Annotated in this window: 51 protein-coding genes and 1 pseudogene (2 of these 52 only partly in view); 38 read left to right on the top strand and 14 right to left on the bottom strand. The window is 40.6% G+C overall.

Annotated features, from left to right (window positions below; all coding sequences use genetic code 11):
* The 3 genes in view from dapB to K0S23_RS02490 are tightly spaced (at most 8 nt apart) and all read left to right on the top strand, a layout consistent with a single transcriptional unit that may run on beyond the window.
* A protein-coding gene (gene dapB / locus K0S23_RS02500; RefSeq protein WP_300353777.1) for a 4-hydroxy-tetrahydrodipicolinate reductase crosses the window boundary here: on the top strand, nt 1–84 show its end. Its footprint begins 639 nt before the window's first position; 84 of the gene's 723 nt are visible here — the last part of the coding sequence; the start codon falls outside the window, past its left edge; its stop codon occupies nt 82–84.
* 8 nt (nt 85–92) lie between these two features.
* A complete protein-coding gene (locus tag K0S23_RS02495; protein WP_300353774.1) occupies nt 93–1,967 on the top strand; it encodes a S26 family signal peptidase in 1,875 nt (624 codons plus the stop codon).
* A gap of 3 nt (nt 1,968–1,970) precedes the next feature.
* Nucleotides 1,971–2,558 carry a WbqC family protein gene (locus tag K0S23_RS02490; RefSeq protein WP_300353771.1) on the top strand — a complete coding sequence of 196 codons (588 nt, stop codon included), beginning with the start codon at nt 1,971–1,973 and terminating at the stop codon, nt 2,556–2,558.
* Between the two features lie 190 nt (nt 2,559–2,748).
* Here K0S23_RS02490 and K0S23_RS02485 read toward each other — a convergent pair whose 3' ends face one another.
* Both K0S23_RS02485 and K0S23_RS02480 read right to left on the bottom strand, forming a co-directional pair.
* Entirely contained in the window at nt 2,749–4,128 is a 1,380-nt protein-coding gene (locus K0S23_RS02485) for a hypothetical protein (RefSeq protein ID WP_300353768.1), read from the bottom strand.
* A gap of 76 nt (nt 4,129–4,204) precedes the next feature.
* A complete protein-coding gene (locus K0S23_RS02480; RefSeq protein WP_300353765.1) occupies nt 4,205–5,272 on the bottom strand; it encodes a branched-chain amino acid aminotransferase in 1,068 nt (355 codons plus the stop codon).
* Nucleotides 5,273–5,318: 46 nt separating this feature from the next.
* Here K0S23_RS02480 and K0S23_RS02475 point away from each other — a divergent pair, with 46 nt between their 5' ends.
* A complete protein-coding gene (locus tag K0S23_RS02475) occupies nt 5,319–6,539 on the top strand; it encodes a hypothetical protein (RefSeq protein ID WP_300353762.1) in 1,221 nt (406 codons plus the stop codon).
* Between the two features lie 79 nt (nt 6,540–6,618).
* The gene (locus tag K0S23_RS02470) at nt 6,619–8,511 is read left to right on the top strand and encodes an ATP-dependent DNA helicase RecQ (protein ID WP_300353759.1); all 1,893 of its coding nucleotides are present in this window, start codon (nt 6,619–6,621) and stop codon (nt 8,509–8,511) included.
* Here the strand turns inward: K0S23_RS02470 and K0S23_RS02465 are convergent.
* From K0S23_RS02465 to K0S23_RS02450, 4 genes are all read right to left on the bottom strand, one after another.
* Entirely contained in the window at nt 8,480–9,301 is an 822-nt protein-coding gene (locus tag K0S23_RS02465; RefSeq protein ID WP_300353757.1) for a helix-turn-helix transcriptional regulator, read from the bottom strand. The two genes, K0S23_RS02470 and K0S23_RS02465, sit on opposite strands and share 32 nt — an antisense overlap.
* A gap of 62 nt (nt 9,302–9,363) precedes the next feature.
* Nucleotides 9,364–10,317 carry a YihY/virulence factor BrkB family protein gene (locus K0S23_RS02460; protein ID WP_300353754.1) on the bottom strand — a complete coding sequence of 318 codons (954 nt, stop codon included), beginning with the start codon at nt 10,315–10,317 and terminating at the stop codon, nt 9,364–9,366.
* Nucleotides 10,286–11,224, bottom strand: coding sequence for an ABC transporter ATP-binding protein (locus tag K0S23_RS02455; RefSeq protein WP_300353751.1), 939 nt, complete (start codon nt 11,222–11,224; stop codon nt 10,286–10,288). Before K0S23_RS02455 ends, K0S23_RS02460 begins: the two co-directional genes overlap by 32 nt.
* Nucleotides 11,224–11,643 (bottom strand): hypothetical protein, encoded by a 420-nt coding sequence (locus K0S23_RS02450; RefSeq protein ID WP_300353748.1) that lies wholly within the window; start codon nt 11,641–11,643, stop codon nt 11,224–11,226. Before K0S23_RS02450 ends, K0S23_RS02455 begins: the two co-directional genes overlap by 1 nt.
* Before the next feature lie 228 nt (nt 11,644–11,871).
* On the opposite strand from K0S23_RS02450, the gene K0S23_RS02445 reads away from it, so the two are divergent.
* From K0S23_RS02445 to K0S23_RS02330, 24 genes and pseudogenes are all read left to right on the top strand, one after another.
* A complete protein-coding gene (locus K0S23_RS02445; protein ID WP_300353745.1) occupies nt 11,872–13,041 on the top strand; it encodes a class I SAM-dependent rRNA methyltransferase in 1,170 nt (389 codons plus the stop codon).
* Nucleotides 13,041–14,378 (top strand): MATE family efflux transporter, encoded by a 1,338-nt coding sequence (locus K0S23_RS02440; RefSeq protein WP_300353743.1) that lies wholly within the window; start codon nt 13,041–13,043, stop codon nt 14,376–14,378. The genes K0S23_RS02445 and K0S23_RS02440 overlap by 1 nt, the downstream gene beginning before the upstream one ends.
* A complete protein-coding gene (fmt, locus tag K0S23_RS02435) occupies nt 14,371–15,327 on the top strand; it encodes a methionyl-tRNA formyltransferase (RefSeq protein WP_300353740.1) in 957 nt (318 codons plus the stop codon). The genes K0S23_RS02440 and fmt overlap by 8 nt, the downstream gene beginning before the upstream one ends.
* Nucleotides 15,328–15,503: 176 nt before the next feature.
* A pseudogene (locus tag K0S23_RS02430) lies at nt 15,504–15,779 on the top strand (HU family DNA-binding protein); the annotation flags it as partial.
* Between the two features lie 187 nt (nt 15,780–15,966).
* Nucleotides 15,967–16,881 carry an AraC family transcriptional regulator gene (locus tag K0S23_RS02425; RefSeq protein WP_300353737.1) on the top strand — a complete coding sequence of 305 codons (915 nt, stop codon included), beginning with the start codon at nt 15,967–15,969 and terminating at the stop codon, nt 16,879–16,881.
* A 105-nt stretch (nt 16,882–16,986) separates the two neighbouring features.
* Nucleotides 16,987–19,443, top strand: coding sequence for an outer membrane beta-barrel family protein (locus K0S23_RS02420; protein ID WP_300353734.1), 2,457 nt, complete (start codon nt 16,987–16,989; stop codon nt 19,441–19,443).
* A gap of 102 nt (nt 19,444–19,545) precedes the next feature.
* Nucleotides 19,546–20,940 (top strand): serine hydrolase, encoded by a 1,395-nt coding sequence (locus tag K0S23_RS02415; protein ID WP_300353732.1) that lies wholly within the window; start codon nt 19,546–19,548, stop codon nt 20,938–20,940.
* 285 nt (nt 20,941–21,225) lie between these two features.
* Complete coding sequence (locus K0S23_RS02410; RefSeq protein ID WP_300353730.1) at nt 21,226–21,903, top strand: RNA methyltransferase; 678 nt, start codon at nt 21,226–21,228, stop codon at nt 21,901–21,903.
* 148 nt (nt 21,904–22,051) lie between these two features.
* Nucleotides 22,052–22,297, top strand: a complete 246-nt coding sequence (locus tag K0S23_RS02405; protein WP_300353728.1) for a 30S ribosomal protein THX — start codon at nt 22,052–22,054, stop codon at nt 22,295–22,297.
* A gap of 181 nt (nt 22,298–22,478) precedes the next feature.
* The gene (gene serC, locus K0S23_RS02400; RefSeq protein ID WP_300353726.1) at nt 22,479–23,549 is read left to right on the top strand and encodes a 3-phosphoserine/phosphohydroxythreonine transaminase; all 1,071 of its coding nucleotides are present in this window, start codon (nt 22,479–22,481) and stop codon (nt 23,547–23,549) included.
* Entirely contained in the window at nt 23,550–24,515 is a 966-nt protein-coding gene (locus K0S23_RS02395) for a D-2-hydroxyacid dehydrogenase (RefSeq protein WP_300353723.1), read from the top strand.
* 14 nt (nt 24,516–24,529) lie between these two features.
* Nucleotides 24,530–25,765 (top strand): DUF1015 domain-containing protein, encoded by a 1,236-nt coding sequence (locus tag K0S23_RS02390; protein WP_300353720.1) that lies wholly within the window; start codon nt 24,530–24,532, stop codon nt 25,763–25,765.
* A 1-nt stretch (nt 25,766) separates the two neighbouring features.
* Nucleotides 25,767–26,429 (top strand): YggS family pyridoxal phosphate-dependent enzyme, encoded by a 663-nt coding sequence (locus tag K0S23_RS02385; RefSeq protein ID WP_300353717.1) that lies wholly within the window; start codon nt 25,767–25,769, stop codon nt 26,427–26,429.
* Nucleotides 26,426–27,022: a DUF1684 domain-containing protein gene (locus tag K0S23_RS02380; protein WP_300353714.1), complete on the top strand. Its 597-nt coding sequence runs from the start codon at nt 26,426–26,428 to the stop codon at nt 27,020–27,022. The genes K0S23_RS02385 and K0S23_RS02380 overlap by 4 nt, the downstream gene beginning before the upstream one ends.
* Nucleotides 27,023–27,340: 318 nt before the next feature.
* Nucleotides 27,341–29,350 (top strand): dihydrofolate reductase, encoded by a 2,010-nt coding sequence (locus K0S23_RS02375; protein ID WP_300353711.1) that lies wholly within the window; start codon nt 27,341–27,343, stop codon nt 29,348–29,350.
* 86 nt (nt 29,351–29,436) lie between these two features.
* Nucleotides 29,437–29,958, top strand: a complete 522-nt coding sequence (locus K0S23_RS02370) for a GNAT family N-acetyltransferase (RefSeq protein WP_300353709.1) — start codon at nt 29,437–29,439, stop codon at nt 29,956–29,958.
* Nucleotides 29,959–30,115: 157 nt separating this feature from the next.
* Nucleotides 30,116–30,907, top strand: coding sequence for a WG repeat-containing protein (locus K0S23_RS02365; protein ID WP_300353706.1), 792 nt, complete (start codon nt 30,116–30,118; stop codon nt 30,905–30,907).
* A 27-nt stretch (nt 30,908–30,934) separates the two neighbouring features.
* Complete coding sequence (locus tag K0S23_RS02360) at nt 30,935–31,510, top strand: ACP phosphodiesterase (RefSeq protein ID WP_300353703.1); 576 nt, start codon at nt 30,935–30,937, stop codon at nt 31,508–31,510.
* A 37-nt stretch (nt 31,511–31,547) separates the two neighbouring features.
* A complete protein-coding gene (locus tag K0S23_RS02355) occupies nt 31,548–32,972 on the top strand; it encodes a transporter substrate-binding domain-containing protein (RefSeq protein ID WP_300353701.1) in 1,425 nt (474 codons plus the stop codon).
* 26 nt (nt 32,973–32,998) lie between these two features.
* Nucleotides 32,999–33,898, top strand: coding sequence for a tRNA (adenosine(37)-N6)-dimethylallyltransferase MiaA (gene miaA / locus K0S23_RS02350; RefSeq protein WP_300353699.1), 900 nt, complete (start codon nt 32,999–33,001; stop codon nt 33,896–33,898).
* 52 nt (nt 33,899–33,950) lie between these two features.
* A complete protein-coding gene (locus K0S23_RS02345; RefSeq protein WP_300353696.1) occupies nt 33,951–34,592 on the top strand; it encodes an ATP-binding cassette domain-containing protein in 642 nt (213 codons plus the stop codon).
* Nucleotides 34,593–34,595: 3 nt separating this feature from the next.
* On the top strand, nt 34,596–35,777 hold the full coding sequence (locus K0S23_RS02340; RefSeq protein WP_300353693.1) for a hypothetical protein: 1,182 nt from the start codon (nt 34,596–34,598) through the stop codon (nt 35,775–35,777).
* Nucleotides 35,778–35,841: 64 nt separating this feature from the next.
* A complete protein-coding gene (locus K0S23_RS02335; protein WP_300353692.1) occupies nt 35,842–37,365 on the top strand; it encodes a thioredoxin-like domain-containing protein in 1,524 nt (507 codons plus the stop codon).
* 229 nt (nt 37,366–37,594) lie between these two features.
* Nucleotides 37,595–40,060 carry a T9SS type A sorting domain-containing protein gene (locus tag K0S23_RS02330; protein WP_300353689.1) on the top strand — a complete coding sequence of 822 codons (2,466 nt, stop codon included), beginning with the start codon at nt 37,595–37,597 and terminating at the stop codon, nt 40,058–40,060.
* 46 nt (nt 40,061–40,106) lie between these two features.
* On the opposite strand, the gene K0S23_RS02325 is transcribed toward K0S23_RS02330, so the two are convergent.
* The 6 genes from K0S23_RS02325 to K0S23_RS02300 all read right to left on the bottom strand — a co-directional run bounded on the left by K0S23_RS02325 (nt 40,107) and on the right by K0S23_RS02300 (nt 46,007).
* Nucleotides 40,107–41,546 (bottom strand): MFS transporter, encoded by a 1,440-nt coding sequence (locus K0S23_RS02325; protein WP_300353686.1) that lies wholly within the window; start codon nt 41,544–41,546, stop codon nt 40,107–40,109.
* Nucleotides 41,547–41,555: 9 nt separating this feature from the next.
* A complete protein-coding gene (locus K0S23_RS02320) occupies nt 41,556–42,779 on the bottom strand; it encodes an NAD(P)-dependent oxidoreductase (protein ID WP_300353683.1) in 1,224 nt (407 codons plus the stop codon).
* Between the two features lie 9 nt (nt 42,780–42,788).
* Nucleotides 42,789–43,412 (bottom strand): HAD hydrolase family protein, encoded by a 624-nt coding sequence (locus K0S23_RS02315; RefSeq protein ID WP_300353680.1) that lies wholly within the window; start codon nt 43,410–43,412, stop codon nt 42,789–42,791.
* 62 nt (nt 43,413–43,474) lie between these two features.
* A complete protein-coding gene (gene aroF / locus K0S23_RS02310; protein WP_300353677.1) occupies nt 43,475–44,473 on the bottom strand; it encodes a 3-deoxy-7-phosphoheptulonate synthase in 999 nt (332 codons plus the stop codon).
* Nucleotides 44,470–45,471, bottom strand: a complete 1,002-nt coding sequence (locus K0S23_RS02305; protein WP_300353674.1) for a CBS domain-containing protein — start codon at nt 45,469–45,471, stop codon at nt 44,470–44,472. The genes aroF and K0S23_RS02305 overlap by 4 nt, the downstream gene beginning before the upstream one ends.
* 131 nt (nt 45,472–45,602) lie before the next feature.
* A complete protein-coding gene (locus tag K0S23_RS02300) occupies nt 45,603–46,007 on the bottom strand; it encodes a thiol-disulfide oxidoreductase DCC family protein (protein ID WP_300353672.1) in 405 nt (134 codons plus the stop codon).
* Nucleotides 46,008–46,130: 123 nt separating this feature from the next.
* Here K0S23_RS02300 and elbB point away from each other — a divergent pair, with 123 nt between their 5' ends.
* The 8 genes from elbB to K0S23_RS02260 all read left to right on the top strand — a co-directional run bounded on the left by elbB (nt 46,131) and on the right by K0S23_RS02260 (nt 54,436).
* The gene (gene elbB, locus K0S23_RS02295; RefSeq protein ID WP_300353671.1) at nt 46,131–46,817 is read left to right on the top strand and encodes an isoprenoid biosynthesis glyoxalase ElbB; all 687 of its coding nucleotides are present in this window, start codon (nt 46,131–46,133) and stop codon (nt 46,815–46,817) included.
* The gene (locus K0S23_RS02290) at nt 46,814–48,583 is read left to right on the top strand and encodes a DNA mismatch repair protein (RefSeq protein WP_300353669.1); all 1,770 of its coding nucleotides are present in this window, start codon (nt 46,814–46,816) and stop codon (nt 48,581–48,583) included. The genes elbB and K0S23_RS02290 overlap by 4 nt, the downstream gene beginning before the upstream one ends.
* Nucleotides 48,580–49,536, top strand: a complete 957-nt coding sequence (locus tag K0S23_RS02285; protein ID WP_300353667.1) for a PHB depolymerase family esterase — start codon at nt 48,580–48,582, stop codon at nt 49,534–49,536. Before K0S23_RS02290 ends, K0S23_RS02285 begins: the two co-directional genes overlap by 4 nt.
* Before the next feature lie 187 nt (nt 49,537–49,723).
* The gene (gene pckA / locus K0S23_RS02280; protein WP_300353665.1) at nt 49,724–51,334 is read left to right on the top strand and encodes a phosphoenolpyruvate carboxykinase (ATP); all 1,611 of its coding nucleotides are present in this window, start codon (nt 49,724–49,726) and stop codon (nt 51,332–51,334) included.
* Between the two features lie 243 nt (nt 51,335–51,577).
* Nucleotides 51,578–52,318 carry a subclass B1 metallo-beta-lactamase gene (bla, locus tag K0S23_RS02275; RefSeq protein ID WP_300353663.1) on the top strand — a complete coding sequence of 247 codons (741 nt, stop codon included), beginning with the start codon at nt 51,578–51,580 and terminating at the stop codon, nt 52,316–52,318.
* Between the two features lie 50 nt (nt 52,319–52,368).
* Entirely contained in the window at nt 52,369–53,256 is an 888-nt protein-coding gene (locus K0S23_RS02270) for an alpha/beta hydrolase (protein ID WP_300353661.1), read from the top strand.
* 5 nt (nt 53,257–53,261) lie between these two features.
* Nucleotides 53,262–53,834, top strand: a complete 573-nt coding sequence (locus K0S23_RS02265; protein WP_300353659.1) for a Crp/Fnr family transcriptional regulator — start codon at nt 53,262–53,264, stop codon at nt 53,832–53,834.
* A gap of 158 nt (nt 53,835–53,992) precedes the next feature.
* Nucleotides 53,993–54,436, top strand: a complete 444-nt coding sequence (locus tag K0S23_RS02260; protein ID WP_300353657.1) for a carboxymuconolactone decarboxylase family protein — start codon at nt 53,993–53,995, stop codon at nt 54,434–54,436.
* 268 nt (nt 54,437–54,704) lie between these two features.
* Here K0S23_RS02260 and K0S23_RS02255 read toward each other — a convergent pair whose 3' ends face one another.
* On the bottom strand, nt 54,705–55,205 hold the full coding sequence (locus tag K0S23_RS02255; protein ID WP_300353655.1) for a hypothetical protein: 501 nt from the start codon (nt 55,203–55,205) through the stop codon (nt 54,705–54,707).
* Between the two features lie 164 nt (nt 55,206–55,369).
* The gene (locus tag K0S23_RS02250) at nt 55,370–55,969 is read right to left on the bottom strand and encodes a sigma-70 family RNA polymerase sigma factor (protein WP_300353653.1); all 600 of its coding nucleotides are present in this window, start codon (nt 55,967–55,969) and stop codon (nt 55,370–55,372) included.
* 271 nt (nt 55,970–56,240) lie between these two features.
* Here K0S23_RS02250 and uvrA point away from each other — a divergent pair, with 271 nt between their 5' ends.
* Nucleotides 56,241–57,671, top strand: partial view of an excinuclease ABC subunit UvrA gene (gene uvrA, locus K0S23_RS02245; RefSeq protein WP_300353651.1) — the 5' portion only. Its footprint extends 1,356 nt past the window's final position; the window shows 1,431 of its 2,787 coding nt (coding positions 1–1,431); its start codon is at nt 56,241–56,243; its stop codon lies off the right edge, out of view.

Raw genomic sequence — 57,671 nt, 5'->3', positions numbered from 1 at the left:
TTTGCTTTAGGTTCCGTCATTGCTGCAGAATTTCTTTTCGGTAAAAAGGGAGTTTACACCATGCGTGATGTCCTAGCATTTTAATTAGCCTTATGAACGTACTTTATTATTTTCTATTCCTGCTTCTTATTCACCCGATCATTTCTCTTTGGTGGAAAACCTTTGATCGAATCGGTGCAAAATCCTGGCAGGCATTTATCCCGGTTTACAATTACTATGTTGTGTTCAAATTCGGATCAGGGAAACCCTGGTGGTCTTTATTGATGTTTATTCCCGGGATTCACATTATTATGTGGATGGTAGCGAATGTATCTTACATCAGGAGATTCGGATTCTTTTCAGTCGCAGACACACTCCAGGGAATTTTCTTTCCGTACCTGATCCTGTGGAAAATTGCCAATGCAAACGAGACAACATTACCGGTTTTGGCCCCGACAAACTGGGCGAGCCCGGTAGAAGTTGCCAAAAGAACAAACAGTGATCACGTTGCCTTATTTTTGGCCCTACCCATTTTCGGACATGTAGTCGCTTATGTCTTATCCTTCCGTTCAAAAAGAATAGGAAAGAAATCAGCGATCAAAGAATGGGGAGATTCGATCATCTTTGCATTAGTCGCTGCAAGTATTATCCGTACATACGTATTCGAACCCTTCCAGATTCCAACGGGATCCATGGAGAAAACCTTATTGGTAGGAGATTTCCTGTTCGTGAACAAATTGGCTTACGGACCAAAAGTACCGGTTACTCCCCTATCCTTTCCCTTGGTTCACAACACCATTCCATGGATCAACGTGAAATCTTATTTAGGGATTGAAACTTCCAATTATTACCGATTACCGGGTTTTGGAAAAGTGAACAGAAATGATGTGATGGTATTTAACTATCCGTCCGGAGATACTGCTATTTATGACCCACGTGTTCCCAACGGATTGATGGGACATGATTATCACCAGGTAATTAATAATGAGGCTCTTTATTATTGGTTCCAAAGCCTACAGCAGAATCATCCTGAAGCAATTCAGATCCTTCAACAAAAATCGGTCTCAACGAATACTAATTTGGATGATTTGGTTTTGGATAGTCTTGGCGGGGAATTTATTGATCATGTTGAAATGTGGAGAAATAAAGCCCGTGTTGCCATTGCAAGCGGTGTTACTTATTCCCGCGGAGGAATGCCTGAGTTAGGCTTGGATTATATTAAACATTATGGTGTTATTTACCGTCCGGTTGACAAACGAGAAAATTACATCAAACGCTGTGTTGCTTTGCCGGGAGATGAAATTGAAGTTGTTAAATCAATTCTTTACGTCAACGGAAAAAGAGCTTACAGAGCTCCGAATCAAAATTTAGCTTATACAATCTCGGGCGAACCATTGGCCGAACGTTATTTAGCCTCACTTGGTTTATCTCAAAACGAAGGAGATTATGTGAGCGGTACTAATGGAATTGAAATTGTTTATTTAACAGATTCAAAATTGGCAGCCTTAAAAAAAATGTCGCCAAGATCTTCTTTTGATTTGTATTTGACTCCTCAATACTCTGATGACAAATCACACAAGCCTACAAACGCTGAATTGATCCGTAATCTGGATAATTTCCCTAAAGATTTCTACATCAACAATACGGTAAGTGATTTCTCTAAATTCCGCATCCCTAAAAAAGGTGCTGTTGTAAAACTGACGAAGGAGAACATTGCTTGGTATAGAAGAATCATTACAGCATACGAAGGACATAAACTCCAGGAAAAGAAAGACGGTATTTACATCGACGGCAAGAAAGCAAGCACCTATAAGTTTGCAATGAATTACTACTGGCTGATGGGAGATAACCGTTATAACTCTGCAGATTCAAGAGTTTGGGGTTGTGTTCCGGAGGATCATGTTGTAGGGAAAGCTTCCATTGTCTGGTTCTCGAAAAGCGCATTTACCGGTATTCGCTGGGATCGCGTATTCTCTAAGATCCAGTAATTCATGCTTCCTGTTTTTCCTCTTGCTTATTTTGGGAGCGTTCGCTACTTCCAGGACCTGGCGAGCTTTGGACAGGTTCTTTTTGAAAATGCAGACCATCTTCCGAAACAAACGTTTCGGAACAGGATGGTGATCTTAGGTTCGCAGGGACCACAAGTTCTTACCATGCCCCTGGAAAAACCTTCCGGTTCAAAGACTGCTACTAAAGACGTGCTGGTTTCATACAAGCAAAACTGGCCTTTGATACATTGGAGGACTTTGAAAACTGCTTATGCCTCTGCACCCTATTTCGAGCATTATGCCCAGGATATTGAACAACTCCTGTTTAAAAAAAAACGGTTTCTTGTAGACTTTGACCTGGAAATCACCCGGTTTATTTTAGATGTCTATCAGTTGCCTGTGGATTTTTCTTTAACGGAGAAATATGAAGTTTTCTACCCTGAAGATCATCGGGATTTGGATTATGAAAGTTTGGAAATGAAAGGAGAATACCAACAGGTTTTATTCAATCAAAAACACTTCAATTCACAAATTTCCATTCTTGACCTCTTATTCTGCGAAGGACCAATCGGACGAAGATTGATCATTTAACTGCATTTTCATAAAAATTATACCATTGTAAATCAGTCAGTTGACTTTTTTAGCAATTTTTAATCAGTTTTTTTTAATCCAAGCCGTTGCAATTTAATTTACTTATTGTATATTTGTTATGATTTAGGTGGTTAGGTTAGGTTGATTAGTGAATGGAGTTAGGACGCCCGTCTTAACTCCATTTACGCTTTTAAGGCTTTGCCAACTCCACAAGTGTACCTTTATTCATCTTCTGCATCCTAAATTCAAAAGGTAATCTTTCTCGGTACAGGTATTTTTTCTGAGTTGACTCAAAAGGACGATAGATATAATAAACACTGTTTCCCTTGATCTGGATATTTTCAGGATATTTAAAATGCAATTCTATTGGAAGACCTAATTTCCCTGTAGTTGTATTGAAGTGACGCAATTGTGCTTTACCTGCATTTTCGTAATGAATAAAGATCTCTCCTGTCTCATAATCCTGGATCAAATGCTTTTTCCAACCGTTTTCTTTTGGCTGCAAGTGATAATAGATCGGAATACTGTCAATAAGATCTCCTTGGTAAGAATATTTAAAAAGCAGGTTCTTGTAGTGATCAAATAGAAAGATCGAATCATTCCGCTCAAAAATCGGCGCATACAATTCTTTGTAATAAATGGAATTGGTGAAATAATACATCCCTACCCAAATTTCTTTATCCACTCCGGTTTCATTTTCTTTTTCTTTTGCCCATAATTTCGTTCTTACATCCACCCATTTAAATTCCGAGCGGTATAACTCCATCATCAGATCATCCTGGACCTGGGCTATTTTCCGATAAGTAGAATCGATAATGTCGAATGTGAAATAATCAAAAGCAGGATAGTTCGGGTTGAAGTTGGAAAAATAGTACTTTGTGAATGAAGTATCGACAATCGGGGCAATATACGTCATGTAATACTGCTTCTCAATTTGAGCAATTTGAATTTGACGGTTTCTTTCCGTGATCCCGTAAACGTTTTTATCCGTCAACACATGTGGATTCCCCCTGTAATCGCGAATTAATTCCTGTCCCTTTTCAGGAAGAGGAATCTCGCCCAACAGGTTATAGCCATCATACAAAATGAGTTCCGTTCCTTTTTTTAAGTTCTTCGGATAGGTTAATAAGAGTAAATTATTACCGGGTAAAAACTCAAAATCCGTTACAGACACTCGTGAAGATTCAAAAATCGTATCGGGAACTCCGGCTGGTTTAATGACAACCTCTTCGATCAGATGTTCCTTGCTGTAATGCATTCGCACCTGGATTGTCAGCGTATCGGAAGGTTTCCCTGAAAATACTTTTGTTGGAATAGTCTCCAAAGGATTGAACGCAATATGCTCCAGTTCAAAGGTAGTTGCTTCTTTGGTAGATACACGAAAGTATGCTGTTCCCTTTAGAGTTGTATACTGAGTTGTAACTAGTGAATCACCCTGGTATTGACGAATGTACACCCTGGAAACCGGATCCCCGTTGCTTCTATCCTTTGCGATAATTCGAATGGTTGTTTGCTGGCTGAATGCACTTGCCGAGAGGAGCAGCAACGCAAGGGATAAAACAGATTTCATAGCTACAAATTTCGATAAAGATGCAGTTGTATCCAAATTTCCATAAAAAAAGGGCGAATATTTATTCGCCCTTTTTTTATATTTTGGAAAGCCAGCCGAAACTGTCTTCTATTTTCCCTAATTTCAAATCATCCAGATAAGCATGAACTTTTAACGAGAAGGTACGTGTCTCAATTGCAGGAAGAATCAAATCTTCGTCCCTGTAACCGATCTTTGCAATGTGTGCAATCGTTGCAGCAGTACCGGCTCCGAAAGCTTCTGTCAAACGACCTTCCCTGTGCGCCTGAACAACTTCAGCCACAGAAACTTTGCGTTCTTCAACAGGCATTCCCCACATCGTTGCTATTTCAACAACAGAGCGTTTTGTAATACCTCTCAGGATCGTATCACTTTCTTCCGAAGGAGTTATCAATTTTCCGTCAATGACAAACATGACATTCATTGTCCCTGATTCCTCGATATACTCATGTGTTTTACCATCAGTCCAAACCAATTGATGATATCCTTTCATCTGACCTAATTTTGCAGGATACAAAGCTGCCGCGTAATTACCGGCAGTTTTTGCTCTTCCTACTCCACCAACCGAAGCTCTTGTGTAGAATTCCTCAATTTTCACATTCACGGGTTCATTGTAGTATGCTCCAACGGGACATGCGAAAATCACAAAACGATACGTATCGGAAGGTTTGATTCCAATATATTCATCAATACCAAACAAAAAAGGTCTTAAGTACAAAGAATATCCTTCTTTGCCCGGGATCCAGTTACTTTCGATCTCAACAAATTTACGAGTTAATTCAACGAATACATTTTCAGGAATTACCGGCATGCACATACGCACACAAGATTCCTCAAAGCGTTTTGCATTCATATCGGGCCTGAATATTGCTACTTCTCCACTGTCCATTCGGTAAGCTTTCAATCCTTCAAAAATTGACTGCCCATAATGTATCACGGATGTAGCAGGGTGCATGGAAAGAGGTCCGAAAGGCATGATCTCAGGATCCTGCCAAGCTCCATCTTTGTAATCCATAATTAGCATGTGATCTGAAAAAACCTTACCAAACGGTAAATTATCCCAATCAACAGCACTTAGTTTAGACTCTTGGGTAAGAGTAACTTTAATGTTGTCTTGTATTATCATAACGACTAATAGTTATGCGAATATACCTAAATTAGTTGACGATTCTATGTTCATTCCGGAAGTAATTCCAATATTTGTAACAACATGTATTTTTAATGTAACCAAACAAATGCTCAGACATACCGCACATTCGCTGAAAACCTTTTCGGGATTCCACAGGTTATTATCTCTTTTCATTTTCCTGATTTGCGCCGGACAGATCTTCGGACAAACACATTCTTTTAGCGGTACAATCGGAAAATATCCCATTTACTTTCAACTAACCATCGAAGGCAAACAAGTAAGCGGGTATTACTTTTATAAAAACAAATTAGTAGACATTTCATTATCTGGTTCATATACATCAGGAACGATGATCTTAAAATCATCTGACGAGTACGGAGCAGACATTACCGACCCGGAAACCTTCAGGTTCAAATGGCCGCACAAAGCTCCCAGCGGATCGTGGAGTAAAAAAGGAACGCAACTTTCTCTCAAATTATACCCGCTTACAGCAAAGGAAACGGGCAGTCCGAAATGCTCCAATCCGTATTTGATAAAAACCGATCCTGTTAAAAATGATTTGACAAGGGTGAAAATCGGACTTTTCCGATTAAAGGAAATTGATTCTGTCAGAACAATCAATCACATTACTATTCGTCATTTCGAAGAGATTCTAACAGGAATCAAGTTGTTCCGTATAGATTCGGGAATGGATGCCGGTAAACAGAAGGATGCTAATTTCTATCTGGAATATTTACAAATCTCAGAATTTTTGGAATCATTAAGTTGTGCTTCCTACTCTGCTTACGGATCGGAATATAGCTTTGAATTAACTAGTTTAAGTCTTTCGACTGATTTCATGTGCTTTTCAGTTTTTAAGACCTATTACTGCGGAGGCGCGCATCCAAACGAAGATAATTATGCGCTTAATTACAATTTAAATACGGGTAAAACTGTAAGCTGGTCCGATTATTTAATTCCGGGAAAAGACACGATATACAACGAACGGATTTATGCTTATCTGACAAAATCAGAACCCGGATATTTTGATGAAAGCAATTCAATTGAATCTGCCGACGTATACATGGATTGCAATTACCGTGAGAGGAATTTGTGGTTTGACTGCGATTTTGTATTTACCGTTGATGGGGTTAAACTACTCCCGAGTTTTGCACATTTCGCTGCATTTTGTTTGGAACCGGAATGGGCAATTATTCCCTATTCCGAGTTGAAAGATTTAATAAAACCTGAATGTTACAGCAAATTAACGAGATTGAAAAACTAAATTTGTAAACTTACGATTCCAAAAAATGGACGTAATTCCGCAATATTACGTCCAACTTAACTCTTGTAAACAACTGATTATGTCAAAAAAGAGCGAAGAAATTCTTTCCAACTATTGGGGTTATTCACAATTTCGACCGATGCAGGAAGAGATTATTGATGCTTCCATTTATGGGAAGGACGTCATCGCGCTTTTACCTACAGGCGGCGGGAAATCAATTTGCTTTCAGGTTCCCGGAATTGCACGGGAAGGAATCACCATCGTTGTATCTCCTTTGATCGCTTTGATGGAAGACCAGGTAAATCAATTACAAAAAAGAGGAATCCGTGCAAAAGCATTGACAAGCGGACTTTCTTTTCGGGAGATAGACATTTTACTTGACAACGCGAAGTTCGGAGGAGTAGACTTTCTTTATATTTCCCCGGAGCGCATCCAAACCCGCTTATTCCAGGAGCGTGTAAAACAGATGGAAATCGGTTTGTTTGTTGTTGATGAAGCGCATTGTATTTCAGAATGGGGGCATGATTTCAGACCAGCCTACCTTGAAATAGCCAAATTGAGAGAGTACCATCCTCAAGTTCCGATCATAGCAGTTACTGCAACTGCAACTCCGAAGGTCAAGGAAGATATTGCTACTCATTTGAAATTGAAAAACCCGGAATTATTCGAAGCTTCCTTTGAGCGCACCAACGTAAGTTATGAAGTTTATCACGTTTCGAATAAACTGGATGCAATCACGAAATGGATTCACAAAAATCCGAATGATGTGGGAATCATTTATTGCCAAACCAGGAAAAGCGTGAAGGACGTAATGATCTACCTTCAGTCGAGAAAGATCAAAGCAAACATGTACCACGGCGGAATGAACAGTAAGGAACGAAGTCTTGCTTTATCCAATTGGCTCTCTGAAAAAACACCTATCATGGTTGCAACGAATGCCTTTGGAATGGGAATCGATAAACCCAATGTCCGTTTTGTAGCGCATTATGAAATTCCGAATAACCCGGAATCTTATTTCCAGGAAGCCGGAAGAGCCGGTCGTGACGGAAATGAAGCCAGAACTTTTGCATTTATTGAGCCTGCAGATGTGAACGAAGTTGCAGAACGTGTTTTGGCACAATTCCCAAGCACCGATAAAATTAAGTTGATTTACAGGGCTTTATGTAATTACCTGAAAATTGCGATCGGTTCCGGCGAGCACGAGTCATACGTATTGCAATTCAATAATTTCGTAAAAAAATTCAACCTGAATGTCACGGAAGTTTATCCGGCATTTAAACTACTTGAAATGAACGGCAGCATACTCTTTTCCGAACAGGGATTGAAAGGTTCACGGATCAAGATCAGCATTGACAACACCCATTTGTACGGATTTCAATTAAAGAATCCTGTTCTCGATCCTTTGATTACCTGGGTCTGCAGAAATCACAGCGAGGTATTTGATTCCTTTTGCGAATTAGATGAAGCCGATGCCTGCCAGCGATTGAAAATCTCCAGCCAGGAACTGGAGCGCCAATTGAAATACCTGGAAGAACACGGGATTATTGATATTACCTGGCGAACAGACTTACCAATGGTCACTTTTCTTCACGAACGATTCCCGGATGATTACGTGGAATTAAAAGCTGAAGTATACCATTTCAGAAAAGAACGCGCCCTGGAACGAATGAACGTGATGAAGAAGTTCATTGAAGAAAAACATTGCAGGCCTCAGTTTATCATATCCTATTTCGGTCAAAAAAGCGAACCCTGTGGAAAATGCGATTATTGCCTCGAACAGAACCTGCTTGAAAAACACCCCAGACTGGAATTGGAATTAATTGCCTTACTGGAACAAAACACCATGAGCCTGTCCGACATCATTGCCCGCTACGATACGTCCTTTGCCTCCAAAATCAAAACGACTTTGAGGGAATTAATTAACCAGGAGCGGATTGTGTTTAATGAGCAAGGTTTTTCGCTTCCCCGCTAACGGTTCTTTTCAGATCGATAATTTCACGCTGTAAGTCCTGGATACTTCTTGTTAATTGAGAATCGTCGATACGCATTTCAGGTAAGCTAGGAGAAATATAATTAACGAATTTCCACATTTCCACAATATCATTCACCTTTACGTAGTAAGGCAAATACAAAGGATTAGTAGAACACAACTCAAAAGACTGTTGCGTTTCAATGAAATTATTCACGATCTTGAATACGATCCCATCGTCTTTTGTGACAACAATACAAGGCGTTCCGTTGCGGACACTTCCCCAGTTCTGGATGTATTCGGCGACAACAAAAGAACCTTCCTCAACCGGTGGCATTGAATCACCGATAATGGGAAAAGAGCGGTACTTTCTGTTTTTGGATAAAAAAGGCAAACTAAAAGTAGGAAGAACCTTCAGGTAATCAGGATCGGCGTAACCGGTTGTGTAACCTGCTCTTGCCTGCTGAGGAATCAATTCGATCATTTCATTATCATCAGCATCCACCAAAGAAGTTAAAACGCGTAAGTTATTTCCGTTGATATCAGCGTATAAACCGGAACTGATGGTTGTCCAGTCACTTTCCGTAAACGTTGAAAAATCTTTGGTTAGCAAATCATCAATAGGAACTGCATAGTAGTTGCTCAAAGCGATCAGGGTATCTATTCCGGGTTCTGCAATTTCATTTTCGTAACCCGAATAACTGCTTCGCGTTAAACCTAGTTCCGTAGCAACTTCTTCCTGGGATTTTTTCTTGCTTTTGCGAATGAGTTTCAAATTGTTTCCTAACTTCATGGTGATCATATTTTAATCAAAAGTATGATTATTATTTAATCTTTACAAGTTAGTAGGAAAATTTATTCCGGAAGTCTTGTGGTATCTTTTTTCCTTTTTTGCATATTCTGCAATAATTTGTGCACTTCGAAGATGATGGGTTTTCCGATCAGTTCCGAATAAACTTTGATGAATTTCGCACCAAGGAAAATAATTTGAGAGGAATAATACATCCACGCAAGGAAGATGAGTAAGGTCCCGGCAATGCCCATTTGACTTCCGAAGAAGAAATTAGTAAGGTAGAATTTCAGTCCTATTTGTCCGATGTATAATAAGAAAGAAGTCAGTAAACCACCTGAAAGAGCCAGTTTCCAGACCACCTTTCCGTCGTGGAGAAATTTATAGACCAATGAAAATAAAATGGTATTAATTCCGATTGCAACGACATGTTCCAGTCCGCTCATGATCCATTGTTGTTCCAGGTGCAATGAATCGTACAACTTTCCGCTCACAGACATGAAAATGGTTTCTCCTGTATAAAGCAATACGATGGTCACACCAAATACAGCCAGCATAAAAACAGCAACCAATTTGATGAAAACCGCGTAGAGAATTTGGGTTTTCCGATCATCAATTTTCACATGAATATCGTAGAACTCATTGATACTTAATCTAAGTGAAGAGATCAATCCGGAACTTGAAAACATCAAAGCAATAATCCCGATAATGTTGAGTATGACACTGCTCTTCTCAAAATGAACTTCAGATAGAAAGTCGAGAATACCCGAACTGTCTTTTAAACCGACCTGCTCTTCAAGTAATACTTTAATTAGACGCAGAATCTCTTCCTGTCCCAGGATATTACCAAAACTAATTACAGCAAGATAAATAATCGGGATAATGGCAAAAACCGCATAATATGCCAGTGCAGCACCATGAAAAAAGGATTCTTCCTGGAAGAACTCAACAAATGTTCTTTTGAAAAGTGTTCTAACCTCCTTCCAGCTAAGCTTTGGTATTTTTACTTTTGCGCTCAATGTATTTTACTTTTTTAAGTGGTTTATCCGCATACAGAACAATTGTTTTTTTGTGCTTTGTTTTGAAAAATGATTTCCAATAAGCACCAAAGAAAACAGCGCCTGTGAATTCCACTTCCAAACCACTATTTTGTACAATTTTATATTCACAAGGTCGAAATAAAATTTTAGTTTCCCCTTGTTTAATTTCATTTAATTCTCCAAAATAAGCTCCTTCATTAAAATTGGAAGGATTAAAATAAAAAGCCTGAGGTGTATCCACCCGGCTTAATTTCCCTTTGTGAAGAAAACCGATCTTCTGACACCATTGCATGACTTCGTCACCTTCATGAGAAACCAGGATACATAATACATTTCGTATCTCGATCAATTGCTTGATGTAGGCTCCGATCTTCAGCCGTAAATGGGCATCCAAATGAGAAAAGGGTTCATCCAACAGCAACACTTCAGATTCCAAAGCTAAAGCTCTTGCAATAGATAAACGCTGTTGCTCGCCACCCGATAAATAGCGCGCTTGTTTATTCTCGGCTTCTTTCAGTTCAACCAGCTCGAGTAGTTCTTCACAAAAACGAAGCTGAGCTTTTTCAGGTAAATGGAGTATTTTCAGCAGGATATTTTCTCTTACAGTATGAAACAGGTCCAGGTTAAAATCCTGGTTTACCAGTTGAATTTCAGGATGCCCCGGAATCAAACGTTCACCTGGTCCCGGAATCCGTTCATCCTTCCAATGAACTGTTCCTTTTGAGGAATCCAAAAGACCGGCAATAATTTTCAGTAGCGTAGATTTTCCTCCACCACTTGCCCCGACAATGCCAAAAATTTCACCTGGGTTTAAATCGATTGATACTCCCTGTAAAACTTTCTTTTGTTCGCTGTATGAAAAATGAATCTGCCTGATTGAAAGCATTAATTTCTTAATTCCTTTGGAAACGCACTTAAAACAATATAAACTCCCGGAACCGGGTTTTCCACCACTTCGTCGTCGTTCAAATAAACTTTCAGTTTCTGATGATCGTGGTCAATGATATACTCATCCAGGCACTTTTCAGAAAAAACAATTGCCGTTGCCCCGTTTTCTCCGTGGAAAATAAACTGGATCACATCCTGGATCTCGTAATGAAACGTCTTACCGTCTCCGATTTCTCCTGCCAAAATAAAGGGTTGATCCCGCACTATCTCTAATACATCCGAAGAATCAGTCAAACGAAATTCATCTTCCCATTCGTAGCGGATATTTTCAGGCGAATCTTTTCCTTCATGCTTCTCTTGAGCATATTCTTCTGAAAAGGAATTATTTTTTAGAAACACTTGAATTGAATAAGACATCTTTCTTTTTTGTGGAATATACACAAAGATAAAAAATATGCAGACGCAGAGACATGTCTCGTGTTCTCGCATTAATAAAAATATAAGAAAAAAAAAGTTAACCACCCGTCTAGGGTTATAAACCCTAGACCAGTTTTACGGAATCATTTTCTACAATCATTTAACTTCACTTCTATCCTTTCAATTCTCACTTTTCAATTTAAACTATCTTTGCACAAAAAATCAGATATGTATCCCAGTGTTCAATTACTCCCGCACAAAACGCAATCTATGGAAAGAAGACATCCGTGGATTTTTTCCGGCGCCTTAAAAGAAATGCCACTTACGATTGAAGACGGAGAAGTTGTATCTGTTCTGGATTCACGAAATAATGAAATTGCAAAAGGACATTTTCAACATGGCTCCATCGCTGTACGAATTCTGACATTTAACGGGGATCAGATTGACCAGGAGTTTTTCAACAAGCGTATTTCCAATGCTGTTGACCTGCGTAAAAAACTACATCTTTTCCGAGAAGACAATTCGATCTGCAGATTGGTTCATGGTGAAGGCGACGAAATGCCGGGTCTTGTAATTGATTATTATGGAGGTGTTGCGGTTATCCAATGTCACAGTTTGGGAATGTACCTGCAAATTGATCTGATCAAGAATGCATTGGTTCATGCTTTGGGAAGCGATTTAAAAGCCGTTTACAACAAATCCAAGGAAACACTTCCGGGAAGAATTCCGGTCGAGGATGGTTACTTATTCGGAACATGTGAAACTCCGCATATTGCATTGGAGAACGGTGTGAAATATCAGTTGGACTGGATCACCGGGCAAAAAACCGGATTCTTTATAGATCAGCGCGAGAACAGAGCCTTATTGGCAAAATATGCTGAAGGAGCAAAAATATTGAATACCTTTTGTTATTCAGGCGGTTTTAGTCTTGCTGCATTGAAAGATGGCGCGAAAGAAGTCCATTCCTTAGACAGCTCAAAGAAAGCGATTGAATTAACGGACGCGAACATTGAACTGAACGGATTTAAAAATCACCAATCTATTGTTGCCGATGCTATGAATTTCATTCGTGAAACAGGAGAAGAATACGATATTATCATTTTAGATCCACCGGCATTTGCAAAGCACCGCGATAAAAGACACCAGGCAGTTCAGGGATACAAACGCCTGAATTCAATGGCTATTCAGCATATTCGTCCGGGAGGTTTATTAATGACCTACAGTTGCTCCCAGGTGGTTGACAAACAATTATTTACAAATACGATTATCGCCGCAGCGATTGAATCCGGGAGAACAGTAAAAATCCTGGAGCAATTGCACCAGCCGGCAGATCACCCTATTAATGCTTTCCACCCGGAAGGTGAATATTTAAAAGGATTGCTTTTACAGATTATTTAATGCTTGACATTCGATACAGGAGCATTCTTACAGTTGCTCTGCCAATGATGCTTAGTGGATTCATTCAATCCGTAATTGCCATTACTGATGCCGCATTTTTAAGCAGGTACAGTAAACTGGCTTATGATGCTTCCGGAAGTGCAGGACTTTGGTATATTACCATGTACATGGTTTTTATCGGGCTGGGCGACGGAGCACAGATTGCAATGGCGCAAAAGGTGGGCGAAAAGAATCAGAAAGGATTTGCTGCTGTTTTCCAGTCCAATTTCATCATTTTATTCTCCGCAGCAATACTGCTCACCATTTTAGTCCAGCTTTGCATGCCTGCACTCATGGGATATCTGGTTACAAACTATGAATTAGCACAGGCAGAACAATCTTTTCTTGAAATCAGGAGTTATTCCTTTTGGGCAGCTACTATAACAATCAGCATCCAGGCGTCCTATTTAGCTGTCGGAAAAACAACACTTGTTCTCATAGCTTCACTGATCGCAGCGATTTCAAACATCATCCTCGACTATTTTTTAGTCTTTGGGGTAGGTCCGTTCCCGCAACTAGGACTTGAAGGAGCCGCCATTGCCTCAACAAGCGCAGAATTCCTGGCAATGCTTTTCCTTCTTTCTACCCTGGTTGGCGGAAAATTAAAAACGCAATACCCCATTTGGAAAGAAAGTTTGATCAGTAAGTTTCAAATAAAGGAAAATTTAAAAATCGGTTTTCCGCTTCTTCTGCAGGGAATTGTTGCTCTTTCGATCTGGACCATCTTTTTCATCTGGATTGAACAAATGGGTGGAGACAACCTGACAATTTCCTTGAATATCCGATACATTTACTTCTTGGCCTTCGTTCCTATCTGGGGATTCGCAGCAGCTACAAAAACATATATCGCCCAATATTTCGGTGCAAAACAGTTTCATCAGCTTCCAGTCATTCAGCGAAGGATGCAACTTTTAACCATAAGTTTTTTAGTTCTTACCTTTCACGGAGCCGTACTTTATCCCGAAGCCCTGATCCGGCTTGTTTCAGATCATCCGGAACATGTGGAGAAAAGCGCACAAGTCCTTAGAGTTGTCAGCGGATCTATCCTGATCTATGGAACGGGCAGTGTGTTTTTTCAAACCATCAGCGGGATCGGGAAAACACGGATCACCTTTTTAGTGGAATGTCTATCTACCACTTTCTATATTATTTCAGCTTATCTTTTCATTAAAGTATGGAACTGGCCTATTCAGTGGGTTTGGCTCGTTGAATATGTTTATTTTATTACAATGGGATTAGGATCCTTTATTTATTTGAAATGGATTAATCAAACAAAGGAAAAAATCGAATATGAATAATTTACGCATTGTTTTCATGGGGACTCCCCATTTTTCGGTTGGAATTCTCCAGGCAATTAAAAATGCCGGAATGAATTTGGCAGGAATTGTGACCGTAGCAGATAAACCCGCCGGCAGAGGACAGCTCATGCACGAAAGTCCCGTAAAGCAATTTGCCATTGAGAACCATATTCCGGTCCTGCAGCCTTTAAAACTAAAAGATCCTGAATTTCTAAGCCAATTGGAATCGCTCCAGGCGGATGTATTTGTTGTTGTAGCATTTCGCATGCTTCCCGCAGAGGTCTGGAAAATGCCAAAATACGGAACCTTCAATCTTCATGCCTCCCTTCTACCCGATTACCGTGGTGCAGCCCCCATCAACTGGGCCATCATTAACGGAGATCAAAAAACAGGTGTCAGCACTTTCTTTATTGACGAAGCCATTGACACTGGGAATGTGATCGGAAGAACAGAAATGAATATTTCAGAAAACGAAAGTGCCGGAGAACTGCACGATCGCATGATCGATGTTGGCGGCAGGCTGGTTGTAGAAACACTTCAGCGCATTGCCAATAACGATGTAAACCCTATTCCACAGGCAGAACTGGGATCAGGATCCATGAGACCGGCCCCCAAGCTATTCAAAGAAAACACACAAATTAACTGGAATGCAAAACCGGAAGACATTCACAACCTGGTTCGCGGACTGAATCCATATCCTGCAGCCTGGACAAGCTGGAGGAATTCGAAAGGAGAAATGAAGAATGTGAAAGTTTTTAAAACCCTTATCAGCGATCAATCTGGTTCCGGCACTCTCCAATTAAGCTCTTCCAAGACACAATTATTTGTCGATACACAAGAAAAACGACTCGAAATTGTAGAATTCCAGGTCGAAGGAAAGAAAAAAATGACCGCAAAAGAGTGGTTGGTAGGGAATAATTCATCGGATTGGACGATAAATTTCAACTAATTTTTATCGAGCTAAGGTGTAAATCCGTCTGAAAACCCCTAAAAACGGGGGTGCTTATCAACAAATGCGTTTATTTATCAACAAAATCAACGCTTTTTAGTGTTTGGCCTTGGTAGAGAAGCATATTCATATATTTTTGTTGTGTTAATTATTAGAAATCATTCAAAAAAAACCAAACTATGAACAAAGCAGAATTAATTGATGCGATTGCTTCTGAAGCAGGATTGTCTAAAGCTGATGCAAAAAAAGCATTGGATGCATTTGTAGGTGCTACAGCTGGAGCATTGAAAAAAGGAGACCGTATTTCTTTAGTAGGATTCGGTTCTTTCTCAGTTTCTAAGCGTGAAGCTAGAACTGGTCGTAACCCACAAACTGGAAAAGAAATCAAAATCGCAGCTAAGAACGTAGTACGTTTCAAAGCTGGTGCTGAGTTATCTGGAGCAGTTAACTAAGAACGATATTCTTTAGAGAAAAATCCTCTCGTCGTTTTGGCGGGGGGATTTTTTTTGTTTACCTATCCTCCAATTTCAATTTAACACCTTTAATCCGCTCATTACTACACTTCAGGAGATAGCAAGCCACTTTTTATTCCAGCTATTCCAAATTTGAATATATTGGCAGTTGCAATAAGCTATTACAATGACAACTCACAGTAAGTCTACTCCGCACTTTTACGATCACGAGCAAGCGATGATGCGATTTGATTGTGACAAAAACATTTTCAATCTTTCCTCTCTGAAGGAATTCGAACGTTCACTCGTTTCGTATGAATTTGCAATCAAATTTGTCTGTGAAGGAGTTGAGCGTTATACCGTCAACAATAAATCATACACCATTACTCCCGGAAGTTATCTTCTGATGAATGGTGAAAAACAGGGACATGTTTCAATTGACAGTGCTAAAACAGTAAAAGGAATCTGTTTGAGTGTTTCCAATGAAGTGATTGCGGATATTATTGCTACTATCCAGGCTCCTGACACCCCTTTTTCGGATTTAAAGCTTTCCGACTTTTTCTATACAGAACACTTTTTAGAAAACCAGTACCAGGCCCAGCACACACATTTAGGAAGAAACTTACAGGAAATAAGCACACAGATACAACAGAATGTATTTACAAGCGATCAAATTAACCAGGAATTATTTTACAAGCTGGCAGAATCCCTCGTAGCGGATCAGGTAGAAGTATTCAAACAACTTCAATCCATTCCAACTGTTAAAGCAGAAACCAAGAGAGATTTATGCAGGCGTGTTCTGAAAGGAAAAGAATTTATCGATTCAAATTTCACAGACGCATTGACAATCGAACAAATCGCCCGAATTGCCGGAATGTCGGAATACCATTTCTTCCGTTTGTTTAAGCAGATAATCGGCATGACCCCTTATCAGTATATCCTGTCGAACAGGCTCAAAACATCAGCTCAAATGCTGAAAGCAGATTATTCGGTTTCTGATATTGCAATCGCAATGGGCTTTTCGGACATTTATTCGTTTAGCAAAACATTCAAAAAACACTTCGGGCTCTCACCCACTTTGTATGCATCTGCCAGGATTTAACTGCCGAACAACACGGGAATAGATACGTTTACATAAAATTACCCTTTTTTACAAGCAACTTTCCCCGAAATAGGACATCTTTGCAGCAGTTCTATTTCAAACCCTATGATCAATAAAAGCTTCACCTGCAACATTCTATTTCTTTCATTTTTACTTATCCAATCTTTCCAGTTTACTTCCGCTCAATATTCCACAGTAAGCGGAAAAATTACCGGGGTAAATCCGCTCAGTCCACCTGTTATCAGATTATGCCATGCATCTGATTCAAGCCTTGTAAAAGCTGCTATTCCTGATTCATTAGGAAACTTTGAATTTGAAGGGGTGAAAAAAGGCGTTTTCCGGGTTTTTATCGACCAAATGGACTATCAGAAATTCGTCGGAGAAATAATTGACCTTACATCGGATTCCAGCAAAATTCAACTGCCCGAAATCTTCCTGACTCCTGCATCAACAGAATTGGGAGATGTCGTGATCACTGTTAAAAAGCCATTTATTGAACGCAAAATTGACCGGGTAATCGTAAATCCGGATGCCCTGACAGGAAATACAGGTACCACCGCGTTGGAATTATTGGAGAAAGCTCCGGGCATAACCGTAGACTTCAACGGAATCATTTCATTAAAAGGAAAATCGGGTGTTCAGGTATTTATTGATAACCGGCCCACATACATGTCACAGGAAGATCTTGCCGGATATTTGCGGTCCTTGCCCTCCAACTCCATTGCATCCATAGAAATCATGACCAATCCACCGGCTAAATACGATGCTTCGGGGAATGCAGGAATCGTCAACATCATCCTGAAAAAACTCAAGGAAAAAGGCTTTAACGGCGGGATCACGCTCAGTTACGGGCAAGGAAGGTACATGCGCTCCAATAATAGTTTCATTTTCAACTACCGCGTCAATAAAGTCAACCTATTTACAACTCTTGGATGGAGCCAGAATAATTCTTACCAGGATTTAACCATCAACCGGTATTATTACACTTCTGAAAATCAATTCAGTTCGGCCTTTTTACAAAACTCATACATTAAACGGGAAAACGGTGGAAGGACCGGGAAGATCGGGATGGATTGGTATGTGAGTAAAAAATCAACCATCGGAGTAGTATTTTCGGGATTTTACAATCCATCGGTATCGGAAACTACCAATTCAGCAAACATTCTGGCTGCAGACAATTCCATTTCCGCATTGGTTTCTGCTTATAGCAAATCCAATAACCTTTGGTATAACGGCAGTGCAAATCTCAATTACACCTTAAAAATAGACAGCCTCGGAAAAGAACTGTCTATCAATGCAGACTACATTCGTTATACATCGGAACACGAACAAACACTTGACAATACTACACGTTCTTCCGGCGGTACGCTAATGAATTCGCTGAACCTTGAATCTTCATTACCGGCAGACATTGACATTAAAACAGCTAAAATCGATTATATAAATCCATTGAAAAATAATAACAGGGTGGAATTCGGTGTAAAAACAGCCTTTGTAAGTACGGATAATACTGCTGATTTTTACGATGTGGTGAATGGTGCAACCACTCCGAATTACACATTTTCAAACCGATTTATTTACGAAGAGAATAACAATGCGGCATATGCGAATTACGCCCATGAATGGAAAAAATTTGCACTGCAATTGGGGTTACGATTCGAAAGTATACGCATGCACGGAAATCAATTGGGAAATCCACTAGTGAGTGACTCAAGTTTTACACGCATGTACAACAGTTTGTTCCCCACAGCCTATTTTTCATACACTCCTGACAGTTTGAAAAATAATCAAATCGGATTATCATTCGGAAGAAGGATCGATTATCCGAACTACCAGGATATGAATCCATTCACCTACCCGATGGATGCCTATACCTATTATGGCGGAAACCCTTTCTTAAAACCAACATTCTCTTATAATTTCGAATTGACTTATTCTTACAAAAACGCAATTTCCGTCACGGTCGATTACAGCATTGTACACAACCTCATTAACGAGACCAATGAACAGGTGAACAATATTTATTACAGTAGACCCGGGAATTACGGTCAGCAAACCGCTTATGGGATTAGTGTCAGCGGCGAACTCAATTTAACGAAATGGTGGAATGTTCAATATTATTCCGAATTAAAAAATATCGGTTATAGCACATCCATTTACAATCAGCCCTTAGTTGAGAATCGCTGGTATTGGTATGTTGGTCCAGCCTTTAAATTTACCATAACACCAAAATTATCCGCAGAACTTGCAGGATCGTACCACACACGGATTTTATCCGGTCAGTTCCTGATCATCCCTGTCGGACAGGTAAGAGTTGGCCTTGCTTACAAGATCCTGAAAGAAAAAGGCTCCATCAAATTCAATCTTTCGGATGTATTCTATACCGCGCAGCCTGGAGGAGATATCCGGAACATTGCGAATTCCAAAGCGAATTGGGTAAGTAAAATGGACAGCAGAGTGGCTACATTTAGTTTTTCTTACCGCTTCAGCAAAGGAAAAGCATTGAATGAACGTCGATCTGGGGCATCTGATGAAGAAAAACAACGGGTGAATGCACATTAAATGAATTGAAAAAGTATTTTCATTAGAAAAAATAGCAGGTTTAAACAAATCGATCCGCCCGGACAAGTGTAGTTTTAGTTCATAAATTCTAAAATCATGTTTATGAAAATATACTACATAGGTTTAACGGTTTTCCTGCTTTTCACCGCAAATTCTGTAAAAGCACAGATATCATCAACTTTGGATACCGAACTTCAGCATACACTCGACAGTATGCGGACAGTTCTCGGGGCAAAATCTTTAAGTGCATCCATCCAGGTTTCCGACGGTTCCGTTTGGGCACATGCAAACGGTATTTCTACCACCACTGTGGATGTAACGACAGATGACGCCTACTTATTCGGAAGTGTTGCCAAAACAATGACCTCCGCATGCATTCTGCAATTGGCAGATGACGGCGTTTTGCAATTGGATGACAGTTTGCACGAATGGCTTCCGACTATGCCTTATATTGATTCAAACATTACTATCCGGCAATTATTAAACCATACAAGTGGTATCTATGATGTATTGAGTCATCCAAACCACCAGGATTCCCTGCTGGCAGACATGTCCCGAATCTGGACTGCAGAAGAACTGATCGACCGGTTTATTTCTCCACCGCTATTTCAGCCCGGAGCTTCCTGGTCCTACTGTAACACCAATTATTTCCTATTAGGCATGATCATTCACGCTGCAAGCGGGAACCAATTCTATACGGAAATGCGCAACCGCTTCTTCGATCCGCTGGGATTAAACTCTGTTGCCATTCCGGCATTCGAACCACTCAACTCCCCTGTAGCCCACTTATGGTTAGACATTACGGGAGATGGTATAATGGACGATGCACATAGTTTCTACATGAGTTACATGTCGCTCAATTCAACTGCAGGAGCTGCCGGCGGTTATTTTTCAACACCAACGGACTGCACAAAATGGATGAGAACCTATATGCGCGGAGATTTACTTTCTCCGGCAATCATGGCAGAAGCAAAAACAACTGTTCAGGTTGGAGGTAACATTGAACGCTACGGCCTGGGATTAATGCGCAAAACCAATGGTTTTCTCGGATACGAAGCTTACGGACATGGCGGTGACCTGGCTTATCACGCATCTTCCTGGTATTTCCCTGCCCTGGATCAAAGCATCACGGTTTTCACCAACGACAACAGTAAAAACTCCTGGACCTTAATTCCGGTTGTGCGTGAATTGTTGCGAACTACCATCAACAACCAAACAGCTTCGTTGAAAGAAAATCAGATCAACAGCATCCAGGTATCGCCCATTCCATTCAACGATCAGCTTACGGTTTCATGGGACGATTCTTCTTCCGATGAGATCACAGTAAGACTGGAAGACGCTTTCGGCAGGACAATTGCAACTCAAAAAGAACATACGCTCAACAATAAGCGCCTTGAATCCCGTTTTGAAAATCTTGGCACACTTCCCGGAGGAATCTATTTTGTGCAGATCATTGGAAACAGCGGCTGGACAAAGACCGTGAAAGTCATAAAATAACTGATTATGAAAAATATTCCAACGGTGATTTACAGCTTGTTTTACAATTGCGCAAAAAGAAGAGAGACTTTGAGCCCTTTGGCTTTGTGGCGGTCGGGTCCGACAGAATGAATTGAAAAATGACCAGTAAGAAGCAATCGGAATAATTTGATTTACGAAGAAACACCCCGGATTTCGAAAGGACCGGGGTGTTTTTTAAATCCAAATGTTTTTCTGGTAGCTATTATATCCTAATTGCGAATTAGTTATTGGGGGTTTTGATTCAGAATTCACTAATTTTGCCCCATGAAAAACGAACTGCTTCAAGCATTTTATGAATTGATCCCTGAAGTAAAAGGTCAGATGTTTGATGAAATAGCCTCAAAAAGAACGCGTTATTTAACAGTCTTGCTCGAAGAGATTTTCCAGGAACACAATGCAAGTGCCGTTTTAAGAAGCTGTGATTGTTTCGGCATCCAGGAATTACATGTCGTAGAAAGCAAAAATCAATACAAAGTTCAGCGAGATATTGCACGTGGTGCAGGAAGATGGGTCGACCTGTTCAATTACAACGAAGGTCCTGCCCCGCTTTTGGATGCCGTAAGCAAACTTAAATCCAAAGGATATAAAATTGCAGCCTTAACACCTGACGCAGAGCTTTCCATTTTCGACTTGCCCCTGGACCAGCCCATTGCTCTTTCTTTCGGAACCGAATGGGAAGGTATTTCCGATGAGATCCGTGAAATAGCAGATTACAAAGTAGCAATTCCAATGGTTGGATTTACAGAAAGTTTTAATGTATCCGTTTCAGTAGCGTTAAGCCTTCAGGCATTAAGACAGCGGCTGATCGAATCCGATGTGGACTGGAAACTGAATGATGCAGATCAAACCGAGGTGAAACTGAAATGGTGTCAGCGCTATATGCGTAACGGAGATGTTGTCAGAAGAGAATTGGAAAAGCGGCTGCAAAGTTCAAAGAGTTGAACTATTCAATAGTTCAAAGAGTTCTGTCAGGAAAATCCGTTTGAACCTTTTGAACTTTTTTAAACCTTTTGAACTTTTTTTACTTAGTAAGTCAAAGAGAACGTTATATTTGTATGACTTTTCGAACTAAAAAAAAAAGAAAACTATTATGGGAAAAGGTGATATCAAGACGGCAAAGGGAAAACGTACAAACGGATCCTATGGTAATACCCGTAAAAGAAAAACCACAACAGTTACACCGGTTACTGCTAAAAAGAAAGAATCTGCTCCGGCTGATGAGAAAAAAGTAGCAGCGAAAAAACCGGTTGCTAAAACTGCGGCTAAACCAGCAGCTGAGAAAAAACCTGCTGCTAAAAAACCAGCTGCAAAACCAGCGAAAAAAACTGAAGAATAATCGAATGAATAATCCTTCAACATATTAAGAGCTCTGCCATTTGGCGGGGCTTTTTTTGTGAAAATATTTTAATCAAAACACTTCTCTGTTAGTTCAAAAATCTCGAAATTTGTGTACTTCCAAAGAAAGAAAAAAATAAGCTGAAATTCGCTTCGGTGAATCAGGATTCAAAAAAGAACAAATGAAAAAACACAACTTTGGCGCAGGACCATGTATTCTTCCGCAAGACGTATTTAAAAAAGCTTCAGATGCCGTACTGGATTTTAACGGATTATCCATTCTTGAAGTATCCCACAGAAGTAAAGATTATGAAGCTGTGATGCACGATGCCCGTGAACTGGTTAAAAAAGCATTGAACATTTCGGATGATTATGAAGTGCTTTATTTACAAGGTGGAGCTACACTTGGATTCACCATTGCGGCTTTAAACATGATGCGTTCAACAAAGAAAGCCGGGTATATCAATACAGGAACCTGGGCTTCAGGAGCTATCAAAGAAGCGAAGAAAGTGGGTGTCGACGTAAATGTATTTGCTTCTTCGGAAGATAAAAACTTCAGCTACATCCCTAAAAATCTTCAAATTCCGACTGACGCAGATTATATTCACTTCACTTCGAATAATACCATTTTCGGTACCCAGTTCAAGGAATTTCCTAAAACTGATTTGCCATTGGTATGTGATATGTCATCGGATATTTTCTCCAAAGAAATCAATGTTTCCGATTTTGACCTGATTTATGCAGGTGCACAAAAAAACTTAGGTCCGGCAGGAGCTACTTTATACATCGTGAAGAAAGAGGTTCTTGGGAAATCAACTTCCCCTTTTATGCCAAGTTACCTGGACTTAAAAATACACGCTGAAAAAGATTCCATGTTCAATACCCCACCGGTATTTTCTGTTTACGTTGCAATGCTGAACCTACAGGATTTGATCGCGCAAGGTGGTGTTTCCAAAATGGCTCTGAAAAATCAGGCAAAAGCAAAACTGATTTATTCCGAAATTGATGCGAATCCATTGTTCAAAGGCACTGTAGCTGTTGAAGACCGTTCTGAAATGAATGTCAACTTTTTACTTACAAATGATGGGTTGAAAGACGAATTCGATGCAGCATGGAAAGCAGCAGGAATTATTGGTTTGAACGGACACAGAAGTGTTGGAGGATACAGAGCTTCTATGTACAATGCGCTTGAACTGGAAAGTGTCCAGGTATTGGTTGATGTAATGAACGATTTCTCTAAAAAACACGGATAAATGAAAATATTAGCAAATGACGGTATTTCCAACGAAGGAAAAGTTGCTCTTGAAAAAGCAGGTTATACGGTTATTACCGATAAAGTAGAACAGGATAACCTGATCAGCTATGTGAATACAAACAATATTGAGATCATCCTTGTAAGAAGTGCTACAACCATCAGACAACATGTGATCGATTCTTGTCCGGGTTTGAAATTACTTGGCCGAGGCGGTGTAGGAATGGACAATATTGATGTAACATATGCCCGGGAAAAAGGCTTAATCGTTATCAATACCCCGGCTTCATCCTCTCAGTCCGTTGCTGAATTGGTAATGGGACATTTATTTGCCGGAGCCCGTTCACTTCATGATTCTTTCAAGCAAATGGAAACAGGTGATTTTTCCTCATTGAAAAAGAAGTACGGAAAAGGAATCGAATTACGCGGAAAAACCATCGCCATCATCGGTTTCGGACGAATAGGTCAATCTGTTGCAAGTTATGCTTTAGGTTGCGGAATGAAAGTCCTTGCTGTGAACAATCACGAAGTAAACACCGAAATTCCTTTAGAAATCCAGGGCATCGGGGAAATTAGAGTACCCCTTCAATCTACCAATGATTTGAACAGTGCGATAAAAGAAGCTGATTTCATTTCTCTTCATATCCCGAAACAAGGAGACGGGTCGGCTGTCATTAAAAAAGCAGAATTCGACCTAATGAAAAGAGGTGTAATCCTGGTAAATGCTGCACGTGGTGGTGTTGTAGACGAAGCTGCATTACTTGACGCTATCTCAGAAGGCAAGGTAGCATATGCCGGTTTGGATGTGTTTGAGAATGAACCGAACCCGAGAGCTGATTTGCTGAATAACGAAAAAATCGGAACCACTCCACATATCGGTGCTGCCACAAATGAAGCCCAGGATCGAATCGGGTTGGAATTAGCCGATTTAATTGTTAAACAGTTTGGAGTACAAGTTCCTGCTTAGTCATTCGGAAATAAATGTCTGTAATTCACCCCTTTAAGGCAATTCGTCCAACCAGAGATAAGGCTCAATTGGTATCAACGAGACCTTTAGCAGCTTATCGCAAGCATATTTTACGAGCAAAGCTGGACGAAAACCCTTATACTTTTCTGCATATTATTCACCCGGAAGGCGACAAGGAACATCAGTCCAAAGCCAATTCCGTGGAGCGTTTCGAAGCAGTTAAATCCCGGTATGATTCGTTCATCGAGCAAGGAATTCTCATTCAGGACCCGGAAGAATCATTTTACATTTACAGACAAACCAAAGGGACACATCAGTTTACCGGTGTCATCGCCGGAGTAAGTATTGAAGAATACAAAAATGACTTGATCAAAAAGCACGAGGCAACCATTACTTCGCGCGAGTCCATGTTTACCAATTACCTGAATATTACCGGTTTCAATGCAGAACCGGTTCTTTTGGCTCACAAACATTTACCGGAACTGGATAAGTATTTCGATAAAGTGACCAAAACAAGACCGGAGTACGAATTTTCGACAACCGACAAAATCAAGCACGAATTATGGGTTATCGATGCGCGAAAAGATACGAAACTGATCGCTATATACGCAAATCTGAACCAATTGTACATTGCTGACGGACATCACCGTTCGGCCTCTTCTGCACGATTAAAAGATACCATCGTCAAGAACAAGCAGCCACAGTTTCCTAACCAGGATTACTTCCTGGCCTACCTAATTGATGAGCAAAAACTGGAGATTTTGGAGTTTCAACGCCTCGTAAAACATTTGAACGGTTTGACTCCTGAAGATTTTCTGAAAGCGTGTAAAGCACATTTTGAAATTGAAGAACTGAAAAAAGCCCGCAGACCGCTTCAAAGACACGAAATTGTCTGCTTACTCGGAAAAGAAGCCTACTCTTTCAAAGCAAAAGAAGCCATTACCTCTGTGAAAGATGTGGTGAAGCAACTTGACGCTCAAATTCTTACCGATTACATCCTTAACCCGATCCTAGGGATTGAAGACCTGAAAACCAGTAAGGATATAGATTTTATCCCTGGAACGAAAGAATTGAAAAAAGTGGTAGACCTGGTGCGTAAAGACGATTTCAAAGTTGGATTCCTTTTATACCCGGCTTCCATCAATGAAGTAAAAGAAGTTGCCGACCAGGGAGGAATTATGCCTCCCAAATCTACCTGGGTAGAACCCAAAATGCGCAGCGGATTAACTATTTACAGTATCAACGAATAGTATGACCTTAGCAGATCGAATCTATTTATTAAAAGAAGAATTGCCCGAAGACGTTGTGTTGGTGGCAGTTTCGAAGACAAAACCCGCAACTCTTGTGCAAGAAGCATATGATGCAGGTCAGCGTGTTTTCGGAGAAAATAAAGTCCAGGAAATGGTCGATAAGTGGGAAATCCTTCCGAAAGACATTGAATGGCATTTAATCGGGCATTTGCAGAGCAACAAGGTAAAATATATTGCTCCTTTTGTTTCATTGATCCATTCCGTGGACAGTTTTAAATTACTCCAGGAAATCAACAAACAGGGAGAAAAGAATAAACGCGTGATTCCATGCCTCCTTCAGTTTCATATAGCTCAGGAAGAAACCAAATTCGGACTTTCATTCGAAGAAGCGGAAGAAATCTTGCAAAGCAGGGAATTTGTTGAGATGGATCACATTTCCATTGTTGGATTAATGGGCATGGCGAGTTTTGTAGACAACCAGGAACAGATCCGCGACGAGTTCCGGAACCTGCATAATTATTTTGCCATTCTGAAAAGCAATTATTTTAAATACAATCCTGATTTCAAGGTGCTTTCCATGGGAATGAGCGGCGATTATAAGTTAGCCATCGAAGAAGGCAGCAACATGGTTCGGATTGGAAGTTCACTATTCGGAAACAGATGAAATCACTACTAATTATTCTGATAAGCTTATTTTGTGCAGGAAGTTCATTTGCGCAAAACAATTACACAGACAGCTTAAGCAAAGAGCGTACTAAACACGAAAGTGAGTTCCTGTCTAAGGTATTGAATGAAGAGGAACGGAAAATTCACCCGGAAATTTGCTTTTTCCCCATAAACACATCTTTTATCATTGAAGCTGATTTTGTGAAAGAAGTCGGACCGGCTTTTGTGATGCCAATGTCGACTGAGCGTACGGTTTATTACCGGAAAATGGGCTATCTATCATTCAAGGTCAACGATACTTTGTGTAAATTGAATGTTTATCAAAATCTGGATCTGGCCGGAAAGAAAGAATACAAAAACTACTATTTCGTACCATTCAAAGACGCTACCACGGGCATTTCCACCTACGGTGCAGGGAAATACCTGGATTGCTACCTCAGTAAAAAGGCAAAAAAGGTAAAACTGGATTTCAATACTTCCTATCACCCCTACTGTGCTTATTCAGACCGCTATTCCTGTCCGATCGTTCCGAAAGAGAATACCATTCCAGTTGCGATTACCGCCGGTGAATGTTATGTTCCGCATGATTAAAATCTTTTGGAATGTGCCAGCGATACCTGCAAGGTAAGGCAGGTATGTTTGTTAGCAAGTTAACTAACATGTTAACCAGAGTTGAGAATTACCAATCAATTTGATTGGGTGCTTTGTTAGTGATTTAGTTAACTTGCTAACAACACTCAAAAAGTTAACAATTAATTGGCCAGATGTATTTGTCAGTAATTTAGCTAAATCACCTTATCCTTCCGCTATCCTCCTCCTCTCCCGTTCAAAGTTAATTACAACTGTCCAACCAAATATTCTGATATCATTCCAAATTATTTGGCTATCTTCAAACAGATAATCAATGATATGAAACTACAGAATATGATCGCATTCTCTTCCCTTTTAGCTCTATCGGCTGCATGTGGAAGTAATGAAGAAACAAACGAAAGTTCACAGTCTACGGAAACAACTGTGGAACGATTTGCAGATGTTCAAATCCTTCGTTTCGATGTTCCAAGTTGGGACAAACTCACTATAAAGCAAAAAGAACTGGTTTACTATCTTTCCCAAGCAGGTTTGGCTGGAAGGGATATCAATTACGATCAGAACAACCGCTTTAACCTGGAAATTCGCAGAACCCTGGAAGCAATCCACGAAAAATACGATGGAGACAAAACAGTTGCCGAATGGAAGAAATTCGATGAGTGGAGCAAGCAGGTATTCTTTTCCAATGGAATCCATCATCATTATAGCATGGAGAAGATCCAGCCGAAATTCAGTCCGGCATACCTTCAGAAACTGATGGTTGCGGTGGAACACAACCTGAGTCCGGAAGCACTGGCAGCGATCTTCAATAAAAAACTGGAAAAGAAGCGAAAGGTAAAAGATCCGAATGTAGATATGATCGTAGCTTCCGCAAATAATTTTTATGGAAAAGGTGTTACACAGAAAATGGTGGAGGATTTCTATTCCAAAAAACAGGATTTGAGTGATACAACTCCGGTTGAATTGGGATTAAATTCAACTTTGGTACTCAAAAACGGGAAACTGGTTGAAGAAGTGTGGAAGAGCAAAGGAAAATATGGCCTGGCAATCGATCAGATTATTTTCTGGCTTAGAAAAGCCGTAAAAGTTGCTGAAAACGATCAGCAAAAACAAGCACTGAAAGTCCTGATTGAATACTACAAAACCGGAGACCTGAGAAAATGGGATGAATACAATGTACTTTGGGCTACAGCAACAAAAGGCGATATTGATTACATCAACGGTTTCATAGAAACTTATGGAGATGCATTGGGCAAACGTGCCAATTACGAATCCATTGTTCAGATCAACGACTTTGAAGCCTCAAAACGAATGGCCAAGGTTGCTAAAAATGCACAGTGGTTCGAAGATAATTCTCCGCTTTTACCCGAGCACAAGAAAAAGAAAGTTGTTGGTGTTTCCTACAAGGTAGTTGAAGTTGCAAGTGAATCAGGTGATGCTGCTCCTTCTACTCCAATCGGTGTGAATCTTCCGAATAACAACTGGATTCGCGAGGTTCACGGTTCGAAATCCGTTTCCCTGGGAAATATCATTGAGGCTTACAACAAAGCCGGCGGACCAGCATTGGTTGAAGAATTCGCGAATGATAAGGAAGAAATCGACCGGGCAAATAAATACGGAGCTCTTGCAGGAAAAATGCACACTGCTTTGCACGAAGTGATCGGCCATGCGAGTGGCAAGATCAATCCGGGAGTTGGCCAGCCGTCAGAAACACTTCTGAATTATGCATCGACATTGGAAGAAGCACGTGCCGACCTGGTTGGATTGTATTTCATTATGGATCAGAAAATGGTGGATCTGGGCTTGATTGAATCACTGGAAGTAGGAAAAGCAGAATACGACGGCTACATCCGAAACGGTTTACTTACCCAGTTACAACGTTTGGAAAAAGGTCAAAACCTGGAAGAAGAGCACATGCAGAACCGTCAACTGGTGAGTGCATGGGTTTTCGAGAAAGGTCAGAAAGACCAGGTAATCGAGAAAATCACCCGCAATGGAAAAACCTATTACGATATCAAAGACTACAAGAAGCTACGCGTTCTGTTCGGTGACTTACTAAGAGAGATCCAACGGATTAAATCCGAAGGTGATTACAACGCAGGAAAGAACCTGGTTGAAACATACGGGGTGAAAGTTGATCCAAAGATCCATGCAGAGATCTTACGTCGTGTAAAACCATTGAACATCGCGCCTTATAACGGATTTGTTTACCCGATCCTTGTTCCGATCATGGACTCCAAAGGAAAGATCAAGGACATTAAAATGGAAAATAAGCAAAGCTTTATTGAACAAATGCTGTATTATGGGAAGAATCACAGTTTTCTGTATTAAGTTACACAAAACTATTCCTCACAGACTTCGACGTGAGCTCAGTAGAAGTCTGTGAGGATTGTAGCATATAAATCACTTTTGAGTCAATGAACTTCAGTATTCAACCCACTTTAGAAAACGAACAGCTTATCCTCTACCCGCTCCGGGAAGAAGATTTTGAAGACATGTATGCGATTGCAGCCGACCCAAAGATTTGGGAACAGCATCCGAATAAAGATCGCTGGAAGAAAGAAGTGTTCCGGAACTTTTTTGACGGAGCAATGCAAAGCAAAGGTGCTTTCAAAATCGTAGACAAAATGACCGGGGAAATCATCGGCAGCACACGGTACTACGATTACAGCGAAACTGAGAATCGTATTCTCATAGGTTACACATTCTATGCTGTTTCCTGCTGGGGAAAAGGAATCAATCCGATGGTAAAAAAACTGATGCTGGATTACATTTTTCAATTCGTATCAAAAGTTCATTTCCATATCGGGGCCGGAAACCTGCGTTCTCAAATAGCTATCGGCCATTTGGGAGCAGAAAAGATCGGAGAAGAAGAAATTGCTTATTTCGGTGAAGCTTCCAAATTGAACTTCATTTATGAAATAACGAAGGACAGTTAAATGGTAAAGACCAAATACTTTCTTAACTTTAAATCAATGAACTACCTCAGACACATATACTTTTCCAACAACAATCCTTGCTTATCCGCGACGAACTTATTGGTGATTTTTGTGAAAGACAATGAAGTATTAAGCAAAAACTAAAACCAGAGTAAAAATGAAAAACTTAATTACTGCCGTATTCGTATTAGCGAGCTTTTTAACGGTAAATGCACAGAACCTGAGACCCTTCCAGGAAAACGGAAAGTATGGATTCATGGATAGAGATAAAACAGTAGTTATTCAACCGATCTATGACCATGCGAGCGACTTCCGTGAAGGTTATGCACGAGTTGAAAAGAACACAAAAGTAGGTTATATCGATGCAACAGGCAAAGTCATTATTGATTTCAAGTATGACGGTGGATATGGTGTTTCCAACGGATTGGCAGCAGTCGAATTGAATGGGAAATGGGGTTTTATTAATTTGAAAGGTGAATCCGTTACATCCTTTAAATATGAGCAGACTGACTCGTTTGTTGAAGGTCTTGTAAAAGTAAAAGCTAACGGTAAATGGGGATTTATGGACGTCAGAGGTAAGGAAGTCATTGCTTTACAATATGATGATACATACAGTTTTAATGAAGGTTTGGCAACCGTTCAATTAAATGGCAAATGGGGCTGTATTGATAAAACTGGTACATTGGTCATTCCAATAAAATATTCTCAAAGTATTTTATTCGGTGAAAAAGAAAATAGTACAAGAGCAGAAATAAACGGCAAATTTGGAGTCATTGACAAAACGGGGAAAGAAACTATTCCAATCAAGTATGAGGATGTACAAGGATATGGAGATGGTAATAAGTTTGTACAACTTAAAGGTAAATGGGGTGTTGTGAGTTCTTCAGGAGAAATTGTTGTTCCGATCACTTATAAAACTTTAAGAGAAGTATATGACCTTGATTATTGATTTACTTGATAAATAGTCCTTATAAACATGAACTACCTCGGACATATTTACTTTTCCAACAACGATCCGCGTCTGGCAGTGGCTAACCTATTCGGTGATTTTGTAAAAGGCAAAAAGTATTTGGAGTATCCGCAGTACATCCAGGAAGGAGTTTTACTTCATCGCAAGATCGATCACTTTATTGATCATCATTTCGAAGTTATTCACCTGATCCATACCATCCGTGGCGAGTTGCCAAAAGTAGCTCCAATTGCCGTAGATATCTATTTCGACCACCTGCTGGCGCGAAACTGGGAGCAATATCATCCAAGCAAACTTGCAGACTTTTTAGCTGGCTTTTATTCTAAAATTAATTTAAGTAAAGAGCCATACCCTTCAGATTTTAAGCACTTTATAAATTTATTGGTTGAACGAAACTGGATCAGTCATTATCATACCGAGGAAGGACTTTACAGAATGTGCCAGGGAGTCAGCAGTAAGCTCTCTTTCGAAAACGCTCTAACGAAAGGACACACCGTGTTTCAGCGCTTTGAGAACGAAATTACTAGTTGCTTTCATGAATATATGCGCGATGCAAATGAATATTTAATGAAGCGTGTTTAGGCTTTTTTGTCGTAATTTGTTTGTAAGTTTGACTATTATGCCGAAAATCAAAACGGGAATTCTTTACTTATTAGCTCTAACAGGATGCTTCGTATTTGCTTCCTGCTCCTCGGAAAAAATAGACTCGAGAAAGAAGCCCCTAGATGCTCATGACTTCGACCTTCCCGGGATTTACAAGCGCGGAAGTTTGGTGGTCCTGGCAGAAAACAGCTCCACATCTTTCTTTATTTACAAAGGAAAAAAGATGGGATTCGAATACGAGATCCTGAAAGAATTTGCTGAAGAACTTGGAGTAAGCCTGGAAGTTAAAATTGTAAACAACCTGGACGAGATCAATGACATACTAAATCGCGGTGAAGGCGATATTGCAGCGTGTAATTATACTGTTACCCGTGAAAGAAGATCCGAGATCAACTTCTCAACCCCTTTTCTGCAAACCAATCAGGTACTCGTTCAACGAAAATCCACTCCCGAAACTTTAGACGAAAAAGTGACCTTCATCACAGATCCCATTCAACTGGGAAATAAGAAAGTGGTGGTTTGGGAACACTCAAGTTATTATACCCGCTTACTTCACTTACAGGATGAGATCGGCGATACGATTATGATCCGTCCAACACAGGCACAGGAAGGTGTGGAAGAATTAATCGAACAGGTTGCCAACGGTGTGATCGATTATACAGTTGCTGAAAAGAATGTGGCCGAGATCAATGAGCGCTTCTACGATAACATAGATGTAAGCCTACCTATTTCTTTCAAACAAAACATTGCCTTCGGATTGAATAAAAAATCTCCGATCCTTCAGAAACGACTAAACAGCTGGCTCGCCAAATTCATGAAGCGCGAAGCATTCTCCTATATCAAACGGAAATACTTTGAACAGATCAACAGCTCAGTCAGCGGAGAAAGTAGTTTCAAATCAAGACGCGGAAGTATTTCACCATTTGATGCCATTTTGAAAGTTGAGGGTGAAAAACACAATATTGACTGGCGACTGGTAGCAGCGCTAATCTACCACGAAAGTAAATTCAATCCGAATGCGCGGGCATTTGGGGGAGCCTATGGCCTGATGCAATTCATGCCCGGAACAGGTCCGAAATTCGGTGTCTACCCTACTTCGCCTCCTGAAGTACAAATACAGGGCGGATACAAGTATCTCAGTCGCATCACCAAAATGTGGATGGGAATTAAAGACGAAGAAGAACGCAATAAATTTATCCTGGCAAGCTACAATGCCGGAGCAGGACATATTCTCGATGCACAACGATTGGCAGAGAAAAAAGGACTGAATCCGCATATCTGGGACGACAATGTAGAAACCATGGTCATGAACCTGGGGAAACATGCGTATTATACAGACGACGTAGTAAAAAGCGGTGCTTTCAGAGGAAATATCTGTATTCGTTATGTTCGCGGAATTACGTCCAGGTATGAAACATACAAGACCTTAGCGAAACGTTGATTCACTGACAAATCGTAACTTTGCTTATGCAACAACTGATTGTTATTGAAGGACCGACTGCGAGTGGAAAAACGTCACTTGCAGTTGCCTTGGCAAAAGCATTGAACACGGTGATACTTTCAGCTGACTCAAGACAATTTTACAAAGAGCTTTCTATCGGAACGGCAAAACCTTCTTTGGAAGAAATGGAAGGAGTTCCGCATTACTTCATTAATTCACATCCTGTTTCAAGCCCGGTAAGTGCTGCTCAGTTTGAATCGGAAGCGATGAAGCTGATCTGCGGAGAACTTGCGCATCATCCTCAGCTGGTTCTGGTCGGTGGTTCGGGAATGTTCATCGATGCCCTGTGTATTGGCCTCGACCCTATTCCAACTGATCCTGAAATCCAGAACACATTGAGGCAAGAGTTGGAAGAAAAAGGAATAAATCCTTTATTACAGGAACTGGAAGAAAAAGATCCGGAATTCTATCAGCAGGTGGACAAACAAAACCCGATGCGGGTTTTAAGAGCCCTGGAAGTGATCCGGCTGACTGATGTTCCGTTTAGTAAGTGGCGAAAGAATGAATTACCCGAAAGACCTTTCGAAGTGATCCGTTTTGTGATCAATCACCCGAGAGAAATTTTGTACGAGCGAATCAACCGGCGTGTGGATCTAATGATGGAAGCAGGCTTAATCGATGAAGTGAAGCATGTTTCGGAATACCGGAATCTCACAGCATTGCAGACTGTAGGATATAAAGAAGTCTTTGAATACCTGGATGGGGATACGGATTTGGAAACCTGCATTTCGAAAATAAAACAACATACGCGGAATTATGCCAAAAGACAGTTAACTTGGTTCAAAAGACACGCAAATACCATTTGGCTGGATGCAAAATCAACAAATGAGCTTTGTGAAGAGATTTTGCAAGTCGTTCGGATATAGCACTTTGTAAACTTGGAATGATATTTGAAAATGAATCGAAAACTTACTAAAGATGAACATTCAATTTAATCAGGTAATGCCTTTCCCGCTCGCTTCCATTTCCCACGGAACAGATAGCATTTGGGGAAATACCGCAAAACTTGAAACCGGCAATAAAATTCTTCTGAATGCATCTTCCGGAAAGGGTAAATCTACCTTTTCCATGACCGTGTTCGGGATCCGAAAAGATTACGATGGCACCATCCTATACGACGGGCGGGACATTAAAACCTTTTCCGTTGACGAATGGGTTGAAATCCGTCAGCGAAAGATCTCCACGGTTTTCCAGGACCTGCAGCTTTTTCACAAACTGACCGTTGCAGAAAATTTACAACTTAAGAATCAATTAACCGGTTTCAAGACGGAACAAGAGATCCAGGCCATGCTAGCCGAGTTGGAAATTGAGCACAAATGGAATGATCCCTGCGGATTACTGTCTATGGGACAGCAGCAGCGCGTTGCAATTGTCCGTTCGCTTTGCCAACCTTTTAACTGGCTTGTACTGGACGAACCCTTTTCTCACCTGGACGAACGCAATAGTCTTCGCTGCCTTTCTATGATAGACGCAGAATGTAACAGGCAAAAAGCCGGATTTGTCCTCACCTCTTTGGACGATGACAAGCGCTTCTCTTACGATTACGAATTAAAGCTCTGAGTTATGTTACGCAAATTATTATTTCAACACCAGGATAAACGCCAATTGATTATTGCCGTTATCGGAGCTTTCTTAGGAATGACTTTCCTCATTACTTCCATCCACTATTTGGTCAAGGTTAATGAATTTGGGGAGGGAGCGAACATTTTGGGACCTAATACGGTGATCGTTCAAAAAAAGGTATCCAGTTTCAATACATTAAACATCGCTAAAACTGATTTTTCATTGAGCGAAATTGAAGAAATAAAGAAAAAACCCTTCATTTTGGATGTACAACCGGTAGAATCGAATAATTTCAATATTACGATCGAAACAGCTGATCCTTCCGTTCCAAGATTCAGAGGTGACATTTTTATTCAAACGGTAGATCCTGATTTTTTAGATATCAAATCAACTAAATGGCATTGGAAAGAAGGAGATACTTTGGTTCCTATCCTCATGCCCAGAGACCTGCTGGTTATGATGAACATGTTTATGAGTTCGAAAGACATGCCACAAATAAGTGACGAATTGGCCATGGACATTAAATTCAAATTTGCTTTGATCAGTGACACAGGAAAAGAGTATATCTCATGCCGGATTATCGGTTTTACAAATGATATGCCTTCAGTACTTGTCCCACAAAACTTCATGACCTGGGCAAACAACCGCTTTGCTCCAAATGCAGAGCAAAAGATCACGCAAATAATGATTTCAGGAAAAGAAAACGAATTCGGACTAGTGGAACAGATGCTCGAAGAAAAACATCTTGAATCCAAAAATGCACAAGTCGCTATCGGGCGTCTGAAAAGTATGGTAGGAACGTTAATATTGGTTGTTTTAGGAATCTCAATCATTGCTGTATTTCTTTCAGGTTTGGTTTTAATCCAATATCTGCAGCTGCTTTTGAGTAAAAACCTTTATGAAGTACGTACCTTGATGCGACTGGGACATCACCCTAACACACTGGTAAAGAATTTCTTCGTTTATTTTTCCAAGGTTTTTGGAATAATTGGACTGCTAAGTATTGGCTGTTTCATTGGATTTAAACTATTTTTAGACTCCTTATTTGAGTCGGGAGGATTGTATATTGACACCGGTTTAAGCTTACTAAGTATTCTTGCTTTGGTATTTGCTTATTCCCTGTTTGCAATGGCTTCCTACTTAAGTGCCCGCAAAGGAATTTACGAACAGAACAATGGTTAATTTTCTGTTAAACCAATGACTTTATTAAATTTGCTACGTCATGATAATAAATAAACACATAAACATGAAACAACTTCTTGTAGTTACCCTATTACTTGTATCAACTTTTGGATTTAGTCAGAAATTACGCTTCAAAGTAGAAGGAGCAAAAGACACCACGGTATTCCTAACAAAATACTATGGCTCTAAGCTATTTTATGCAGATACCGCAGAAATGAAAGGCGGAGTTGTTGAATTTACAGCAAAGCCAGATTTAAAGCCCGGAATCGTTGCTTTACTTATGCCGGGACAAAAATACTTCGAGGTTATTTATAACAAGGAAGAAATCAATATAGAGACAAAAGCTCCTGATTTCATTTCCAATATGAAGGTAAAGAAATCGGAAGAGAACAAAGTTTTTGTAGCTTACATCAATTTTCTTCAGCAGCAGCGAAAAGTAGCAACCGCTTATTCGGAAGAACGCAAAAAATTTAAGGAAGGTGACGCTCAATACAAGCGTTTAGGCGAGCAAATGGATTCCGTGTCTAAATTAGTTGCTACTTACCAAACAGATCTACAAAAGAACAATCCGACAAAACTGGTTGCTAAGATCATTAAAATGTCAATGGACGTGGTGGTACCGGAAGCTCCAAAGGATGCAAACGGGAAAGTGACCAACGAAAATTTCAGATACCAATACTACCGGGCACATTACTGGGACAATATCGATTTGAAAGACGACCGTTTGGTAAACACTCCTGTTTTCGGATCGAAAATGGAATATTTCTTTGGAAAAAACATGCTGGTGCAGCATCCTGATACTGTTCTGGCTTTTGCATTCCCTTTCGTTGAGCAGTTGGATAAGAAATCGGAACTGTTTAAATATGCAGTTGATTACATTACAAATACGTTCGCCAAATCAAACATCATGGGAATGGACAAAGTATATGTTTTCATGGTGAACCGTTATTACTGTCAAAACGATGCTTCGGGAAATTCAATTGCTTACTGGATGAAGGATAAGGACAAATTGAAAGAATTGTGTGAGGAGAATAAAGTACGCATGAACCTGGTTCAGGGTGTTCGTCCTCCAAACATTATCCTGCGTGATACTACAGATGTAAACTGGAAGGATTTCTACAGTTTGAAAAGCGATTACACCATTCTTTACTTCTGGGATCCGGAATGCGGACATTGTAAAAAAACAACTCCGAAACTACAGACTTTGTATGAGAAGAAGTTTAAGAACCGCAACGTAGAGATCTTCTCAGTAGGTAAAGCAACCAACGAAGATTTCGAGAAGTGGAAGAAATTCATCCGTGATAATAAGCTGACATTCATTAATGTTGGTTTGACCAAAAAACTGTTTGAGGATGCAACTGCAGATCCGCGTCAATTCATTCCGAAATACACGACACTGGAATCATTAAATTATCATGATACCTACGATATTTATGCAACGCCACGGATCTTTGTATTGGATAAAGACAAAAAGATCATTGCGAAGCAATTGACGATCTCTCAATTGGAAGATTTCATCGACCGCATGCAAAACATTAAGGATGCGGAGAAATTATTCCCTCCTGATCCGGAAGAAGAAGCTCATTAATCATCAAAAGGCCGGTAGAAATACCGGTCTTTTTTTTGTTTGATTTCCCACCTTTTTTTCATGGTTTTGACTGATTTTTAAGCAATATTTCCCCGATAAACATTTACAAACCTGTGAAGTTGGCCTGAAGCTTTAGTGATCATACGGAGCCTTCTACTTCCAGTATAAAAAGACATTAACCATTCGTTTAATTCTGTATATTTGGCAAACACACTGCTACAACTCTCCTATGAAAACTACTCTTGCGATTCTACTACCGTTTCTTTTTGTTCCATTTTTTTTATTTGCTCAATGTCCAACATGCGGAAACGGAGTTGTTGATGCTGGTGAGACAAGTATTAATTGTCCTTCAGATGTGTCTCATAGTGCAACTTGTACGAGTCCCTGTGCGCAACCTACTTCTTTTGAATCCGCATCAGGAATTCGTCAGTCATTTGATTTTGTAGGAACAGCGACTTGGTCTACCGCTGGATTACCGACGGGCTGGACTTTTGCAGGAGCTCCATCTGCCACCACAGCCGGAGCGATTCCTACTGCAGATACTTATGGCGCAAAGGGCGGATTAATTCAACCCAATTGTTCGGGAAGCTGCGCTGCTACTAACGGATTTTGCATCGGGAACCTCGCAAGTTCCTTGGCAGTTGGCTCAGGCGGTGCCAGCGGAAAACTCGGAGCCAACTTTGACGGCAGAGCAAATGTTTCTCAAAACTTAAGCTATGCAGTACTTCGCGGGCAAAGTAATCCAACATTGGTTTCCCCGTCTTTTGACATGTCTTCAGTGGAAGGTTTCAAGGTGCAATTCTGGCTTTTTCCGTCGGAAACTTCCTGTGGCCAAACAAACGGCTGGGGTTCGTGCACAGGAAATGCTGCATTCCTGGACTTCTCTTCCAATGGCGGAACAAGCTGGACGCAGGTGATGCAGATGGATATCAGCTCAAGTAATACCGATATGTGCACCAACAATTCCACAAACACCAAATGGCTGACAGAAAGTGCCTGGTCGCGTGTTTGCCTGACTGTTTTTAAATCTGCTTCCTCTCCGGGGAATTTTTATACGGCAGCAACGGGAACAACAGCTGCATCCGGAATCATGGTCAGTAGTGCATACTTTACTTCGGGTTTCAAATTCAGAATACGCTATGCTCAAACTGCCAGCTGTACATCCGGAATTACAACAACCAATCCGGGACGCTATTTAGCTATCGATTACCCGGTTATCACTTCCGGAAACGAGATGATTCCCTGCGGAATTTCCTTTTCAAACATGTGTGGTTATGGGGAAGATGACAATGATGATGGAGTTGGTTCAAGCACAGCAACTACTCAAACAACAGCTTTTTCAACGGTTAAACGAAGTGTGAATCAGGCGGAACGAGGGGTTGAAATTTTCAACTCGCAAAACACCGTATTCGGAAATCAAAATTTATCCGGGAGTAGCTTTACGACTAATTATGATCTGTGTAATTCAGAAGGAGGAGATCAACAATGTCTTGACTGGCAATCCGACAACACTGCATACGCTGTAGTTTACGAATGCATTACCGATTGGGAAGCTCCAACATCAGGGATCAATCTGAATTATTACGAGGGAACGACTCCCCAATCTTTTGGACTCAGTAAAGTTACAACAGCCGGAAAAACTGCCACGATCGGCTGGAGGTATTCCGGAAGCCGTTATGTAGATTGCGGCGGAACAATGGATCTGAATCCCGGATGCAACGGTTATCTGTTCCGTTCCAATTCGCTACCTACTCAATTCAGTCGTGGATTCTACGGACTGGCAACCAACAACCTGGGACAATCCTGGAGCTATTACGGGGCCACCAGCTGCAGTCATTATTTCAACGGGCCCACGTTTGCGCCGATTGCAGTACCGACAGCTTTACCGGCCGCCACCAACTATGTAAGCTGCGTTGGGAGTGACCTGGTTTTCACTGCAGATGTGGCTTATTGTTCATCCAGCAACTTCACAGGTTCATCAACGATCGATATTACCGGACCGGGAGGGTTTTCCGAAACTATTAACGGAGGCTCTATGGGTTCAACTCCAATTACATTTGCGGGAGAATATTTTCTGACGGGACACACACCTTCCAGTCCAGTACAATGCCTTGATTGCGGAAGAACCGTTTGCGTAACGATCTTACAATCCGAAATGGACAATTGTTTAACAGCATTACCTGTCGGACTAAGCAATTTCAGAGTAAACAATTCAGATCTCACTTCCCTCCTGCTCTGGGAAACCGAAAATGAAGAGAATAGTGATTATTTCACAGTTCAACGTTCTGAAAAAGGAAGTGAATTCGAGTCGCTCGGAGTTATTGACGCGAAAGGAAACAGCGATCAAAAGCAATTTTACCAGTTCGCGGATCATAAACCGATACCCGGAATTTCTTATTACCGTTTAAAAATGACGGATCTGAACGGAAGTCTCCGTTATTCCACAATTGTTTCGAGTGAGCGGAAAGGGAATCCTTTAGAGATCATTCCGAATCCCAACAATGGGAGTTTCCAGCTTACGGGATTGGAAGGAAAAAATCAACTCGAGCTTTTGGATCTACAAGGGAAAATCATCCATGTTAAAGAAACGAATGGAGGAACGGTTTTATTTGAAACAGACTTATCTCCCGGGATTTATGTTCTTAAGATCAGTCATTCAAGAGGAAGTGAGGTGATAAGAATATTGGTGAAATAGCATTTTTTAATTATCAATAATCAAGGGGGTATTCTCCTTTTGATAATTAATCGTAAATGCCTTCCAGGTCTGTGCGTTCATTTTTCGGGATACGGAAAAGCATCAGGAGGCCAACGATAAAGAAGAATGCCACTGAAACAACCGAATAACGAATGGATTCAAAACCAATTTCCATTAAACCGAAGAAAAGTGTTCCCGTAACGATTCCAATCTTCTCTGTTGCGTCGTAAAACGAGAAATAACTCGCGTGGTCTTCTGTTTCGGGCAGGTATTTGGAATAGGTAGAACGGGCCAAAGCCTGAACCCCGCCCATTACGATTCCAACACCGCAAGCCAAACAATAGAACTCAACAGGAGTTTCGATTACGAAAGCCGCAGCACAAACTCCCAGCCAGATCACCAGGGAAATTCCCAATGTTTTTATATTTCCTATTTTCCCGGATAAACGCGACATCAAAAATGCTCCGGCAGCTCCGAGCAACTGGATCAATAAAATCGCAATGATCAAGCCACTGTCGTCTACTTTTCCATCTTTAACCGGCCAATCGATTTCCTTTTTAGCAAAGAAAGTAGCCATCAACATCACAGTTTGAACCCCTGTATTGAAGAAGAAGAAAGAAGTCAGATAACGCTTCAGACGTTTTGTTTTTTGAAATTCGGAGAACACATTCTTCAATTCTTTGAATCCTTTCCAGATATAGCCTTTTTCTTTCACCCTGTTGGAAGTGATATTCGGTAAAACACGATATGTAATCTGGGAGAATCCAACCCACCAAAGACCAACTAAAAGAAAGCAGTAAGATACAGGCATCGTATTTTCTACTTTTGGGGTAGCAGGATCATCAAAGAAGTCAAAGATCGGAACCTGAATCAGCACCAGGCAAATAATCAACAAAACCATAGAACCGAAATATCCCATGGAAAATCCACGGGCGGAAATCTTGTCCATGTCTTTTTTATGAGCGATCTCCGGCAAATACGAATTGTAAAACACCAAACTATTCCAAAAACCAATACTGGCGAAGAACAAGGACAACATAGCAACTTCCAGCAAGCCGTCGCGCATTAAATCCGTAAAGAAATAAAGTGACATACAGGAAAGTGCTCCCAGGTAACAGAAGAACTGCAGGAAACGTTTCTTATTCCCTCGGTAATCGGCAATTCCGGATAAAAAAGGAGAAGAAAAAGATACAATCAGGAAAGATGCGGAAAGGACGAAGCTCATCAAAGCCGAATTCGGGATGTGCATTCCAAAAAAGTCGACCATTACCTCTTCACCAGCTGCAAGTTTCGAGGGATCTAAGTCAAGACTCGTCCACGCTTTGCCTATATTCTCCGGTTTCTCCGATAAATATTGTTTCGTGGTTACCGTATCGTAGAAAATAGGGAAAATAGCAGATGAAATAACCAGGTTGTAAACTGAGTTTGCCCAGTCGTACATTACCCAGCCCTTAATTATTTTCTTGTCGCCTTTTTGTATCTCCATAGCCGCTTGTTAAGCTGTTACCTGATTTACATAATCATTCAGGTACGCAAAATTGGGAGTTAAATTACCATTTAAATCAGTCTCTGAACCTCTTCCGATAATGTTATCGGGATCTTCCCCGAATAAATGCGGGAAAACAGATTTTATTAATTCGTTTCCAAAATCTTCGGAAGCGTCTTTTGGCAATTCACAAGGCAAATTATCTACGGCCATTACGGTTATTGATCCAGCCTGTTTCCAGTCACATTCCTGACCTGTTTCAGGATCGTATCCATAAAACGGATCGGCGATCTTTGAAGCGCGAAGCGTTGAGGCGATTGGTCCCTGAATATCACAGGAAACATCTGCTATGACGCGGATTTTGTTTTTACCGGATCTTAAATCCTCTGCTGTCAGAATATAAGGAGATTTATTACTCCAGAAATGACAGGCAATGTATACATCGGCAACCTCCGAATAGCGGGCAAAACTTGACTCGTAAAACTCAGGAGTATTGTAAAATTCAGCTTTCACAAAAGGTTTCCCGTCTTTTCTTCTGTAATAATCCTCTATTTCCAAATGTGTGAATACAGGAGTATCAAACTTCTCAGTTAAGAATTCTTCCGGGCTTACTTCCGTAAAAGGCAATAAGTCCATAATTTCACGTGCACCGTAACCTACTCTTCCGAAACCAGTTAGTACCAGTTTCATATTCTCAGGGAAAGTCGCTTTGTGCAGTTCTTCTTCCATTTCCTTTCTTCCGGCGCATTCATTGGCAGGTTTGAGGTGAAAGAGGTTTGTTTTTTCGCCGAATGCACGAATACCATTGTAGGCCCCAACAATTCCCGCATAACGGCCAAAACCGATAATGCGTTTGTTTTCCTTGGACTTTAGTACTTCGTAGTCGATCAATTGAATTTTCTTCTCTAAGATCGCACGCAAGAGATTTCTGTTGTACGGCTGTTTTTTGATCGTATGTGAAAAGAAAAGGAATTTTTTCCGGGGAATCAGATCCTCGATATTCACTTCTTTCACCCCCATAATAATGTCGCAATCTGACAAATCTTTTACCACTTCAATTCCTTCAGCCACATATTCTTCATCCTTAAACGCACGAACTTCGCTTGTCTGAACAAAAACTTTAACGTGTGGAAATTTCATTTCAACCAACTTACACTGTTTTGGAGTGAGTGGAACCCGCTTATCAGGTGGCACTTTACCTTCTCTGATGATGCCTAATTTCACTTGATTCATGCCTGTTGTTTAATATTCTTTTATTGGTTCCGACAGAAGAAAGTTATCGATGAATTCTCTCACAACTCCTGTCCCACCATTTTTTGTTAATACAATATCTACTTCTTTCTTAACTTCCTGAACGGCGTCTTTTGGACACGCACTCAGCCCTACTTCACGCATAATCGATAAATCGTTCACATCATCACCGATCATTGCCACTTCATCCAGGGATATATTTAATTCCCCGCACCATCTTTTAAGGATCATGATCTTTTGTTCCCTCCCGACATACACATGTTTAATACCCAAGGTATCCGCACGGTTACGCACCATCTGATCAACAAAAGCGGAAGAAATAATTCCACAAATCAATCCTTTCTCCTGGACTTTCATAATGGCCATTCCGTCTTTGGAATTGTATTTCTTCACCTGGTCACCAGCTTCCGTATAATACATTCCGCCATCGGTCATTACCCCATCCACATCCAAAATTAGCAATTTAATTTTTTGAATTTTGACCTTTAAATGATCAAAAATGAACAAAGGTTTGAACAACATGGAATAAAAATCCACTTCGTATTCCTCTGCAATAGCTTCAAGATCCAGAATTGATAACTCTGTTACACCGTCTACGTCGAAATCTTTCAGCATCTGATAAAAATCAACACCGAACTTTGCGCAAAGGCCTTTTATATTTTGCTCTAAAAACAAGATTAAACCAATTTATAGCCAACGCTGGAAGCAATCGGGCTAAGTGTTTGTAATAACTGCTTGAATTCTGCATGATTGAGCTGCTGGGAAGCATCCGACTTAGCAACTTTCGGGTTCGGATGAACTTCAACAAGCAATCCGTCAACTCCCAAAGCAATGCAAGCACGCGATAATCCTGCAACGCCGTAAGCATAACCCATCGCGTGACTCGGATCCAGGATAACCGGAAGATTGGTGTAGTGTTTCAACCACTCCACTCCGCATAAATCCAGGGTAAAACGGGTTCCTGTTTCAAATGTCCGGATTCCTCTTTCACACAAAAGGACATTTTCATTTCCCCCGGAAAGAACAAATTCAGCAGCCTGAACAAACTCTTGTAAGGTTGTTCCGAAACCGCGTTTGATCAAAACCGTTTTTTGTGTTTTTGCACAAGCACGAAGAATTCCCTGGTCGTACATTGCTTTCGCCCCAACCTGGATCACATCTGCATGTTCAATAATTTCATCGATATGTGTTGCGTCTCTTGCTTCAGTAACCACTGTAAAACCGTATTCTTCACGCATTTTAGCAAGCAACTTCAATCCTTCCAATCCAAGTCCCTGAAAACTGTAAGGACTAGTTCTCGGTTTGTAACAACCTCCGCGAAGTGATGTTAATCCCAAAGATTTCAACAATTCGGAAGATTCCCTGATCTGCTCTTCGGATTCAACCGAACAAGGTCCGGAAATCATAATGGTATTTCCTGTTTTACCGCCGACTGTTACATTTCCGATTTTCACCTCCCTGGTTTCAGAGCGGTAATTTCGGGATGCCAGCTGCATATCGTTCGGGAAGACCCAATGTTCTTCGGTCACAGCTTCCAAAGCCGCCGGAACTTCTTTTATTCCCGAACCTGTTACCAACACATTGATTCCCTGCGACACCAGGTGAAATGCTTTGTTCTCTGCAGCTAACCTTGCCGCATCAGCTGAACTTACTGATTTTTTTAAATGAATGATCATATTTCCCCTTTAATCAGGTTTACGAATGTTAAGATCCCTTTCGCTTGATTATTCCCGTCGACAACGGGTAAATAAAGAATTGGGAAAGTATATTTTTTGATTTGTTGAAGTAAGTCGTTTACTGTTGCTGTTTCGAGGATAACCAAAGGTTTGGAGTTCATAATCTCAGAAATCGATTCCGAATTCAAATTACCATTTGTACGAATCAAACTCTTGCGAATATCTGCATTGGAGATCAAGCCCTTTAAATCTTTTGCCTGATTGACAACCAGTGTGAAACCCAATTTTCCGTCTTCAATTACATTCAAAACCTGCAAGAGTGAAGATTCTTCCCCTATAACCGGAGATTCGGTCAGTGGAATCATAAAGTCTTTCACCAAAAACTGGGAATCTACGTTTCGCTTGGTCAAATCCATCAATGCATGTCCGACACTCGGAGCATTAAACAGGTAAGAACCCGAAACAGAAGTATGAACTCCCATGTTTCTTAAAATGAATGAAACTTCTCCATTCACTCCTCCATCCACATGAACGGATTTCGAAGGATATTTCTTTTGAAAATCTCGGATCTTTTTAAAGTTTACAGCATCAAAAACACCACCGCTTTGTCCTGGAATGGTAGCCATGATCAGAATAAAGTCGAAGTTGCTGTATTTATCAAATGCTTCGATGGAAGTCGGAGTAATGATCGCCAGACCTTTCTTTCCTTTAATATCGGAAGGAATTACTAATTCTTCTTCCAGGTCTTCTACCTGGAATGTCACGTATTCCACCGGAACAGCACGCAGTAAATCAAAGTAATTGGAAGGATGCTTTGTAATAATGTGCAGGTCAACAGGAATTGAACACCAGGTTCTGATCTTACTGATATCTTCAAAAACCGAAGGATCGTCATTACAGTCCACATGCAATAAATCAACATGGTGAGCAGCCAGGTCCCTGATTGTTTCCGACAGGTCACGTTTCTTATCCGAATAAATCGAAGCAGATATTCTCATAAGACAAAAATAACTAAAGTATTTCCTTTGTGAGCCCTCTTTTTAGAATGATATTAACAAGAGTGTACACAAATCAGACTCATATTTTAACATCTGGTTTTATTTATTGTCTCCCTGACAGAAAGTGAAAATTAAAAACTTTTTTGGGACAAAAACCGGACAGCCTGTTCGGGAGTCGGAAGCGCACAAAAAGAGGCCGCTAGACGCATTCTGCGTTTTGCAATCATGTTGTAAATTCCATCCCGGATAAAGCGCGGACAGATCCACCCTATTTTACCAAGAGTAAAGGGAAAGCGCAAATAATTCAAAACCTTCAGGGCTGCGGTTGAGCGTTTGTTTAATTTCTTTCCATCCCAAAAGTAAAAAGTTGAAAGATCCATTTCTTCGATTCCCAGTTGTTTAAAGAAAGACCTGGCGAATTCACTTTGAAGTGCACAAAAATGGATTTCGTGATTCTTTTCATTGTTTAGAACAAGTTGGACCGTTTTATTACAAAAACCGCAATCGCCGTCGTAAAAAATTATTGGTTTGTCCATGAAAACAAAGATACGAAATAGCGGGAGAATCGTATTTTTGAGGAACAAAAACTGTTCTAGGGTTTATAACCCTAGAAGGGTGGTTAGTTATTTTTTACGTATATTATATAAAATAGCAATAAAATGAATTTTGGAATTTTACTTTCCGGATCCGGAGTCTACGACGGAGCAGAAATCCAGGAAGCGGTATTGAGTATGCTGGCGGTATCCGAATTGGGAGATACATATACTTGCATCGGAGTAAATGCGGATCAATTTCACGTAATTAATCATACTACAGGGGAAACCATGAATGAATCACGGAATATGCTGGTTGAAGCAGCACGGATCGCTCGTGGAAACATTGTTCCGATCCAGGATATTCAACCTGCCGATATCGACGGATTGATCATTCCCGGCGGATTCGGTAATGCAAAAAACTTTACCAAATGGGCATTTGAAGGTCCGGAAGGAAGTATTTTACCGGAAGTTAAATTACTTCTTGTAAACCTGGTCAATGTGGGAAAACCTATTGCTGCATTGTGTGTAAGCCCGGTAGTTTTAGCAAAAGCACTGGAAGGTTCCGATATTCATCCTTCGCTTACCCTGGGAACAACTGCCGAAACTTCACCCTATGATATCGAAGCATTTTCACAGGGACTGGAAAAAACGGGCGCAACAAGCACTTACAAAACAGTCAGAGAAATCCAGGTCGACGAAGCAAATAAGATCATCACAGCTCCTTGTTATATGATGGAAGCGTCTATCAGTGATGTGTGGAAAAACATTCAGCAAGCTGTCAGTGAATTGAAAAAAATGGCCACCATATGATTCCTGACTATTCAGCAAGGTCTGAATCTTACAAAATATCTGTAAATCAAATCAATAAACAACTTCGTTTAATTGGTTGGTCCAGGTTGTTTGCGCTTCTTATCTGCGGAGCTTGCTTCTACTTTTCCCGGGAAGAGAATGGCTTGCCATTTTTAATCGGGGGAATTGCTTTCTTAGGATTATTTGCCTTCCTGGTCAGCTACCATTTTAAAGTAAAACGCAAACTCCAGGTTGCTTCCACCTATTATTGGCTCAATGATTCGGAACATTTATTCGTTACAGAATTAAAACCCTATTACGAAGACGGAAAAGAATTTATAGACACAAGGCATCCTTATTCTTTTGACATTGACCTGTTTGGACCGCACTCTTTGTTTGAGCATCTAAACCGGACTTCAACGGTGATCGGGAGCGAGAAACTTGCGCAAACCCTTCTTCAAACACAAAGTAAAGAAGCTCTGAATAATTCCCAGGAAGCAATCCGGGAAATTGCCGACGACCTAGAGTGGAGACAAGCCTTCCAGGTTTATGCGAAACTGGGAAAAGACAGCCAGGAAACCCGGAACTACATTGAACGCTGGCAGGATTCGAAACAAACCGTTTCCATCCTGTCACAGATCCTCGCTTTTGTATTTCCTGCATTGGGTTTAACAAGCATGATCCTGTTGTGGCAAAGCGGACAGGTTTACTGGTTTAATGTCGGGGTTATCCTCGCGGTTGTCAATATGCTTTTATTCGGTGCGATTTCGGGAAAGATCCGCAAAGAAATCGGTAAAGCAGAACGGATCGGTGCATCTCTCCTTGCATACAGTGAAATGCTGAAATTAATCGAGACCAGAGACTGGAAATCCAGCAGACTTAAAGATATTCATTCAAAAGTACATTCCAAAAACCAGGCAGCCAGTTCACTGCTAAAGGAAGCTTCCCGGATTTATGAAAACTTGGACAGTATCCACAACGGAATGGCTGTTTTCCTTTTAAATTCGACCGTTCAATACCATGTTCATGTTTTCAGACGCTTGATCAAGTGGAAAAAGAATCACCGCGAATCAATCAGCCAGTGGATAGAACAAATCGCAGAAGTTGAGAATTTGCTTTCCTTTAGTAATTTCCATGTAAATAATCCCGAATACTGTTTCCCGGATCTTACCGGCGATACAATCTCGTTCGAAGAATTAGGTCATCCGCTTATTAAAAAGAGCGTACGTATCAGCAATGATATTTCATTTGATCAGCAGCGATTTGTAATTCTTACCGGATCGAACATGTCGGGAAAAAGCACCTATTTAAGAACCCTTGGAATTGCGGTGATCTTAGCCAATGCGGGATCTGTAATTCCGGCAAAAAGTGCAAACTTCTACCCTATTCCCCTGCTTGTTTCTATGCGATTAAGTGATTCACTGGAAGAAAGCACTTCTTACTTCTTCTCGGAAGTTAAACGACTAAAACTGATCATTGACAACCTGAACAATGGTCCGGCCTTTGTTTTATTGGACGAAATTTTGCGCGGAACCAACTCAGACGACAAACAAAACGGAACAATCGGAATTGTAGAACAAATGGTACGTTTAAATGCCATTGGAATGATTGCAACACACGATTTGGAAGTTTGCGAAACCACCAGGTTACATCCGTCGTATTTAAGCAACAAATGCTTTGAAGTGGAAATCCGGGACAACGATTTATTCTTTGATTACAAACTTCGTGATGGCATTTGTCAAAATAAAAGTGCTACATTCATCATGAAAAAATACCAAATAATTTGAAAACAACAGTACTCATTTCGCTACTACTCTTCCCGTTTGCAGGGAGTTCCCAATTAACCGATATTACAGCAAATATCATCCAAAACCCGGGAAATTTGAATGCGTTTATTCACGAACCTGTAACTAAACCCACCAAGAAAATCCCGCTGGTGTTGGTGCTCCATGGTTGTAACCAGGATGCAATGGAAATTTCCACCGGTTCAGGCTGGAATATGCTTGCGGATTCATTGAATTTCCTGGTACTTTATCCCGAGCAAAAAAGCGCTAATAATATGATCCGGTGTTTCAATTGGTTCTCGAAAGACGACCAGGAAAAGGATAAAGGTGAAATCGCCAGCATTCACGAAATGGTGAAATATGCTGTTTCCCACTACTCTATTGACACTTCAAAGATCTTTATTTATGGTGCAAGTGCCGGTGCAGCCATGAGTGTGAATTACATGGCATGTTATCCAAGCACGATCAAATCAGGAGCGATTTTAGCAGGAACAGCTTACAAACAAGTCGAGTCCGTTGGGAAATCTTTTTCCGAGATGAAACAGCCTACTATGTTTGACGAAGCCAACCTGCGTAAGAAATTATATTCACAAGATTCACTTTATAAGGGAGAGTTTCCGCAATTGATCGTCATTCATGGAACGGAAGACAAAGTAGTTCAGTATGGAAACGGAGAAGTCCTGGTAAAGCAATGGAAAACAGCTTTTAATGTCACTTCAGAATCCATGAAACAAGTTGTTGCAGGCGCCACTACTCCCACAATCATGCGCACAGATTATAAAGATGCGAAAGGTCGTTCGGTCATCATTTTATATAAGGCGAATAAATGGGGACACTACCTGATGATCGACCCGGGGCCAGGCCCGAAACAAGGAGGAGAAGTCTCCAAACATGCGAAAGACGGGGATTTTTTCAGCACCTTTCAAATTGCAAAAGATTGGAATTTAGCCAAGTAAGATTAAGAAGTTATTAACTCCGAATTCCGCACAATAAACTACTAACCAAGACGTTAACAAGAGTTAATCAAAGGATTTGTTCTCATTCTGTTAATATTTATACTGAAAAAAGGGCGGTTTTTTGATGAATCCATGTACTTTTGCACCAAAATAAGTTAGCCTCCAAGGCAAAACAAAAAGACATTTTATGAATGAATTTGGTAAACGAGGAAAAAACGCCGATTTAAAAGCAACTATCGGATTAGAAAATCTCGGTAACGTATTCTGGAATTTAACGCCAGCGGAACTAGTAGAAGACACTATTATCAGCGGTCAGGGTGTATTAACAGACACAGGGGCTCTTGCTATTGAAACAGGTGAATTCACTGGGAGATCTCCAAAAGATCGCTTTGTTGTTCGTGATGCGAATACTGAAAACAGTGTTTGGTGGGGTGATGTAAACATTCCTGTTTCTACGGAACAATTTGATGCGTTATACAACCGCATGAAGTCTTATTTGATCGACAAAGACGTTTATGTTCGTGATGCTTATGCTTGTGCTGACGAAAAATTCAGAATGAACATCCGTGTAACAACTGAATTCCCTTGGTCAAACATGTTTGCTTACAACATGTTCTTACGTCCAACTGATGCTGAGATCGAAGATTTTGACGCTGAATGGAATATTGTCTGCGCTCCAGGATTCAAAGCTGATCCTGCAATTGACGGAACACGCCAGGCTAATTTCGCAATCCTGAACTTCACCCGTAAAATGATCATTATCGGCGGTACAGGATATACAGGAGAGATCAAGAAAGGTATTTTCTCCGTATTGAACTATGTGTTGCCACACGAGAAAAATGTACTTTCCATGCACTGTTCGGCAAACGTTGGCGAATCAGGGGATACAGCTATTTTCTTCGGTTTGTCCGGAACAGGAAAAACAACTTTGTCTTCCGATCCTAATCGTCGTTTGATCGGTGATGATGAGCACGGTTGGTCAGATAATACCGTATTCAACTTCGAAGGAGGTTGTTACGCAAAAACAATCGATCTGTCGAAAGAAAAAGAGCCGCAAATTTATGATGCGATCAAATTCGGTGCGATTTTGGAAAACATCGGATTCCACGAAGGAACATCCACTCCTGATTACGCAGACGGATCAATTACAGAAAACACACGTGTTTCTTATCCAATTGATTTCATTGACAATATCATGACTCCATCAATCGGGTCAGGACCAAAAAATATTTTCTTCCTTACAGCTGATGCATTCGGTGTATTGCCTCCGATCTCGCGTTTGACGAATGAGCAGGCAATGTATCACTTCATGTCAGGATATACCGCGAAAGTTGCAGGAACAGAGGTTGGAATTACAGAACCGACAACTACTTTCTCAGCTTGTTTCGGAAAAGCATTTTTACCGCTTCACCCAGCGAAATACGCAAAACTTTTGGGTGAGAAATTGCAGGGAACGGACATTAAAGTATGGCTAATCAATACAGGATGGTCCGGTGGATCTTACGGTGTTGGAAGCAGAATGAAATTGTCTTACACACGTGCTATGATCACTGCAGCATTGACAGGAAAATTAGACAACGCTGTTTATGAAACATTACCGGTATTCGAATTATCATTCCCTACTTCTTGTCCCGAGGTACCAAGCGAGATTTTAAATCCTCGTGCAACCTGGGCTGATAAGTCGTCATATGATAAAACTGCCAACCATTTGGCTGATCAATTCGTTAAGAACTTTGAACAGTATGCAGCGGAAACATCTACGGATATTTTAGCAGCAGCTCCGAAAGTGACTGTTTAATCTAGTTTTATTATTTTAGTTCTGAAGGCTTCCATTTTTGGAGGCCTTTCTTTTTTACCGCAAAGAATAAAAAGCAAGGTTTTTGAAGACGAAGCATAGTCAGAAATGACATTATTCTAAGGTAAAAGAGCGTAAAGTTTTTTACTTATTAATGACTTTGTGTACTCTGCACCTACACTTAAACTGGAAGAAAACCAGCAGAAAAGAATGAACAGAAAGAGATAAATTACTAAGTTTATATCCATGAGAGCGCTTCTTTTTTCACTGGCTTGTTTTGTCACAATTGGCCTGAATGCCCAACTGGATTTCAAAAAAATATCGGATAGTTCCTATGTCTTTACTACCTACCAGGTTTATAAAGAAGTCAGGATTTCCTCTCACGGACTGTTGAAGATCACAAGCGGCGGTGTGGTTATGATCGATACACCCTGGGACACAACCCAGTTTCAGCCATTATTGGATTCTATTGATCGGAAATTCCACAAAAAAGTACTATTAGTGATTTCAACACACTGGCACGAAGACCGCACTGCCGGACTCGATTACTATCGGAACAAAGGAATCGCGACTTACAGTACCTACGCTACCAAGAATCTGTGCCGTGAAAATAATTTCCCCCAGGCCGAGTTTACTTTTGAGGGCGATACAACTTTCAATGTATTCAATACCGTTTTTGAAACATATTATCCCGGGGCCGGACATTCCTCAGATAATATCGTGGTTTACTTCCCCAAAGACAGGCTTCTGGTTGGCGGCTGTTTCATCAAATCAGTGGAAGCAAAGGATTTAGGGAATCTTTCAGATGCCAATATCGGTATGTGGCGGGTTGCAGTAAAAACCCTGATGAAGAAATACCCGAAAGTCAAAACTGTTATTCCGGGGCATCAGAAAATTGCGGGGAAAAGTGCTCTGAAGCATACCTTAAAACTTGCAAACGAGAAATACAAGGGACGGAAACAAGACAAGAAAAAGGCGAAGCATTGATCCGGGATGAAAGTTATTTTTTGAGTATCAAAACTTATAGAAAAAATAAAATGAAACGGCTTATCTATTTCGTATCTATTCTTTTGATCTTTACCTCGTGCACTGAAAATAAAAAAACAGAAACAATTCAAACGAAAATGGAAAGCGCACCCGGTAATTTAACTCCTAAGAAAGGAACTTCCGAAGTAAACGGAATTCAAATGTATTACGAGATCTATGGAAAGGGAAAGCCATTGGTGCTCATTCATGGCGGTGGATCTACTATTGAAACTTCGTTTGGAAGAATTATACCCTTGTTATCAGAAAATCGACAATTAATCTGCGTTGAATTACAAGCCCATGGACGGACAGGTGACAGGAATTCCCCCCTTTCATTCGAACAGGATGCCGACGATGTGGCTGCACTTCTGAAAAATCTCCGTATTGAGAAAGCCGATATCTTCGGTTTCAGCAATGGCGGAAATACCGCACTTCAAATTGCAATCAGGCATCCGGAACTTTGCGATAAAATCATTGCAGCTTCTGTTTTATTAAAACGCGACGGAACCTTTCCTCAATTTTGGGAGTTCATGAAAAACGGGACTTTTGAACAAATGCCTCAGCAATATAAAGATGCATTCATGAAAGTGAATCCCGACAGTACCAAACTGATAAACATGTATCAGAAATGTGTTGACAGGATGATCTATTTCAAAGATTTTCCCGACGAACAAATAAAATCTATCAAATCCGCTGTACTACTCATAAACGGCGATAGCGATGTTGCTACTTCAGAACATGCAGTGGCAATGTCAAAACTGCTTGCGAATTGTAAACTGGCGATCATTCCCGGTGGACACGGCGCATACATGGGCGAGGTAACAACCTTAAAACCAAATTACAAAGACAGCGACTTCATCGTTCCCATGATAGTCAACTTTCTCAATGATCGACTGTAAATTACATGTCACAGATTTTCAAACAGCACCTTGAAAAATTCATCTCCGTTTCCGACGAAGAGTTCGGAGCAATCCTGGCTTATTTCAAAACGATTCGTGTATCGAAAAAAGAAATCTTGCAGCAAGAAGGAAAAATATGTCGCTGTCAATATTTTGTATTAAGCGGATGCCTTCGAAAATTCATGCTCAATGAAAAAGGAGTTGAAGTAACAACCGAATTCGCTCTCGAAACCTGGTGGTTATCCGACAACAGGGCTTTCGAGTTTCAAACGGAATCCCTTTTCAGCATCCAGGCCGTTGAAAATTCAGAAATCCTTACGATTGATTTCCAATCACTGGAGAATCTGTACCGGGATTTTCCGGTTATGGAGCGCTATTTCCGCTATGTTTACCAGCGTGCCTTTGCAGCTTACCAAATGCGGATCAAATATTTGTATACCTTTTCCAAAGAAGACTATTTTTTTCATTTTTACGATTCGTATCCTGAGTTTGTACAACGCGTTCCTCAATACCTGCTTGCTTCTTTCCTCGGACTTACTCCGGAGTATTTAAGTGAACTTCGGAAAAAGAGAAAGTGAAACTTCGATAATATTCCGATGTAGCAGAATGATGTCGGCAAACTTTAATCGGCTTGTTCGTTTCTTAATCTGGTTTAAGTTTTTTCCGCTGTTGCTTGCTGATCTTTGTTCAAACAAAATTCCTGACGAGAAATCTCAGGATCTAAAAGACAAACAAAATGGAAAACAGAATCAACATCATGGAAATCGAGCCGGAGGCAACAAAAGCAATGTACGGTTTGGAAGGCTATCTTTCAAAAAGCGCCTTAACAAAAACTCACCGGGAATTAATTAAAATCCGCGCTTCGCAAATCAATGGCTGTGCGTATTGCATCGACATGCATACGAAGGATGCTTTAAAAATGGGCGAAACCATTCAACGGATCGTTTTGCTGGATGCCTGGAGAGAAGTGAATGACCTGTATACAAAAGAAGAACGTGTTCTCCTGGAATTAACAGAAGCTGTTACACTCATTCACCGAGGAGGAATTCCGGCAGATCTTTACAAAGAGGCAAGTGAAACCTTTGATGAAAATTACCTGGCTCAGATTATTATGGCAATCACGACGATCAATTCCTGGAACAGGATTTCGATCAGTGGATTGTACCAGCCGGGGAAGTAATAGGAACCTAACTCCCATTTTTTCTTCCCGCAGATGCACAGATTTAAAAGGCACCTACCGGATGTCTAAAGTAGAAACAGCGAGACGGTCTGTTCCGTATGCGAAGTTGTTCGGGGGTAAGCTCACTTCAATCTGTGCAACTTGTCTCGACGTTTCGGGATCTGTGGGAAATAATGAAAACGACTCAAAGCTTCCGATTTCCGGGAGCTTTTTTGCATTTGTGGATAAGTGTAAGATTATCCACCTGTTACCATGGTAATTAATGCGATTACTCTTCGCACAGGAATATTTTCCAGCGTAATTTAGCCCCACCCATCACCATTACATCCATCTGTTCAAACTTCTTGGCAGCCTCATACTCTACCTCCAATAAATACATTCCCGGCTGAATGTGTCTGAAATCACAACCCGATTTATCCGTAATCCGCTCATAAGTTTGTTCCTTATTCGATAATTTTACTTTTACACCCGTAAGATAATCACTACACAAACAATATAGATTTACATGAATAATAGCCGTAATGGTGTCCATCAAAACTGTTACCTCATTTCCTTCCAATCGGGATATACAAGAATCTGCCATAGTTGATTTTGTATCCAAATGATCTCCTGCTTCACTATTCTTTCCTTCTGAATAACCGGGAACCTCCACATTTGTGCTCTTTTTGGTAGTTGTATCTTTTATAGGAACCTGGCTGCATCCCATAAAGGAGAACAAGGATAGACTTATTGAAATTAAAAGTAATTGTTTGAGAAGCTGTGTTTGCATGGTTGAAATATAGTTGAAAATAGTGAATTGTTTGGAGCTTTTGTCTGTCGGGGATAAGTGTAAGATTATCCACCTGTTACCATGGTAACTAATTGGGCATCAAACAAAAAATCCCTTCCACCAAAGCAGAAGGGATTCCCTATTTTATTTGTGGTAGCAAATAATCAATCGAGATCAGTAACTAACTGGTGCTTCTCAATCAATTTCCTTAAATTAATCAACGCATAGCGCATTCTTCCCAATGCTGTATTGATAGAGATATTCTCCATCTCTGCAATATCCTTGAACGAAAGGTCCTGGAAAATGCGTTTTTCAATAATTTCTTTCTGACTTTCCGGCAAGTGCTGGATCAGCTGGATCATTTGTGTTTCCAACTCAGTTTTGGACATTTTTTGTTCCACATTCAATTCATCCATTTTCAGGATAGAAAAGATATTGAAGTCCTCGCTCTTCGCATTGCGCTCACTCACCATTTTCATTCTTCCGTGTTTGCGGAAGTAATCGATAACCAGGTTTTGTGCAATACGCATTGCCCATGGTAAGAATTTACCCTCTTCATTGTAATTACCAAGCTTCAGGGTTTGGATAATCTTTACGAATGTTTCCTGGAAAATATCTTCAGCGATTTCACGCTCACGGATTTTATGATAAATGGAACGATATATTTTATCTTTATGACGTAACAATAGAACTTCGAATGCTTGTTCGTTACCTTCTAAATAATAATGTATAAGGACTTGATCGTCTAGAAATTTCATAGCCATAACTCTACTCTTAAAGGTTTTAACCAGTTGTTTATTAACAGTTTAAAGTAGAATTCTTTCTATAGGCTCTATGAATTATTTTTGGAAAGATAGAACATAAAATTAAAAAATCAAAAAAAATCATAAATAATTACGAATTACAAATGCCTAATTCCGAATTTCAGATGCTCTGTTCAGCATTAATTAGTAGAAAGCAGAGTTAAACCAACTGACATTAATTTAATTCGGCATTCGTAATTCGGCATTCGTAATTATTTCCGAAATTTGTACTATGTCCGAAAGATATATTCACATCAAAGGCGCCCGCGTCAATAACTTAAAAAATTTAGAAGTCAAAATAGAACATGGCAAGTTTACCGTGATCACCGGGCTGTCTGGTTCCGGGAAGTCTTCCCTTGCTTTTGACACGCTTTACGCAGAAGGACAAAGACGTTATATTGAAAGTTTATCGTCCTATGCCCGCCAGTTCTTAGGAAAACTGGATAAACCGGAAACGGATTTCATTAAGGGAATTGCTCCTGCCATTGCAATCCAGCAAAAGGTCATCACCAATAATCCGCGATCAACAGTTGGTACGACGACCGAGATTTACGATTACCTCAAAATATTGTTCGCCCGGATCGGGAAAACCTTCTCCCCTGTTTCGGGAAATGAAGTGAAGAAAGATTCGGTAACGGATGTCATCAATTACATTGCGACCCTGGAGAATGATCTCCGTATTCTTATTGCTGCCCCTTTTCCTTCACTGGAAAAATATGGTATTGAAAAGACATTGAAACTGCTCAAAGAACAAGGGTATGTGCGTATTCTGCACAATCATGAACTAAAGCAGTTAGAAGACCTGAAGCCAAATGACCTTTCACTTTCGGATTCGATCCAGATTGTAGTCGATAGGATCGTGACGCAAGCCATGGACAATGATTTTTCAGGAAGATTGGGTGATTCCATTCAATTGGCTTTTATGGAAGGTCATGGAGATTGTTCCGTGATCCAAATGGGAAGTATGGAGGAACGCGCATTTTCCAATCGCTTTGAACTGGATAATATGACCTTCGTGGAGCCATCTCCTCACCTCTTTACCTTTAATAATCCATTCGGAGCTTGTAAAACCTGTGAAGGTTACGGTTCCATTATCGGCGTTGATCCGAATCTGGTGATTCCTGACCCAAGCTTAAGCGTATACGAAGGTGCTGTTGTTCCCTGGAAAGGCGAAGTGATGGGCGAATACCTGCAGGAGCTGGTTAAAAATGCACGGAAATTCGATTTCCCTATCCACCGCCCCGTAGAAGAATTGACCGAAGAGCAAGTAGCCGTTCTTTGGAATGGAAATTCTCATTTCGCAGGTATCAACGGCTTCTTCAAATTTGTTGAAAGTCAATCCTATAAAATTCAATACCGCGTCCTATTGTCGCGATACAGGGGGAAAACCCTTTGTCCGGAATGTCACGGAACACGTCTAAGAGAAGACGCAAACTACGTGAAAGTCGGCGGAATCAGTATCAAGGAATTGGTTTTAATGCCCATCGAAAATGCTTTAACCTTCTTCGAAAAGCTGGAAGTTGATCCTTTAGAACTGAAGATCACCAACCGCATTCTTCCCGAAATTACACAGCGCCTTTCTTTCTTATGCGAGGTAGGATTGGGTTATTTAACATTGAACCGGGCTGCAAACACCCTTTCGGGAGGAGAATCGCAGCGCATC

The organism is Fluviicola sp. (genome assembly GCF_029266855.1).
GTDB lineage: Bacteria > Bacteroidota > Bacteroidia > Flavobacteriales_D > Crocinitomicaceae > Fluviicola.
Note: the sequence above shows the minus strand (reverse complement) of the source record. Positions and strands in the feature narration are given on the sequence as shown.

Excerpts from the sequence above, each read along its gene's own strand:
- K0S23_RS02495 (WP_300353774.1), top strand. The coding sequence starts at position 93 with ATGAACGTACTTTATTATTTTCTATTCCTGCTTCTTATTCACCCGATC.
- K0S23_RS02490 (WP_300353771.1), top strand. The coding sequence starts at position 1,971 with ATGCTTCCTGTTTTTCCTCTTGCTTATTTTGGGAGCGTTCGCTACTTC.
- K0S23_RS02485 (WP_300353768.1), bottom strand. The coding sequence starts at position 4,128 with ATGAAATCTGTTTTATCCCTTGCGTTGCTGCTCCTCTCGGCAAGTGCA.
- K0S23_RS02480 (WP_300353765.1), bottom strand. The coding sequence starts at position 5,272 with ATGATAATACAAGACAACATTAAAGTTACTCTTACCCAAGAGTCTAAA.
- K0S23_RS02475 (WP_300353762.1), top strand. The coding sequence starts at position 5,319 with ATGTTCATTCCGGAAGTAATTCCAATATTTGTAACAACATGTATTTTT.
- K0S23_RS02470 (WP_300353759.1), top strand. The coding sequence starts at position 6,619 with ATGTCAAAAAAGAGCGAAGAAATTCTTTCCAACTATTGGGGTTATTCA.
- K0S23_RS02465 (WP_300353757.1), bottom strand. The coding sequence starts at position 9,301 with ATGAAGTTAGGAAACAATTTGAAACTCATTCGCAAAAGCAAGAAAAAA.
- K0S23_RS02455 (WP_300353751.1), bottom strand. The coding sequence starts at position 11,224 with ATGCTTTCAATCAGGCAGATTCATTTTTCATACAGCGAACAAAAGAAA.
- K0S23_RS02450 (WP_300353748.1), bottom strand. The coding sequence starts at position 11,643 with ATGTCTTATTCAATTCAAGTGTTTCTAAAAAATAATTCCTTTTCAGAA.
- K0S23_RS02445 (WP_300353745.1), top strand. The coding sequence starts at position 11,872 with ATGTATCCCAGTGTTCAATTACTCCCGCACAAAACGCAATCTATGGAA.
- K0S23_RS02440 (WP_300353743.1), top strand. The coding sequence starts at position 13,041 with ATGCTTGACATTCGATACAGGAGCATTCTTACAGTTGCTCTGCCAATG.
- fmt (WP_300353740.1), top strand. The coding sequence starts at position 14,371 with ATGAATAATTTACGCATTGTTTTCATGGGGACTCCCCATTTTTCGGTT.
- K0S23_RS02425 (WP_300353737.1), top strand. The coding sequence starts at position 15,967 with ATGACAACTCACAGTAAGTCTACTCCGCACTTTTACGATCACGAGCAA.
- K0S23_RS02420 (WP_300353734.1), top strand. The coding sequence starts at position 16,987 with ATGATCAATAAAAGCTTCACCTGCAACATTCTATTTCTTTCATTTTTA.
- K0S23_RS02415 (WP_300353732.1), top strand. The coding sequence starts at position 19,546 with ATGAAAATATACTACATAGGTTTAACGGTTTTCCTGCTTTTCACCGCA.
- K0S23_RS02410 (WP_300353730.1), top strand. The coding sequence starts at position 21,226 with ATGAAAAACGAACTGCTTCAAGCATTTTATGAATTGATCCCTGAAGTA.
- K0S23_RS02405 (WP_300353728.1), top strand. The coding sequence starts at position 22,052 with ATGGGAAAAGGTGATATCAAGACGGCAAAGGGAAAACGTACAAACGGA.
- serC (WP_300353726.1), top strand. The coding sequence starts at position 22,479 with ATGAAAAAACACAACTTTGGCGCAGGACCATGTATTCTTCCGCAAGAC.
- K0S23_RS02395 (WP_300353723.1), top strand. The coding sequence starts at position 23,550 with ATGAAAATATTAGCAAATGACGGTATTTCCAACGAAGGAAAAGTTGCT.
- K0S23_RS02390 (WP_300353720.1), top strand. The coding sequence starts at position 24,530 with ATGTCTGTAATTCACCCCTTTAAGGCAATTCGTCCAACCAGAGATAAG.
- K0S23_RS02385 (WP_300353717.1), top strand. The coding sequence starts at position 25,767 with ATGACCTTAGCAGATCGAATCTATTTATTAAAAGAAGAATTGCCCGAA.
- K0S23_RS02380 (WP_300353714.1), top strand. The coding sequence starts at position 26,426 with ATGAAATCACTACTAATTATTCTGATAAGCTTATTTTGTGCAGGAAGT.
- K0S23_RS02375 (WP_300353711.1), top strand. The coding sequence starts at position 27,341 with ATGAAACTACAGAATATGATCGCATTCTCTTCCCTTTTAGCTCTATCG.
- K0S23_RS02370 (WP_300353709.1), top strand. The coding sequence starts at position 29,437 with ATGAACTTCAGTATTCAACCCACTTTAGAAAACGAACAGCTTATCCTC.
- K0S23_RS02365 (WP_300353706.1), top strand. The coding sequence starts at position 30,116 with ATGAAAAACTTAATTACTGCCGTATTCGTATTAGCGAGCTTTTTAACG.
- K0S23_RS02360 (WP_300353703.1), top strand. The coding sequence starts at position 30,935 with ATGAACTACCTCGGACATATTTACTTTTCCAACAACGATCCGCGTCTG.
- K0S23_RS02355 (WP_300353701.1), top strand. The coding sequence starts at position 31,548 with ATGCCGAAAATCAAAACGGGAATTCTTTACTTATTAGCTCTAACAGGA.
- miaA (WP_300353699.1), top strand. The coding sequence starts at position 32,999 with ATGCAACAACTGATTGTTATTGAAGGACCGACTGCGAGTGGAAAAACG.
- K0S23_RS02345 (WP_300353696.1), top strand. The coding sequence starts at position 33,951 with ATGAACATTCAATTTAATCAGGTAATGCCTTTCCCGCTCGCTTCCATT.
- K0S23_RS02340 (WP_300353693.1), top strand. The coding sequence starts at position 34,596 with ATGTTACGCAAATTATTATTTCAACACCAGGATAAACGCCAATTGATT.
- K0S23_RS02335 (WP_300353692.1), top strand. The coding sequence starts at position 35,842 with ATGAAACAACTTCTTGTAGTTACCCTATTACTTGTATCAACTTTTGGA.
- K0S23_RS02330 (WP_300353689.1), top strand. The coding sequence starts at position 37,595 with ATGAAAACTACTCTTGCGATTCTACTACCGTTTCTTTTTGTTCCATTT.
- K0S23_RS02325 (WP_300353686.1), bottom strand. The coding sequence starts at position 41,546 with ATGGAGATACAAAAAGGCGACAAGAAAATAATTAAGGGCTGGGTAATG.
- K0S23_RS02320 (WP_300353683.1), bottom strand. The coding sequence starts at position 42,779 with ATGAATCAAGTGAAATTAGGCATCATCAGAGAAGGTAAAGTGCCACCT.
- K0S23_RS02315 (WP_300353680.1), bottom strand. The coding sequence starts at position 43,412 with ATGCTGAAAGATTTCGACGTAGACGGTGTAACAGAGTTATCAATTCTG.
- aroF (WP_300353677.1), bottom strand. The coding sequence starts at position 44,473 with ATGATCATTCATTTAAAAAAATCAGTAAGTTCAGCTGATGCGGCAAGG.
- K0S23_RS02305 (WP_300353674.1), bottom strand. The coding sequence starts at position 45,471 with ATGAGAATATCTGCTTCGATTTATTCGGATAAGAAACGTGACCTGTCG.
- K0S23_RS02300 (WP_300353672.1), bottom strand. The coding sequence starts at position 46,007 with ATGGACAAACCAATAATTTTTTACGACGGCGATTGCGGTTTTTGTAAT.
- elbB (WP_300353671.1), top strand. The coding sequence starts at position 46,131 with ATGAATTTTGGAATTTTACTTTCCGGATCCGGAGTCTACGACGGAGCA.
- K0S23_RS02290 (WP_300353669.1), top strand. The coding sequence starts at position 46,814 with ATGATTCCTGACTATTCAGCAAGGTCTGAATCTTACAAAATATCTGTA.
- pckA (WP_300353665.1), top strand. The coding sequence starts at position 49,724 with ATGAATGAATTTGGTAAACGAGGAAAAAACGCCGATTTAAAAGCAACT.
- bla (WP_300353663.1), top strand. The coding sequence starts at position 51,578 with ATGAGAGCGCTTCTTTTTTCACTGGCTTGTTTTGTCACAATTGGCCTG.
- K0S23_RS02270 (WP_300353661.1), top strand. The coding sequence starts at position 52,369 with ATGAAACGGCTTATCTATTTCGTATCTATTCTTTTGATCTTTACCTCG.
- K0S23_RS02265 (WP_300353659.1), top strand. The coding sequence starts at position 53,262 with ATGTCACAGATTTTCAAACAGCACCTTGAAAAATTCATCTCCGTTTCC.
- K0S23_RS02260 (WP_300353657.1), top strand. The coding sequence starts at position 53,993 with ATGGAAAACAGAATCAACATCATGGAAATCGAGCCGGAGGCAACAAAA.
- K0S23_RS02255 (WP_300353655.1), bottom strand. The coding sequence starts at position 55,205 with ATGCAAACACAGCTTCTCAAACAATTACTTTTAATTTCAATAAGTCTA.
- K0S23_RS02250 (WP_300353653.1), bottom strand. The coding sequence starts at position 55,969 with ATGGCTATGAAATTTCTAGACGATCAAGTCCTTATACATTATTATTTA.